The 57,671-nt window shown below is 57.9% G+C and carries 47 protein-coding genes and 1 pseudogene (1 of these 48 running past the window's edge); 14 read left to right on the top strand and 34 right to left on the bottom strand.

Going from position 1 to position 57,671, the window contains the following annotated elements:
- From ACZYTD_RS15880 to ACZYTD_RS15855, 6 genes are all read left to right on the top strand, one after another.
- Window positions 1-326, top strand: the 3' end of a protein-coding gene (locus ACZYTD_RS15880; RefSeq protein WP_463893506.1) for a nitroreductase family protein. The gene continues 427 nt to the left of window position 1, outside the view; only the last 326 of its 753 coding nucleotides appear in the window; the start codon falls outside the window, past its left edge; it ends in the stop codon at window positions 324-326.
- Window positions 327-406: 80 nt separating this feature from the next.
- Entirely contained in the window at window positions 407-1,213 is an 807-nt protein-coding gene (locus ACZYTD_RS15875) for a substrate-binding periplasmic protein (RefSeq protein WP_463893504.1), read from the top strand.
- Window positions 1,214-1,341: 128 nt separating this feature from the next.
- Entirely contained in the window at window positions 1,342-2,166 is an 825-nt protein-coding gene (locus tag ACZYTD_RS15870; RefSeq protein ID WP_463893502.1) for a MipA/OmpV family protein, read from the top strand.
- Window positions 2,167-2,192: 26 nt separating this feature from the next.
- Window positions 2,193-3,626, top strand: a complete 1,434-nt coding sequence (locus ACZYTD_RS15865) for an alpha/beta hydrolase (RefSeq protein WP_463893501.1) — start codon at window positions 2,193-2,195, stop codon at window positions 3,624-3,626.
- A gap of 28 nt (window positions 3,627-3,654) precedes the next feature.
- Entirely contained in the window at window positions 3,655-4,320 is a 666-nt protein-coding gene (locus tag ACZYTD_RS15860; RefSeq protein WP_463893499.1) for a response regulator, read from the top strand.
- Complete coding sequence (locus tag ACZYTD_RS15855; protein WP_463893498.1) at window positions 4,317-5,780, top strand: sensor histidine kinase; 1,464 nt, start codon at window positions 4,317-4,319, stop codon at window positions 5,778-5,780. The genes ACZYTD_RS15860 and ACZYTD_RS15855 overlap by 4 nt, the downstream gene beginning before the upstream one ends.
- A gap of 52 nt (window positions 5,781-5,832) precedes the next feature.
- On the opposite strand, the gene ACZYTD_RS15850 is transcribed toward ACZYTD_RS15855, so the two are convergent.
- The 3 genes from ACZYTD_RS15850 to ACZYTD_RS15840 form a co-directional block, all read right to left on the bottom strand.
- Window positions 5,833-6,039 carry a hypothetical protein gene (locus tag ACZYTD_RS15850; protein WP_463893497.1) on the bottom strand — a complete coding sequence of 69 codons (207 nt, stop codon included), beginning with the start codon at window positions 6,037-6,039 and terminating at the stop codon, window positions 5,833-5,835.
- A 9-nt stretch (window positions 6,040-6,048) separates the two neighbouring features.
- Window positions 6,049-6,489: a DUF2141 domain-containing protein gene (locus ACZYTD_RS15845; protein ID WP_463893496.1), complete on the bottom strand. Its 441-nt coding sequence runs from the start codon at window positions 6,487-6,489 to the stop codon at window positions 6,049-6,051.
- Between the two features lie 251 nt (window positions 6,490-6,740).
- Entirely contained in the window at window positions 6,741-7,373 is a 633-nt protein-coding gene (locus tag ACZYTD_RS15840; RefSeq protein WP_463893495.1) for a hypothetical protein, read from the bottom strand.
- A gap of 280 nt (window positions 7,374-7,653) precedes the next feature.
- On the opposite strand from ACZYTD_RS15840, the gene ACZYTD_RS15835 reads away from it, so the two are divergent.
- Window positions 7,654-9,075 (top strand): alpha/beta hydrolase-fold protein, encoded by a 1,422-nt coding sequence (locus ACZYTD_RS15835; RefSeq protein WP_463893493.1) that lies wholly within the window; start codon window positions 7,654-7,656, stop codon window positions 9,073-9,075.
- A 201-nt stretch (window positions 9,076-9,276) separates the two neighbouring features.
- Here the strand turns inward: ACZYTD_RS15835 and ACZYTD_RS15830 are convergent, their stop codons facing one another.
- The 25 genes and pseudogenes from ACZYTD_RS15830 to recC all read right to left on the bottom strand — a co-directional run bounded on the left by ACZYTD_RS15830 (window position 9,277) and on the right by recC (window position 39,747).
- Complete coding sequence (locus ACZYTD_RS15830) at window positions 9,277-9,816, bottom strand: DUF3833 domain-containing protein (protein WP_463893492.1); 540 nt, start codon at window positions 9,814-9,816, stop codon at window positions 9,277-9,279.
- A gap of 14 nt (window positions 9,817-9,830) precedes the next feature.
- The gene (locus ACZYTD_RS15825) at window positions 9,831-10,322 is read right to left on the bottom strand and encodes a chalcone isomerase family protein (protein WP_463893529.1); all 492 of its coding nucleotides are present in this window, start codon (window positions 10,320-10,322) and stop codon (window positions 9,831-9,833) included.
- A 122-nt stretch (window positions 10,323-10,444) separates the two neighbouring features.
- Window positions 10,445-10,909, bottom strand: a pseudogene (locus ACZYTD_RS15820) (DUF2878 domain-containing protein); the annotation flags it as partial.
- A 5-nt stretch (window positions 10,910-10,914) separates the two neighbouring features.
- Window positions 10,915-12,180 (bottom strand): class I SAM-dependent methyltransferase, encoded by a 1,266-nt coding sequence (locus ACZYTD_RS15815; RefSeq protein ID WP_463893491.1) that lies wholly within the window; start codon window positions 12,178-12,180, stop codon window positions 10,915-10,917.
- On the bottom strand, window positions 12,180-12,953 hold the full coding sequence (locus ACZYTD_RS15810) for a DUF1365 domain-containing protein (protein WP_463893490.1): 774 nt from the start codon (window positions 12,951-12,953) through the stop codon (window positions 12,180-12,182). Before ACZYTD_RS15810 ends, ACZYTD_RS15815 begins: the two co-directional genes overlap by 1 nt.
- On the bottom strand, window positions 12,950-14,257 hold the full coding sequence (locus tag ACZYTD_RS15805) for an NAD(P)/FAD-dependent oxidoreductase (RefSeq protein ID WP_463893489.1): 1,308 nt from the start codon (window positions 14,255-14,257) through the stop codon (window positions 12,950-12,952). Before ACZYTD_RS15805 ends, ACZYTD_RS15810 begins: the two co-directional genes overlap by 4 nt.
- A complete protein-coding gene (locus tag ACZYTD_RS15800; protein WP_463893488.1) occupies window positions 14,254-14,988 on the bottom strand; it encodes an SDR family NAD(P)-dependent oxidoreductase in 735 nt (244 codons plus the stop codon). The genes ACZYTD_RS15805 and ACZYTD_RS15800 overlap by 4 nt, the downstream gene beginning before the upstream one ends.
- Window positions 14,985-15,413 (bottom strand): nuclear transport factor 2 family protein, encoded by a 429-nt coding sequence (locus ACZYTD_RS15795; protein WP_463893486.1) that lies wholly within the window; start codon window positions 15,411-15,413, stop codon window positions 14,985-14,987. The genes ACZYTD_RS15800 and ACZYTD_RS15795 overlap by 4 nt, the downstream gene beginning before the upstream one ends.
- Window positions 15,414-15,472: 59 nt before the next feature.
- Window positions 15,473-16,354 (bottom strand): MerR family transcriptional regulator, encoded by an 882-nt coding sequence (locus ACZYTD_RS15790; RefSeq protein ID WP_463893485.1) that lies wholly within the window; start codon window positions 16,352-16,354, stop codon window positions 15,473-15,475.
- Window positions 16,355-16,376: 22 nt separating this feature from the next.
- Window positions 16,377-17,336, bottom strand: a complete 960-nt coding sequence (locus ACZYTD_RS15785) for a YbgA family protein (RefSeq protein ID WP_463893484.1) — start codon at window positions 17,334-17,336, stop codon at window positions 16,377-16,379.
- A 200-nt stretch (window positions 17,337-17,536) separates the two neighbouring features.
- Entirely contained in the window at window positions 17,537-18,958 is a 1,422-nt protein-coding gene (locus ACZYTD_RS15780) for a restriction endonuclease subunit S (RefSeq protein WP_463893483.1), read from the bottom strand.
- Complete coding sequence (locus ACZYTD_RS15775) at window positions 18,958-20,547, bottom strand: class I SAM-dependent DNA methyltransferase (RefSeq protein WP_463893482.1); 1,590 nt, start codon at window positions 20,545-20,547, stop codon at window positions 18,958-18,960. Before ACZYTD_RS15775 ends, ACZYTD_RS15780 begins: the two co-directional genes overlap by 1 nt.
- Before the next feature lie 16 nt (window positions 20,548-20,563).
- On the bottom strand, window positions 20,564-21,652 hold the full coding sequence (locus ACZYTD_RS15770) for a Fic family protein (protein ID WP_463893480.1): 1,089 nt from the start codon (window positions 21,650-21,652) through the stop codon (window positions 20,564-20,566).
- A 274-nt stretch (window positions 21,653-21,926) separates the two neighbouring features.
- The gene (gene hsdR / locus ACZYTD_RS15765; RefSeq protein ID WP_463893479.1) at window positions 21,927-25,421 is read right to left on the bottom strand and encodes a type I restriction-modification system endonuclease; all 3,495 of its coding nucleotides are present in this window, start codon (window positions 25,419-25,421) and stop codon (window positions 21,927-21,929) included.
- A gap of 407 nt (window positions 25,422-25,828) precedes the next feature.
- On the bottom strand, window positions 25,829-26,332 hold the full coding sequence (locus ACZYTD_RS15760) for a putative zinc-binding protein (protein ID WP_463893478.1): 504 nt from the start codon (window positions 26,330-26,332) through the stop codon (window positions 25,829-25,831).
- 69 nt (window positions 26,333-26,401) lie between these two features.
- The gene (locus ACZYTD_RS15755; RefSeq protein WP_463893476.1) at window positions 26,402-26,950 is read right to left on the bottom strand and encodes an RNA polymerase sigma factor; all 549 of its coding nucleotides are present in this window, start codon (window positions 26,948-26,950) and stop codon (window positions 26,402-26,404) included.
- A 16-nt stretch (window positions 26,951-26,966) separates the two neighbouring features.
- On the bottom strand, window positions 26,967-27,341 hold the full coding sequence (locus ACZYTD_RS15750) for a rhodanese-like domain-containing protein (protein ID WP_463893475.1): 375 nt from the start codon (window positions 27,339-27,341) through the stop codon (window positions 26,967-26,969).
- A gap of 26 nt (window positions 27,342-27,367) precedes the next feature.
- Window positions 27,368-27,607, bottom strand: coding sequence for a thioredoxin family protein (locus ACZYTD_RS15745; RefSeq protein ID WP_463893474.1), 240 nt, complete (start codon window positions 27,605-27,607; stop codon window positions 27,368-27,370).
- Window positions 27,608-27,628: 21 nt separating this feature from the next.
- Entirely contained in the window at window positions 27,629-28,672 is a 1,044-nt protein-coding gene (locus tag ACZYTD_RS15740; RefSeq protein WP_463893472.1) for a permease, read from the bottom strand.
- Window positions 28,673-29,017: 345 nt separating this feature from the next.
- Window positions 29,018-29,668 carry a sigma-70 family RNA polymerase sigma factor gene (locus ACZYTD_RS15735; RefSeq protein WP_463893470.1) on the bottom strand — a complete coding sequence of 217 codons (651 nt, stop codon included), beginning with the start codon at window positions 29,666-29,668 and terminating at the stop codon, window positions 29,018-29,020.
- Between the two features lie 15 nt (window positions 29,669-29,683).
- Window positions 29,684-30,301 carry a class I SAM-dependent methyltransferase gene (locus tag ACZYTD_RS15730; protein ID WP_463893468.1) on the bottom strand — a complete coding sequence of 206 codons (618 nt, stop codon included), beginning with the start codon at window positions 30,299-30,301 and terminating at the stop codon, window positions 29,684-29,686.
- Window positions 30,302-30,562 (bottom strand): hypothetical protein, encoded by a 261-nt coding sequence (locus ACZYTD_RS15725; RefSeq protein WP_463893466.1) that lies wholly within the window; start codon window positions 30,560-30,562, stop codon window positions 30,302-30,304.
- A 76-nt stretch (window positions 30,563-30,638) separates the two neighbouring features.
- On the bottom strand, window positions 30,639-32,726 hold the full coding sequence (gene recD / locus ACZYTD_RS15720; RefSeq protein ID WP_463893464.1) for an exodeoxyribonuclease V subunit alpha: 2,088 nt from the start codon (window positions 32,724-32,726) through the stop codon (window positions 30,639-30,641).
- Window positions 32,723-36,430 (bottom strand): exodeoxyribonuclease V subunit beta, encoded by a 3,708-nt coding sequence (gene recB, locus ACZYTD_RS15715; RefSeq protein WP_463893462.1) that lies wholly within the window; start codon window positions 36,428-36,430, stop codon window positions 32,723-32,725. The genes recD and recB overlap by 4 nt, the downstream gene beginning before the upstream one ends.
- The gene (gene recC, locus ACZYTD_RS15710; protein ID WP_463893460.1) at window positions 36,427-39,747 is read right to left on the bottom strand and encodes an exodeoxyribonuclease V subunit gamma; all 3,321 of its coding nucleotides are present in this window, start codon (window positions 39,745-39,747) and stop codon (window positions 36,427-36,429) included. Before recC ends, recB begins: the two co-directional genes overlap by 4 nt.
- Window positions 39,748-39,977: 230 nt before the next feature.
- On the opposite strand from recC, the gene ACZYTD_RS15705 reads away from it, so the two are divergent.
- The gene (locus ACZYTD_RS15705; protein WP_463893458.1) at window positions 39,978-40,715 is read left to right on the top strand and encodes a substrate-binding periplasmic protein; all 738 of its coding nucleotides are present in this window, start codon (window positions 39,978-39,980) and stop codon (window positions 40,713-40,715) included.
- Window positions 40,716-40,788: 73 nt separating this feature from the next.
- Here the strand turns inward: ACZYTD_RS15705 and ACZYTD_RS15700 are convergent, their stop codons facing one another.
- Window positions 40,789-41,337, bottom strand: coding sequence for an NAD(P)H nitroreductase (locus ACZYTD_RS15700; RefSeq protein WP_463893456.1), 549 nt, complete (start codon window positions 41,335-41,337; stop codon window positions 40,789-40,791).
- An 86-nt stretch (window positions 41,338-41,423) separates the two neighbouring features.
- Between ACZYTD_RS15700 and ACZYTD_RS15695 the strand changes: the two genes are divergently transcribed.
- The 3 genes from ACZYTD_RS15695 to ansA all read left to right on the top strand — a co-directional run bounded on the left by ACZYTD_RS15695 (window position 41,424) and on the right by ansA (window position 44,693).
- Window positions 41,424-41,615: a hypothetical protein gene (locus ACZYTD_RS15695; RefSeq protein WP_463893454.1), complete on the top strand. Its 192-nt coding sequence runs from the start codon at window positions 41,424-41,426 to the stop codon at window positions 41,613-41,615.
- 122 nt (window positions 41,616-41,737) lie between these two features.
- The gene (gene sppA, locus ACZYTD_RS15690) at window positions 41,738-43,576 is read left to right on the top strand and encodes a signal peptide peptidase SppA (protein ID WP_463893452.1); all 1,839 of its coding nucleotides are present in this window, start codon (window positions 41,738-41,740) and stop codon (window positions 43,574-43,576) included.
- Between the two features lie 109 nt (window positions 43,577-43,685).
- The gene (gene ansA / locus ACZYTD_RS15685; RefSeq protein WP_463893451.1) at window positions 43,686-44,693 is read left to right on the top strand and encodes an asparaginase; all 1,008 of its coding nucleotides are present in this window, start codon (window positions 43,686-43,688) and stop codon (window positions 44,691-44,693) included.
- A 76-nt stretch (window positions 44,694-44,769) separates the two neighbouring features.
- On the opposite strand, the gene msrB is transcribed toward ansA, so the two are convergent.
- From msrB to malQ, 4 genes are all read right to left on the bottom strand, one after another.
- Window positions 44,770-45,156: a peptide-methionine (R)-S-oxide reductase MsrB gene (gene msrB, locus ACZYTD_RS15680; protein ID WP_463893527.1), complete on the bottom strand. Its 387-nt coding sequence runs from the start codon at window positions 45,154-45,156 to the stop codon at window positions 44,770-44,772.
- Window positions 45,157-45,213: 57 nt separating this feature from the next.
- Window positions 45,214-47,301, bottom strand: coding sequence for a glycogen debranching protein GlgX (glgX, locus tag ACZYTD_RS15675; protein ID WP_463893525.1), 2,088 nt, complete (start codon window positions 47,299-47,301; stop codon window positions 45,214-45,216).
- Window positions 47,302-47,313: 12 nt separating this feature from the next.
- On the bottom strand, window positions 47,314-49,497 hold the full coding sequence (gene glgB / locus ACZYTD_RS15670) for a 1,4-alpha-glucan branching protein GlgB (protein ID WP_463893449.1): 2,184 nt from the start codon (window positions 49,495-49,497) through the stop codon (window positions 47,314-47,316).
- Window positions 49,498-49,583: 86 nt separating this feature from the next.
- A complete protein-coding gene (gene malQ / locus ACZYTD_RS15665) occupies window positions 49,584-51,773 on the bottom strand; it encodes a 4-alpha-glucanotransferase (RefSeq protein ID WP_463893447.1) in 2,190 nt (729 codons plus the stop codon).
- A 429-nt stretch (window positions 51,774-52,202) separates the two neighbouring features.
- Here malQ and gapA point away from each other — a divergent pair, with 429 nt between their 5' ends.
- Window positions 52,203-53,198 (top strand): glyceraldehyde-3-phosphate dehydrogenase, encoded by a 996-nt coding sequence (gapA, locus tag ACZYTD_RS15660; RefSeq protein WP_463893445.1) that lies wholly within the window; start codon window positions 52,203-52,205, stop codon window positions 53,196-53,198.
- 65 nt (window positions 53,199-53,263) lie between these two features.
- On the top strand, window positions 53,264-54,154 hold the full coding sequence (locus tag ACZYTD_RS15655) for a D-hexose-6-phosphate mutarotase (protein ID WP_463893443.1): 891 nt from the start codon (window positions 53,264-53,266) through the stop codon (window positions 54,152-54,154).
- A 64-nt stretch (window positions 54,155-54,218) separates the two neighbouring features.
- Here ACZYTD_RS15655 and nadA read toward each other — a convergent pair whose 3' ends face one another.
- Window positions 54,219-55,280, bottom strand: a complete 1,062-nt coding sequence (gene nadA, locus ACZYTD_RS15650) for a quinolinate synthase NadA (RefSeq protein ID WP_463893441.1) — start codon at window positions 55,278-55,280, stop codon at window positions 54,219-54,221.
- Window positions 55,281-55,426: 146 nt separating this feature from the next.
- Here nadA and ACZYTD_RS15645 point away from each other — a divergent pair, with 146 nt between their 5' ends.
- The gene (locus ACZYTD_RS15645) at window positions 55,427-57,559 is read left to right on the top strand and encodes a methyl-accepting chemotaxis protein (RefSeq protein ID WP_463893439.1); all 2,133 of its coding nucleotides are present in this window, start codon (window positions 55,427-55,429) and stop codon (window positions 57,557-57,559) included.
- Window positions 57,560-57,671 lie beyond the last annotated feature (112 nt).

Raw genomic sequence — 57,671 nt, 5'->3', positions numbered from 1 at the left:
AAGCCATGATTGAGTTGTTGGGACTGCCCCCGAAGACCTTCGTCGCAGTCGGCAGCACACTGGGAGTCATCGACAAGTCCAAGCAGGCGCAAGTCAAACCCCGCGTACCGCTGGAGAGCTTTGCCCTGCGCGAACGCTACGATCTGGCTGCCGTACAAAAAGGGGTTGCCGCGTATGATGCGACTCTGCGCCAATGGTGGGATGAACAGGGGCTCACCCAGATGCCCTCCTATGCCGCCTCAACCGCTGGCTACTATCAGACCATCTATTTCCCCAAGGTTGCCGCCACCCTCACCCACCAGGGTTTTGCCTTCAAGGATGAGTAAACCGTTTGGCCCCGCACAGTGGGGCCAAACGGCGGTTTTGGGCTAGACTCCAAGAGTGTACTCTGCCATAGGGAGGCAGAATGAAGGCTCGCTGGCTATGGCTACTTTTTTTCCTGCTGGCCCCGCTTATGCAGCTGGCATCAGTACGGGGGGCCACGTCTCCGTCGCCGCCCCTGACGCTGGTCACCGAGGATCTGCCCCCGCTTAACTATCAAGATGGCGACAAGGTGAGCGGCATTGCCACCGAGATAGTGCTGGCCACACTGCAAAAAGCCGGGCTTAGCGCCACACCGCGCGTCTATCCCTGGGCCCGGGCCATCAACATGGCGGAGCAGCAGGAGAATGTGCTGATCTTCAGCATTGCCCGCATCCCGGAGCGGGAAAAGCGGTTTCAATGGATTGGCCCCCTCTTCCCCTACAGCGAATCGCTCTACAAACTCAAGCGCCGTCAGGACATCCCCCTCGCCACACTGGAGCAGGCCAAACAGTACCAGATTGGCGTGATCCGCGGTTATGCGGTGCACGAGATGCTAAAGCGTGAGGGATTTATCGATAACGTCCATCTGCAACTGGCCAAGGATCAGGAGCAAAACCTGCGCAAACTCTTTAGCGGCAAAACCGATCTGCTGGTGGGATCAGAGCTGGATCTGAGATGGCGCCTGCAGCACAATCCCGGGCTGGGCCGTTATGAGGATCTCTCCTGCGCCCTCTATCTGGAAAAATCCTTTTCCCATGTCTATATGGCCTTCGGCCTCAAGACTCGTCCCGAGATGGTAGAGACCTTTCGCCATGCCTTCGAGCAGATCCAGGCCGACGGCACCCTGGACCTAATTTTGAGCAAGTACCACTACCAAGAAGCCAGCCCTACAGATCACCCCGCGCCATAAGCACCATCACGGCCCATTAAGCCAATCTTAAGCTGCCGCTAAGGCAATACTAATCTTGCTGCCCCGACAATCTCCCTATCGACAGTGGCCCCGCCGCCACTGGTTATTCACAAAAGGAGTTGTCACCGATGAAGTCTATTTCTGTACTAGCCACAGCCATTACCGCCAGCCTGATCGGCTCCATGAGTCCAGCCTGGGCCTTCGATCTGCAAGCCCCCAAGGAGGATCAATTTATTCTGGGAGCCGGTATGGGCGTCCTTCCCGAGTACCAGGGGGATCAGGTGTACCAGTTTGTCATCACCCCCGCCATCAAGGGTGCCTGGAGCAGCGATAAGCTGGGCACCTTTGCCGCCGGCTATGGCGCTCACGGCGGCCTGAGCTGGAGTCCGTTCCACTTCGCCAGCAGCGAAATTGCCCTGGTCACCGACTACGCCTCGGGGCGTGCCGACTCGGATGATGGCCATCACTACCTCTTTGGCAGCGACTATCTCAAAGGGATGGGTGAGGTGAAGGACACCCCCGAGCTGGGCCTGCGCGCCAGCACAACCCTGCTGCCCTACCTGACCCTTCACTCCCAGCTGATGTGGGGCCTGGGCAACACGGGCCATAAAGGAGCCTGGGGGGATGTGGGCCTGGAGGCCAGCAGCTATCTGACCGAGTCGCTGGAAGGGTCGTTTGATGTCAGCTCCAGTTGGGGAGATGGCGACTATATGTCCAGCTTCTATGGCGTCTCCGGAGAACAGGCGAAGAACAGCCAGTTTCATGGCTACTCCGCTGGCGCTGGGATCAAGGATGTCAGCCTGAGCGCCGGTTTGCGCTATCACCTCAATCCGCAGATGAGCCTGGAGAGCCATGTGGGCATGGTTACCCTGGTTGGCGATGCGGCCGATAGCCCCATAGTTCGCGAAAGCCACAATCTGGTGGCCAGCATGATGTTTCTGTACCGCTTCTGATGCCGGAATTGTCGCAAGGAGAGCCCATGACTACCACACAATACCGCTTGCTGCTCTGCCTGCTGAGTGGCTTGGCCGGATGCCACAGCACCCGAAATGACCCACCGATCAACGCCCCGACCAGTGGCACCCTGGAGGCCATCTTTCCCCATCAGGCCGAGAGCGAGGTGCCCATCAACAGCCAGATACATCTGCGCCTGTCGGAACAGAATGCCGCGGCCAAACCCAACCCTGATGCGTTCCGGCTTGTCCTGCTGACGGCCCCGACTGAGCCGTTACCGCTGCAGGTGAGCAAAGAGGGAGAAGAGATGCTGCTCACCCCCGAGCAGCCACTGGCCCAGGCGAGTCGCTATCGCCTGCAATACGGCTCGGGTGCCCGCGCCTGGCAGCTGGAGTTCACCACAGAGCAGCGCAGCGACTACCCGGTGAAACTGCCGCCACCGCAAGGTGATTACGGGGTGGGCGAGCTGCCTGCCATCCTCTTTTCACGCAGCATCACCCCGAGCGCAGAGGGCGAAGCCGATACCCGTCCCATCGATATGCAGATCTGGTATCCGGTGGGCAAGATCTTTCACGGACCGCGCGCCCCCTATCTGGACACGGAGATTGCCGACTTGGGTGAGCAGAGCGGCTTCTCTACCGGCTCCCTCAACGATATAGTGCGCACCAATGCCCGACTGGGTGAGCAGGGGGAGTGTTCCCGCCCCCATCCGCTGATCCTCTTCTCCCCCGGCTATGGCGAGTTAAGCCAGTTTTACCGGACAATCATAGAGCCGCTGGTGGCCAGGGGCTATGTGGTGGCCGGGATCAACCATGCCTCAACGGCTCTGCTGACACGCGCGGGCAATGGCGATCTGGTTTCGGCAGATCCCATCCCCTTCGACTTGCCCGCCGCTGAGCTGCAAACCTGGCAACAACAAAAACTCGATGACAATGTGGAGGATCTGGATAGCGCCATTGCCCGCATCGCCCTGGAGAGCAGTGCCGATACGCGGATCAAGGGGTGTGTGGATCTGCAACATATCGGCCTGCTGGGCCACTCCTTTGGCGGCGCCACCGCCCTGGAGGCCCTGGTAACCCGGGATTACTATCTGGCCGCCGTCAACCTGGATGGCGACCTGTTCGGCAAGCATCACACCACCCCCAGCAACCGGGCCGTGTTACAAATGCAGAGCGTCGCAGGAATACACGACAACAGTATGAGGGAGCGGGATGATACACTCACGGGCGAACACTATTGGCTCGAAGTCGCGCAGAGCGATCATCTGGACTTTTCCGATCTCCATTGGTATCGCCAGTACCTGCAGGGGTCCATGGCGGACACCCTCAGCGCCCTTGAGCCGGCACAAATGATACCGATCCAGACACGTTGGCTGGGCGCCTTCTTTGATCGCGAACTCAAGGGGCAGCCTGTCGCCCTAGAGGAGCTCCCCCTGGATGGCGTCAGGTTCCTACCCTGAACCATATGGAAATGGTGAACCCCCTGATATGAACATATTGTTGATCGAGGATGATCTGGCGTTGGGCAAGGCCATAGCCAGAGCACTGGAGCAAGCCGGTTTTGACTGCTGCTGGGTCAGAATGCTGCAGGATGCCGAAAAACAGGCGGCAAGCCAGAGCTTTACCGCCGCCTTGCTGGATCTGGGGCTCCCCGATGGTGAGGGGCTCACCTTTCTCAGCCGTCAGCGCCGGGCAGGCAGTCGCCTGCCCATCCTCATCCTCACGGCGCGGGATGCCCTTGAGGATCGGATTGGTGGTCTGGACTCCGGAGCCGATGACTATCTGGCCAAACCTTTTGCCATTCCCGAGATGCTCTCCCGCCTCAAGGCCATCACCCGTCGCAGCGCCGGATTTGCCAGCCAGATCTGGGCGGTGGACGAGATCCGTCTCGACCCCTTCAATCGCTGGGTCGAGCTGGCCGGTGAGCGCCTCGCCCTGCAACCCAGGGAGTTCGATGTGCTGCTGGAGCTGATGAAACAGGCGGGCAATGTGGTGCGCAAATCGGCACTGGAGGCCATGCTGGACTCTGAGCGCAAGGAGAGCGAGAGCAATGCCATCGAGGTCTATATCCACCATCTGCGCAAGAAGCTCGGCAGCGAGCGCATCGTCACGGTGCGCGGCATAGGCTATCTGCTGCAGCGGAGCGGATCATGAAGTTTCACTATCGCTCCCTCTGGCTGCGCTTTGCCCTGATGCAGTTTGTGCTGCTCTTTGCCGTACTCAGCGGGGTCAATCTGCTGCTCTCGGCCCTGCAAAAAGAGCAGGCCGAGCAGGATATGGACCAGCAGTTACAGCTGATTGCCCAAGGCATGGTGGATCTGACCGCCTCGCTGGAGGGGCGCGTACCGGCCCATGACTATATGGATCGGCTGGAGCAGCTCTACATCTCCGCCGTTCTGCTGGATGAGGAGCGGCAGAAGAGCGGTTACCGACCGCTCTTTATGATCTGGCGCAGCGATGGCACCCCGCTTTATTCCTCACTGGACACCTCACAAAGAGAAGTGCAACATCCGCTTCCCAAGGCAGAAACCGCCCCCGCCTGGCTCGATAGTGGTGAGTGGCGCAGCCTCTGGGTCAGTGACAAGAAGCACCATTACCGACTGCTGGCCGCCGAATCACGTCAGGAGCGCGCGCAACTGCTCAAGACCGATTACAAGGCGCACCTCTCCCACTGGGGCATCAACTTCATTGCCATGATGCTGACCGCCTGGGCCATTGCCCACTTTGCCCTGGCGCCCCTGCGTCGCATTGCCCGGGAAATTGCCGCCAAGGAGCCCATGGATCTCACCCCGTTGCAACAGGGCGGAGCCTATCGAGAGACCCGCCCCCTGGTCAATGCCATCAATCAGTTGATGCGGCGCCAGCAGGAGCTCAACCAGCGCGAGAAGCAGTTTCTTGCCGATGCCGCCCATGAGTTACGAACCCCCATCGCTGCCATCACGGCCCAACTGCATGTCTACCAGCACAGCCGCAGCGCCGAGGAGCAACAGGAGGTGATGCAGGAGATCCAGCACGCCCTGCAACGCACCAGCTCACTCTCCCGCCAGCTGATCGCCATGGCACGGCTGGAAACCGAGGCCTACCAGATTGCACTGGTTCCCTGCGATCTGGTGGAGCTGGTGCGTCAGGCCATTGTGCTGTGCGTGCCGCTGGCCCTCTCCAAGGGCATAGAGCTGCGTTATGAAGGCGAAGAGCAGAGCCCCTGCCTGCTCGATCCCCATGCCTTTGCCGCCGTGATGCAAAACCTGCTGGATAATGCCATCAAATACCACGACAAACCCAATGGCCGGGTAACGGTGAGAGTGAGCCATTACCAGGAACGCTGCGAGATCTGGGTACGGGATAATGGCCCCGGGGTTGCACAAGAGCATCGCTCACGGCTGTTTGAGCGCTTCTTCCGGGTGCCCGGCAACCTGCAGACCGGCAGCGGGCTGGGGTTGGCCATCGCCAGAAAGTTAGTCACCTACCAGGGGGGAGAGATAGAGTGCGGTGATGGGTTAGAGTGCAGCGATAGAATTGAGTGCAGCGATGGAATTGAGTGCAGCGATAAGTTAGCGCCGCAGGGATTGGGGCTGCGGCTTAGCTTCCCTCTGCAGGCGAGCGGCGCGGAATAATAAAAAGTTGTGTGACATCCAACCTCGGGATATCACACAGCATCACCTTGAGCTACGACTTTGCCATCTGACGTTTGGCCAATAACTCATACAGCCCGGCCAAGGCAAAGCAAAGGGCGCCGTAAAAAGCCGCGGCCGCCCCCAGGATCAGGTAGCGGTTACCCGTTTCAACCCAACCCCATAACGCAAATAAGGACAAGGCAACCATAAAATGCAAGGCTAAAAACTGTCGCAGCGACAAGCCATAACGTTTGAACATGCGATCTCCTTACTGTAACTCAATCGAGATATAAGTATGGGTGGGTGTAAAACTGAAGCGACTCTCGCCAAAATCCGGCGCCCGCATGGCGGGTCGCACCTTGTTGGATACCCCCCAGGCCTCGGTGGGCATTCCCAACCAGTTAGTGTCGAGTACGCCATTACCATTGTCATCATGAAATACCGCCAGCGCATACTCACCATAAGCGAGGGCCAGGTGATGAGTCAGGCTCGGCTCACACTGTGCTGGCGAAAGGGGGATCCGGGATTTGGCAATCGCCTGTCCAATCTGCATGAAGCCCGCCGCCTTATCATAGACAGCCAGCATCACGCTTCCCTTACATGAGCCAATCCCCGAGACCTGTACGCTCATATCACCCAAGATTGTTGCCTGGGCAGAGAGCGTCATCATGCCAAGCAACCCTACTGCCTTAGCCATGTTTTGGAACATGCGTCCCTCCATCAAGCCAGTGACACATCCTGCTTCCGACCCTCATCACCTAGAAATAGACAATGCAGCAGCCCGGCAATACCCAATACCAGAGCCAGTAAGTGGATGTCCTGTCAGGCACTTACTGTCAGGCACTTCAGACATAGCTCTTCAGGCATAGTACGGCTATAGGGCAAGCGTGAACGATCAAGTGGTCTGAAACGGAAGCAGAGAGGATGAAGGGGCCCACCGGGAGATGAGCCCCACTCAGATTAAAGCTTGAATACCTCGGCGGCCACGGCGACGGTTTCCACTATCACCACCTGCTTGCCAACCTGATCCTTGGAGAGCTTCACATCCTCACGCACTGGCACAACACGGCTGGCACCATCCTCGAACAGCAGAGTCGCCGTTCTGGCCTTGGTGTCGATGGCCGTTACTTTGGCTGTCGTGGTCTGACGCGCAGCGACCAGCATGCCAGGCTTCTGACCCTCGTCTGCCGCAGCGGCCAAGAGCTCCGCTTCGCTGGTCTGGGCACTCTTGGCATCTCTCAGATAGACGACAGTTTCCACCATCAGGGTCGCCTTCACGGTATCGCCTACCTGAAGTTGGGGGAAATTGATCATCTCAGGCGGCGCCTGAACATGGCGAGTATGTCCTGCCGCATCCTGCAGCACAAACTCACGCTTGGCCTGGTCGATCTTAGTCACTTTCGCCGTGATCTGTTCAGTCTGGGTCACCATGCCACCCGCCTTGCCCATCTCTTTCACGATGTCTGTGTTGACCTGGCTATCCAGCGCTTGATCTGCTGGCGCTGGTTGAACGGCTTGAGTCGGCGCCGTAGAACAACCCGCAACTCCGGCTACCAAGGCGGCCAATAAAGTCATCCGTGCAAAATTTGTCATCAACAAGCTCCTTTTGTAATTAGTAGAGCCCAACGCTCTAGTCATTTGAGTATCGTATGGTGCAGTAATAAGCCCATAACTGTCCAGTAACCATAAAGTAATTAGGGTTCCTCATTCCAAAAGCCTTGGTGCAATCGTCGATAGGCGATCGGAGCCAACATCAATCACCGGCTCTCGCCGCCCCGAATAGTCATGGCGTACTGGCAGGTTGGCGTAAATTATCAAGTCGCCGCCGTAGGGTGAGGATAGGGTAAGCGAGGTCAACCTTTAGGAGCCCATCATGACCCGATATCTAGCTCTGCCCCTGCTGCTTGCCTCTATCACCACCTGGGCCGCGACCGATGACCCCACTGTCGGACGCTGGCAGGGAAAATGGGGAGATGGCATCCGTGATGCCCTCACCCTTACTCCGGTCGATGCCGGACAGATGAAGGTGCACTACTGGCGCAAACTCGATGCCGATTACCGGCAGGCCGAGCTGCAATTTGATGCCATTGCCACCGTCGCGCGCACCGAGCCCCTGACCCTGGAGTGGAAGATTGAAGGCGACCCCCAGCAGGGCAAGATGCACCTGGCCTATCAAAGCAGCAATGACACCATGGCGCTGACCTACCGCAGCAGTCAGCAAGGAGGCACAGTGAACCTGCATCGCAGCAACAGCAACACATCCGACACCAGCCACGCCGCCCCTGCCGCCGACCCCGCCTTGCAGCCTCAACCGGGCAGCTCGGCAGTCAGCTTCACCTGGTTGGCCCCCAAGGCCAAGGCGGTATTTTTAGCCGGCGAGATGAACGACTGGCAGGCCGATACCCTGCCCATGGTCAAAAATGATAAGGGGGAGTGGCAGCTGACCGTCTATCTGGCACCGGGCCGCTGGTCCTATAAGTTTGTGCAGGATGGCCAGTGGCTCAGCGATGAGCACAACCCACGCAAACACTCGGATGGCCAGGGGGGCTATAATTCGGTGCTGCAGGTGGGCAAGCCTGATCCGCTGTTTATGCCCAGAGCCAACCCCAGCGAGCGTGGAACCCTACAGGAGATAAGCTTCGACAGTCATGAACTGGGCAAGCGCAGCCTGCTGCTCTACCGTCCGGCGGGCGTGAAAGCCGATCTCCAACTGCCCTGGGCCCTGGTGCTGCATGGCTATGGCATGGATCGCCAGCAGTGGGTCAAGGATGGCGAGCTACCCACCCTGCTGGATAACCTGATAGCACAAAAGCAGATCCCGCCCATGGCACTGCTGATGGTCGATGGCGGCAAGACCTTCTACCAGGGGCCGACCGAGCGCTACCTGATGCAGGATCTGCTGCCCCACACGGCGCAATGGGGCTTGAGTGAAAACCCGGCCCAACGCGCCCTGCTCGGCGTCTCCATGGGTGGCTTCGGCGCCTTTAACCTGGCCTACCACTACCCCGAGCAGTTCGCCACCAGCGTCGCCCTCTCCGGTTACTTCGCCATGGGGCCGCAAGATCAGTGGCAGGCTGCCAGGGTGGCCAAGATCAAACAGCCGCTGATCTACTGCGGCTTGCAGGATCACACCAGCTTGCAGAGCAATCAGGAGCTGGAGCAGCAGCTGAAGAAACAGGGCCTTCTCCTTCCCATCCACTACGCCGCCGGCGGCCACACCTGGCACTACTGGCAAAGCATCATGCCGGAAGCGCTCACCAAACTGGCAGGGGTGATCAGCGCCAGCAAAAGCTAGTACGTTCTGGCCCTGCAATGCCGTTGACTCAAGACAAGGCGGGGCCGTTCCCTTTGCACAACACACTCTTTCATGGCCAACCCAGGAGCTCGGTGGCGGCATACATGCCGCTAACCGTTGACACAGCGGGAATATTTCTTGCGTTGTCTGATGAGCAAGTCGGTACTCAGACCGGGAGCCTGTTAAAGCAAAGCATCGAAGTCAGGGCCGACGCTCGATATAGAGGATCACCTCGCCCAGTGAAATGCCGAATTTACTGATCTCGGCACGATTGATGAGGCGATCGGCATCGAGCAGATACATCCAGTCATCGAAGTTAACACGCACCACATCGCCATCCGGCAAGGTCAGGTCTAGCTGATAGCGCCAATTGAGGGCGAAGCCTTCACTCTTGCCTACCGCTTCACCCACAACATCGGACGCGGTGCCGCGCCAATGGCCATCTGCGCCCTGAGTGAGATGCCAGGTGCGGGTCTGCTGACGGCCGTCATCGAAGTAAAACTGCTCGAACAACTCTCCCTTGCCATCTTGCCAGCGCCCCACCATCTCCACCCGAAAGCGACTGGTGACCTCGCCGCTACGGTTAGTCACCAGACCATGGGCCACCAGTTTGCCATTGAAAAATTGCGCCAGATCCCAGGCCGGCCCCTGCTCCCGATACACATCAAGGCTGGTACCACAGCTTGCCAACAGCAGCAATGGCAGCAGGATTAGCAAACGACACATACGATGAAGAGTCATATCGAGCTCCAGTATCAGAGTTGGCCGCGCAAGCGGCGAGTAAGGGACGGATCACGGCTGTTATCCGCCAGCCAGATCGCCAAAAAGGCAGAGGAGAATTGTGGATCCGCCAGGGTGCCAAGGAGCTGTTCCTGCCACCAGAAATGGCCATGTCCCTGGGCATCCACATAGAAGGTGAGCCGATCCCCGGCCGCCACATCCGGCCAGAAGCCTGCCAGTTGTTGCAGCCACTGCTGACGCTGGGTTTCACTGCCCAGATCAAGCCGTTGCCACTCATCGGTGGTAGCGGAGAGCAGATCCTGGCGAGAGATGGCTCTGGCGTAGGTAAGCATCAACGCCTGGGGGTAGTCTCCCGGCTGGTAGCGGCCGCTGTGACTGTAAAAGGTCGCGTCATAGAGCTTGAACCAGAGCCACTCCATCTCTCCCTGGCCGACGGTACGCAAGCTCTGCCAGGGAGGAGGCGAGGCCAGTAGAGTGGGAGTCCATGTGATACACAACGCCACCATCAGCAGGCGCAGGCGGCGCCACGGGCCAAAGCATGAGCCTCTGTTGTTCATGACGGTTTATCTCCCTGGTTAGTTCCTGTGGCGGCCAGCACATGCAGGCTATTGCTTGCCGGATCACAGGCTTGCAGCTTGACCATGGCCCATAGCAATACGAGTAACCATCCCGACCAGACAAGCAACAGCACGGCGCTGCTGATCCATAACCCCCAGGGTAACTGCACAGCGCCCATGGCAGCACCGGTCACATAGGAGGAGGCGCCCCCCAATCCTCCCAGCAGCGCTTGCTGCCAGCGGGGCAAGCTCAATAGCCAGCGCAAACCATGGGCCAGGGTCAGGGCAAACCCGAGCCACAACAGCGCCAGCCAGAGGGGGAAGCCGGACGCAAATTCAAACAGCCCCAACTGCCAGAGCAGCGCATCCAGCAGGCAACCAGCCAGAGCTAGGGGCAGTAGTCGCAGATCTCGGCTGCGCTGAGGTGAAAACAACCCGTGCAGCGCCAGAAACCCCAGCAGAGGTGCCGGTTGCTGCCAGGCCACGGCCAGCAACCAGAACAGGTTGAAGCCCAGCAGTTGCATCCAGGGCCACATGTCAGTTACCTCTTACCAGCAGATCGGACTGGTCGATCGCCCGACCAGCCCGCGGCGCCCGGCTTGGCCGCCTCCAGTTGCACCAGGCTGATGGCCCGCTCCCAGAACCCACCTTCGCAGTAGGCAAAATAGAAGTGCCAGAGGCGGATGAAGTCCTGGCTATATCCCAGCGTCGGCAACTCGGGCGCCAGCGCCAGAAAGCGCTCGCACCAGTGGGCCAGGGTACGGGCATAGTGCTGGCCATGATCATGCAGCCGCACCAGTTGCATGTCGGTCTCCCGCGCCAGCAGGGTCGCCATCTGGGATACACTCGGCAGGCAGCCGCCCGGGAATATGTAGCGCTGGATGAAATCGACGTTGCGCAGATACTGGTCATGACGTTGATCGGCTATGGTGATGGCCTGGATCAACAGGCGACCATCGGGCTTGAGCAAGCGGGAAAGTTGCCGGAAATAGTCCGGCAGGAAGGCATGGCCCACCGCCTCTATCATCTCGATGGAGACCAGTTTGTCATAGGTTCCCTCCAGATGGCGGTAATCCTCAAGCAGCAAACTGATGCGATCCTGCAACCCCTCTTTGTCAATCCAGGCTCGGGCATAGTCATGCTGGGCTTGGGATATGGTGGTGGTGGTCACCCGACAGCCGTAGTGGCGGGCGGCATAGATGGCCAGCCCACCCCAGCCAGTGCCAATTTCCAGCAGATGATCCTGTGGCCCCAGCTCAAGCCGCTCGCAAATGGTACGCAGCTTGGCCTGTTGCGCCTCCTCCAGGCTGGCCTCAGGGTGCGGATAGATGCCGCTTGAATACTGCATATGGCTATCGAGAAAGCCCTGATAGAGGACATTACCCAGATCATAATGGGCGGCAATATTGGAGCGGGAGCCGGTCAGCGTATTGCGGTTGAGCCAGTGCCGCACCTTGTTAAAGGGGAAGCTGAGCCAGCCCAGACGCCGCTCCAGACTATCGAGCAGGCTCTGGTTACGGGCCAGCAGACGCACCAGCGCCACCGGATCCGGGCTGCTCCACAGCCCCTCCACCCAGGTTTCCCCGGCGGCGATACTGCCCCCCAACAGCAGACGGCGATAGAAGGCCGGATCCTGCACCACCAGCTCGGCGTACAGATCGGTGCCGGTCACCCCGAAGCTGTAGTGCTCACTGGCTTCACGCAGCAGCAGTTGACCATCAGTGAGTCGCCCCAGCAGCTTGAGCAACAGTTGCTTGGCCCCCTTGTCGAGCAAGGAGGCGGAAAGAGTCGATTGCACCAGTTCCATTAGCGAGTCTCCGGGTGGCTAAAGATAGGGGTTCGTTTGATAAAAAGGCGCAGTGCCTGCCAGTAGATCCCCAGCAGCACCTTCATGGTCATCCAGGGCCAGCGCACCAAAAGACGCATCAGCCCCCGGCGTGACAGCGGCTCACGGCGTAACGTCAGGGTGGCATCAAAGAGCTTGGCCTCGCCAGATTGAGGGTGACTCTCGATATGGATCAGCGTCTGTTGCTCGGGCGGACGGATGCGCCAGTGGTACCGCATGGCCAGATCCATAAAGGGCGAAACATGAAAATCCTTGTTGTGTGGCGCCAGCGCCCTCAGATCCAGCAGGTAGTAGTGACGCTCGTTCCAGGGGGTGTTCGAAACCTCGGCCAGCAGGTAACGGGCATTCTCCTGCTGATAGCAGAAGTAGAAGTTGACCGGGCTGAAATAAAAGCCCAGACAGCGCACATTCCCCAGCAGCAGCACCCGTTGATCGGGGGTGGCCTCCCCACCCAGCTCCGCCACCTTCTGCCATACCGCCTGCTTGAGGGAGCCGCTACTGCCCTTGAGATAATCCTGACGGTAAAAAGAGAGCAGCCCGGCCCGCTCGATGCCGAACCAGCGCCCCTGGCCCACGCCAAGCGTCTCGACCTCGTCCAGATCCAGCCCCAACATAAACAGGCTGTAGGAGAAGGCATGGGCCCTGGGGGCAAAACGGCGATGACGTACCGACCCCTGCCAGATGGCGCTGATGGAACTGAGAGGAGTGAGGGTGCTAAAGGAAGCGGCGCTCATAGCGTGGCCCCGAAACGCTTGGCCACATCCAGGGCACTGCGCACCCCATCCTCATGAAAGCCGTTGTACCAGTAAGCCCCACAAAAATGGGTATGGTGCTGACCGCAAATGTCGGCTCTGGCCTGCTGAGCCTGAATCGAGGCCAGATTAAACACCGGATGGTCATAGACGAAACGGCGCAGCACCTTGCTCTCATCCACCTTGCCCGCAGGATTAAGGCTGACACAAAACGGCGATGGCGACTCCAGCCCCTGCAAAATATTCATGTTATAGCTCACCAGTGGACGGGCCTGCTCATCGCTATCGAGCTGATAGTTCCAGCTGGCCCAGGCTTTGCGCCGGGCAGGCAGACAGTTCACATCGGTATGCAACCAGACCTCGTTGGCCTGATAGGCCATGGCCCCCAGAATAGCCTGCTCCCGCGCGCTGGCATCTTGCAGTAGCCGCAAGGCCTGATCGCTATGACAGGCAAGGATCACCTCGTCAAAGTGCTCCTCTCCCATAAGGCTCTGGATCACCACCCCATCGGCTACGCGCCGAATTCCGTGCACCGGACACGCCAGCCGGATCTGCTGCTGCCAGCCTGCAGTCAATGGCCCCAGGTACTCCCGGGAACCACCCGGTATCACGTACCACTGGGGACGATTGGCCACATCCAGCAGGCCGTGATTCTGGAAAAAACGCAGGAAAAAGCCGAGGGGAAAGGCGCGCATGTCCGCCAGGGTCGATGACCAGATGGCCGCTCCCATGGGCAGTATGTAGTGGCGGGCAAAATAGTCGCTAAAGCCTCCCGCTTGCAGAAACGCTCCCAGGGTCAGCTCAGGCTTCTCTGTTGACTCAGGCTTCTCTATTGGCTCAGGGCTGCCTGCCGAGATCGGCTCGGCTGGTTTCTGCCCGACCAGCCAGGCCCGCGCCTGCCGGTTAAAGCGCAAGATCTCGGCTACAAAGCGGTAAAAGCGCGGGCTCAGCAAATTACTGCGCTGGGCAAACAGGGTGTCGAGATTGTGGCCGTTGTATTCGAGCCCCTCAGGGCTTTTGACCGAAAAGCTCATCTCGGTGGGCTGGCTCGCCACACCAATTCGCGCCAGCAACTTGAGAAAGTTCGGGTAGGTGCGGTCGTTGAATACGATAAAACCGGTATCCACGGCATAGTTGCGCCCCCCCAGCGTCACATCCACCGTCGCCGTATGTCCGCCGAGCTCGGGAGCCGCCTCAAACAGGGTGATCTCATGCTGGCGATGCAGCAGAAAACCGGCGGTGAGCCCCGAGATGCCGGAGCCTATGATGGCGATCTTTTTCTTCATAAGGAGCGTCCTTTCGACAATAGGGAGCGGCCAAGGCGCAGCCACAGACCAACCGGCAAGGCGCCCAGCAGGCGCAACAGCCAGATAAAACGGCGGGGAAAGTGGATCTGGTGCTGACCTGCGGCCAATCCGGCACGTATGATGCGCGAAGCCTCGGTGACCGCCACCAGACAGGGCATGGGAAAATCATTCTTGGCCGTCAGCGGCGTCTGCACAAAACCGGGCCGGATCAGGGTCACCCCCACCCCTTTGAGCTGCAGATCCAGTCGCAAGGTGGCGGCCAGATAATCCAGGGCCGCCTTGGAGGCGCCATAGGCCTCGGCCTTTGGCAGTGGCAACCAGCTGATGGAGGAGCTGACAATCGCCAGCCGCGCCCCCCGCCCCAGAAGCGGCAAGAAAGCCTCCAGCGCCAGACCCGTAGCAATCAGGTTGGTCTCGATGACCCGGGCAAAGAGCTCGCCATCAAAGCCATCATCCAGCGTCATATACTCGCAGGTTCCGGCGTTGAGGATCAGCAGATCCAGTGGCGGCAGTTGGGCGGCTATCTGCGCCAATGCGGCCCGATCCCGCACATCGAAGGCCAGCGGGGTGATCCCCGCTTGACTCAGTTCATCAAGCCGCTGCGCATCACGGCCACATCCCCACACCTGCCAGCCAGCCTGCTGGTAATCCAGCGCCAGTTGTCGACCCAGCCCGGAGCTGGCTCCGGTGATCAGCACGCGTCCACTCATGACCCCAGCCTCCCCTTGATAAGCCGCACCAGCGGCCCCAGCAGCGGCAACTGCTCATAGAGCAGGGCCCCCAGATCGAAATAGTCGCGATGCACCATCACCTTACCTGCGGCATCAAACTCCAGTCGGGTAGCCCCTTCCACCCGGATCGGCTGACCCGCCGCCAATCTGGGGTGAGAGAAGGTCATCACCCAGCCGAGCCAAGCCTGCGCCCCCTGTTGCTGCTGACTCACAATCTCGAAGCGGCAGTAGCTCAGGCGCTGATAGAGGGCAGCAAAGTAGTCGCTCAGTGCCGCCAGCCCCTCGATACGATGGGCCGGATCGATAAAGAGCACTTGCTCAGCATAGATCTCAGACAACCTGTGCAGTTGCTGCCGATCCAGCTGCTGGTACAGGGCGATAAAGCGGCTTAGCGACTCGCTCATACTCTCTCTCCTGATAATGGAACATCGAGCCTGATCTCAAATAGCGCCTTAAGTCTGACTCAAACTGCACATGACAAGCGCAGCTCGCTACTGCGTTGGGCCGTGAGCCAGGATGCCAGTGTGAGCTGCCATTGCCGTGAGGCCAGCCATTCCGGGTCGTAGAGGCTGCCCAGTTCACCAAACAGGCAGGTGCCAGCTGGCCAGTCGGCGCTTAGATCCGGCTTACCAAGACCTGCCCCCAGCAGCACCAGCCAGGGGCTTGCTACTCGCCCCTCCAGCAAGAGCGCCTGCTTGGGATCGACAGCCCCCAGCAGTTGCACCTCATAGCCCTGGTTTACCAGCTCATAGCCACACCAGATCAGATCCAGCGGCCCGACCTGCCCCCAACTGGCCAAGGTAACGGGTTCGCCCTTCTCCTGTTCGATAAGATGACGGGCAAAACGGGTCTGTAACCACCCCAACCAGACCTGCTGCAGCAATGTCCCATCCGGGCGCTCACGCCACAGGCCGAGCAACAGTTCCACCAGCGGCTGCAACAATCGACTACGCACCAGCTCGAAGGGATAGCTCGCCAGCAGCTCATTAAGCGTAGCCTCGACCTTGCGCTGGTTGAAAGCCAGTATCGCCTGACAGAAAGACTCGAAACTCTGCTGCCAATGATCGTCCCCCGGCAACGAGTACGGGTCGCTCAATAGCCCCTTGACCTGGCCTATGCTCACGCCTCGCTCCAGCCAGCTCAGGATCTCGCCTATCTGGCGGATATCCGCCTCGCTGTAGAGGCGGTGCCCCTTCTCGGTCCGGGCCGGTTGCACCAGACCATAGCGACGCTGCCAGGCACGCAGGGTAACGGCGTTAACCCCCGTCAGACGGGAGACCTCGCGGATGGGATAAACCCCCTCCTCCGGTGGCAACGAGGTGAGATCTTGCTTCACATCAGACATAACAACTTCCATTCATCAAAGATCAGAGCCCGTAACGCAGCTTCAGCGTATCCGGGTGTGGATTGAGATAGACCTGCCCGGCCAGATAACGGTTGGGATATTCCCGCAGGTAATGACGGATCAGGGTCAAGGGCACCAGCAGCGGAAAGATGCCGGTACGGTACTTATTTATGGTGTCGGCCAACTCCTGCTTCTGGGCCGGAGTCAGCACGCGCTTGAAGTAACCCTGCAAGTGCATCAGCACATTGGTGTGGTTACGACGGGTGGCGAGTACGCGAAGCGCCGTCATCAGCCCCTGGATATAGCGCTGGGCCACCTCGTCCAGATTGGCCTTGCCGACCAGGGCCAGCAATCTGCCAAGCGACCGATAGTGAGTCGTGGCATGGGAGAGCACCAGATACTTGTAACGGGAGTGAAACTCCATCAGGGCGGCGGCAGTAAGCCCCCGGGCACAGAGCTGTTGCCAGTCATGGTAGGCAAAGACCCGCAGCACAAAGTTTTCCCGCAGCAGGGGGTCGCACAGGCGACCATCCTCCTCGACGGGCAGCAGGGGGTTGGCCGCCATCAGCGCTTGGGCAAACAGACCCACCCCCTCCTTAGCGCTACCGCCGTTGTGACCACCATCGGCAGTACCAGCATAGACGCGCACCCGCTCCATGCCGCAACTGGGGGACTTGGCACAGAGGATATAGCCGGAGATAAAATCCAGCTGACGCGCCTTCTGTTCGCTAAAGGCGATGAGCTTTTCAGTAACATCAAAGCTGCCGTTGCTGGCCTCGGCACGGATCTCCCCCTGACGCCTGACCAGACGAATAGCCGCCCGTGGCGAACCCAGACCAATGGCCATCTCGGGGCAGACAGGGTGATAGTCAAAGTGAGCACCAAGATCCTGTTCACAGAAGCTGGAGCGCTTGTGGCCCCCATCGAACCGCACTTGCTGCCCCAGTAGGCAGGCACTGATACCGACCTGAATCTTGTACATGACGGCGCTCCTTGTATAACCATTGCTTAAGTTATAGCAGTTATACAAAAAAAGGAAAGTTGTATAACTATTGTTAACGATGCAATAGAGGGGCAAGGTGACGTTTAGCGGAATAGGCACCACCCCCTCCCATAAAATGGGAAGGAGCAGAGCAACGCCGCCCCCTTTGCAAGGGGAGGTCGGGGAGAGGTCGGATTGGGCTAGGAAGAAGGGATTGCGCGCTTTGGCTTGCGGCCTGGCTTGGCACTGGCGGCGCGCTCGGCCTGGATGCGGGCCAGCAGAGCGGCGGCGCTCTGCTCGCCGGAGATCAACTCGGGATGGGCGGCGCGCCAGTCGGCGGTCAGCTCACCGCTAAAGGCCTTGGCCAAGATCGCCTGGTTCAGCTTATCGACCCGCGATTGCGCCGCCGCCACCTGCTGCTCCACGCTCTCGGCATAGGCAAATAGCTGCTCCACCCGCCGCACTATTTCGGTTTGTTCTTCCATAGGGGGGATTGATATTGGACAAGCAGAGAACGCTTTGTGAGTTAAATCAGGTTGACTCGATCGTCCCGACTTGTCTTTTATAAAAACCTGACAAACGGGCGATTCCAAAAAGAAAATCAAATATTCCCTTGAAAGAATTGCAGCGTTGTAATTAAGTCTAAACGAATTATTGTGCATAATTCCACGCACGCCAGTTAATACCCGACCTACGGTTCCAGTTCTAGACAGAATTATATCATCTTCATCTGCAATGATTGACCTGGCATCAATAAATGCATAATGCACAGCCTCAGAGAAGTTTGTCTCATAATTGACAGTTCGCAATATTGGAAGACACCCATCACCACTATTTTTTGATCGTAAATCCTTTGCAATCTGGAGACCTTGCTGGAAAGTCATCAAATTACCGATGGCAGAAATAGCCCATGATTTAGGTACATTGAAAATGTATAAATCATCCATACGGAATTTTGAGTCAACATTTATTGATCCAATAAAGCAACCATTATTTTTTTCTCTCCACTCCTCCGTCAGTTTGCCGCTAACGGCGGCGGAGAGTACGGATTGGCGGAAGCGCTTAAGCAGGGCGGGAATGGCGTCCAGTCTGGCCTTGATGGTCGCCACTTGCGCCAACAAACTATCCAGCCGCTCGGCAATGATTTTTTGTTCGGCCAACGGTGGCAAACATATGTCATGTGCCTTAATGACGGCTTGTGAAATATTAGGTTGCGCTCCACCTTGGCCTTTTTTTATGAACGCATCTTTTTCATTCAACGACAAATAATATAAGAAATCGGTGCATGTAATGCCCTGAATAGGTGAACCGACAGCACACGCCTGATTTGTTGTCGCATCTAACCCAAGAATGGACGTTCTGCCAATAGTGGCACCGTACATCGCAATGATTACTGAGCCTTTGGGAAAGAATTTAGCACTTGAATTATTAATAGCCTCTTCAGTGATAAATTCGCTGGCATGAGTAACCACTTTATCACCAAGATCACCCGTCTTAATCCAAGGAACATTTCCATTATAATAATCAGGGTTACTTCTTGATGGCGTTCCACCAGATCCCCACTCAGCAATGTTTGACAATGTTGTTAAAACCCACCCCTCCGGCAATTTAACCTCGGCCATTATTTCCCCTCCCCCAGCAGTTCACTAAGCAGGGTTTTCTGGGCATCGGCCTCGTCACTGGCGCCCAACTCGCGCAGCAGGGCATCGAGCTCACCTAACGCCTGCACCAGCTCGCCCATGGCCTCGGCGGCTAGCACCCCAGGCTCGGGTAGATCGGCGGCATCGACGCTGTTTTTATCTTTAAGCCAGCTGATATCCAGCGAGTCGCCCTTCTGCTCGGCAATCCACTGCCGGCTAAAGCAGCGCCAGCGGCTGGTTTCCAGCGTCTGGGCGGCGGCATCATCGGCCTGCTCGGTCAGGCGCCAGTCGCCTTCACTGCGCGGACTCAAACCGCATGGAGCGGCACCATAGAGAGCCTCAAACGGCTGCAGGTGCGATTCGGTGAAAGGCGTGCGCTTGCCAAAGCTCGGCATATTGGTACGCAGATCGTAGACCCAGACATGCTGGGTGCACTTTTCCTGCTGCAGCTTGTCGCCCGCCGCCCCCTTGGTAAAAAAGAGCACATTGGTCTTGACCCCCTGGGCATAGAAGATGCCAGTGGGCAGCCGCAGGATGGTGTGCAGGTTGCATTTATCCAGCAGATCGCGGCGGATTTCGGTGCCCTTACCTGCCTCGAACAGGACGTTATCGGGCAGTACCACGGCGGCGCGACCACCGGGCTTGAGGTTGCGGTAGATATGCTGCAAGAAGGCCAGCTGCTTGTTGCTGGTGTCGAAGGTGAGATCGTCGCGGGTGATGCTGGCTTCGCCCCCCTTGGAGGTGCCAAATGGCGGATTGGCCAGGATCACATCGGCCTTGGGCAGCTTGGCCCCCACTTGCCCCAGACTATTGCCCAGATGGACCACGCCGTCTTCATCGCCCTCCATGCCATGCAGCAGGCAGTTCATCAGTGCCAGGCGGCGGGTAGAGGGCACCAGCTCGACACCAATAAAGGCTTGGCGCTTTTGAAAGGTGAATGCCTTTAATGGCAGATCATCGTAGCTATCTTGCTGTTTGATGTAGTGATCGGCGGCGATCAGAAAGCCGGCGGTGCCAGCGGCCGGATCCTGAATAAGCTCGCCCGGCTGGGGCTGGATGCAGCGCACCATGCTGTTAATAAGCGCCCGGGGCGTAAAGTATTGACCAGCGCCGGATTTGGTCTCACCGGCGTTTTTCTCCAGCAAGCCTTCATAGAGATCGCCCAAGCCATCCTTGCTGGCACTGAACCAGTCGATCTGATCCAGTGTCTTGATCATCTGCTCCAGATGGCGCGGTTCGCGCAACCGGGTCTGGGCATCGGCATAGATGGCGCTGATGAGCGGATCGGCATGCACCAGCTTGCCCTCGCCATCCTTGCCGGTGGAAAGACTAAGCAGAATGCGCCGGTAGTCGTTGAGCAGGTTGATACCCGACTTGCCGTTGAGATCGCTCCAGCGGCAGCCTGCTGGCAAGGTGTGCTGATCCAGCAGCTCGGCCTCGGTGTTCTCGTGCACCATCTTGATAAACAGCAGCAGCACCAGCTCGGTGACATAGTCGGAGTAGTTGATGCCGTCATCGCGCAGCACATCACACAGGTTCCAGAGCTTCTGGACGATATCGTTATTGGTCATGGCAAGGCCTTATAAATCAGAGGTCATGACGCTGCAGGAACAGAGCCACCAGCGCCTCGTTGATGTAGTAATTGCTGCGGCCGATCTTCTCCTTGCGCAGCAAGCCCATCTCCACCAGTTGGTCCAGATACTTACTGGCCGTCAGGCGGCTCACCTGCAGGTCCTGCATGATAAATTCAATCTTGGTATAGGGATGGTTAAACAGGTTATTGAGCAGCTCTTGGGAGTAGAGACGGGGCTGCTTCTGCCGCAGTTGCAGCTTATAACGCTGCATCAGGATTTTGATCTGCTTGATCAGCTCAATGGTGGACAGGGCCGTCTGCACCACCGCCTCAAGTATGTAGAGCAGCCAGGGCTCCCAGGCCTCGTCATCTCGCACCGATTGCAGCAGGCGGTAGTAATCCTCCTTGGTTTCTATCAAATAGCGACTGAGGTAGAGGATCGGCAGATCCAGCAAGCCTTGCGCCACCAGATAGAGCATGTTGAGTATGCGCCCGGTGCGGCCATTGCCATCGTAAAAGGGGTGAATGCTCTCGAACTGGTGATGGATGATGGCCATCTTGACCAGAGGATCCGCCTCACACAGGGAGCCATCGTTGATATAGGCCAGCAGGTTGACCATCAGCAGTTCAATCTGCTCCGGATGCTGCGGCGGTGAGTAGATAACTTCACCGGTACGCGCATTCTTGAGTTCAGTGCCGGGCAGACGCCGCAGCCCGGCACGGTTTTTCTCCAGCCGTTGCTGTATCGCCAAGATGTCATCCAGGCGGATCAGCCTTTGCTGCTGAACCCTGGCAAACCCCTCTTTGAGTGCCGCGGCATAATCCTGCACCTCTTTGGCCGCTGGATTAACGACACCTTCACTGAAGAGCTCCGCCTTGTAGAGATCGTCATGGGTTGTGACGATATTCTCGATCTCCGAGCTATGCTTGGCTTCTTGCAGCGCCAACGTATTGATGAGAATGGCATCGTTGGGAATGGTCGCTGCCACCCCCTTAAGCTCGGCCAGATAGCGCTGGGCTTCTGCGGTCTTTTTCAGTACGGCGCGGGTTTCCCACTTTTCGATATCAGGCAGCGGCAGAGGACACAGAGGATGGGAGTGCATCATCAGACCTTGGCAGTCATGTATAGATTGGAAGCTATTCTATACATGACACGAAAATGTGCATAGAAATTTGGATTTTTTATACATATCGTCGGCATCTGTATAGATAAGGCCCGTTTGCTATACCCATGCAAAAAAAACCAAACGACACCCAATAAAAAACCCGCGCAATTTGTGCGTAACTGCAGAAGCAGACATAGGCATGGCGGGTGTGTTGCAGCAAGAGTACGGAGCGCATACAGCAAATGCAAGAGCCTTGGGATGACTCATTATGTCACCCGATTGCCCACATGGCCTCACCCAGCTCGGCCAGTACGGTATCAAGCTGATTGCCCAGCAGTTTGTCGAACTGTTTGGCGCCACCGCTATCGGCAAAGCGGACATTGACGAAGTCGCGATCGAGGATCACCTCATGCACTAACTGTTTGCCCAGCCGCGCCAACCAGTTACGCTGGTTGGGCTGCCAGGCATGGCTGGCGTAGATACGCTCCATGGCTCGAGCCACTCGCTGCTCGAACGGCAACAATGCCTCGCCCAGTGCCGCGCGGCGAATATGGCCTATGATGCTGGCGGCGATATCCTGATTGGTCTGATTGCGCACCGCCGTTTGCAGTTTGGCTTCGGAATAACCGGCACCGTCGAGCAGCAGCTTCACCTCTTTGAGCTGCTCGCGGGTCAGATCCCGCGGCCGATTGACCACCACAGCCAGCGCCGCCGATTGGTTAAGCTGGGCGCGGATAAAGTGGTTGAAGCTGTCGAGATAATCCTTTGGCTTCTCATAGTCACCATAATTTTGATCGCGCAATGTCAGCTCGTCGTGATGATCCGAGAGCAGGGGGCGATAGAGCGAGCCCAGCAAATCACTCACCTCGGTCAGTTGGGTGATTAACCCACCCTGCTGCTGAATAAAGTGTGCCGCGCCCACCGGCCCCATCTCCCGCAGGTGCAGATGCAGGGTTTCCGGGGCCACGCCCCAGAGTTGCTCCAGTTCATCGAGTTTTGCCTTGAGCTCGGGCTTGTTCTCGGCCTTGCTATGGGCCTTGCGCAACACCCGCATCAGCTTCTGGCTCAGTTGATCGAGCAGGGCATCGGCATGGCTCTGTCCGCTCTGCTCGCCTGGCAACGACTGGGCCTTAGCCAGTAGATCTGGATCAGTCAACTCCTCCAGCAACTGTTCAAGGGTCACCGATGGATCCTTGACCAGCGGCTGCATGGTATTGACCTCCTGCAGCGAGGCATAAATATCTACCGGGTCATAAATGCGGAACACCGTCTTGCCTATCTCGTCACAACGGCGGGTGGCACGGCCAATCATCTGCTCGTAGAGGATGCGCGAGCGCACCCGGCGCAAGAACACCAGATGGCAGATGGGCCGCACATCAATACCTGTGGTGAGCAGATCGACCGTGATGGCAATATTGGGGTAGCGTTCATTCTTGTACTGCCGGATCAGTAGGTCGACCTTGTCGCTTTGACCTGTGATCTTGGCCACCGCCGCCTGATTGTACTCGTCGCCATACTGCGCCTTGAAGGCATCATCCAACAGACGTTTGACCATATCGGCATGCAGATCGGTGGCGCAGAAGATAAGTGTCTTCTCCTCACCGAAGGGATCGAGCTCCTGCACCAGTTGCTGGCAGATGACGCGGTTGAAATTCTCGTTGATCACCCGGCGATTAAACGCCTCCACATCGAAACTCAGTTCGTCTTCCAGCTCGGCGGTTTCCAGCTCGCCGGTGCGCAGGTTGAGTGCCGTGACACTCTGCCCCTTATCGAACTGGATGCCATTTTTGGTGAGCAGGGTTTCATAGCGCACCGGCGGTTCATGATCGATGAGCCAGTCATCGGCCACCGCCTCACGGTAGGAGTAGGTGTAAACTGGCTTGCCGAAGATCTCGCTGGTATGTTTGGCCGGGGTTGCCGTCAAGCCAATCTTGACCGCATCGAAGTACTCCAGTACCCGCCGGTAGCTTGACAGGTATTGCGCCGCATCGCGGGTGGCCAGCTCCCCTTCGGTCATCTCCTGATCCAGGGTGTAACCCCGGTGGGCCTCGTCCACTATGATGCAGTCAAACTGATCCACAGGTGGCGGGTTATCAGACATGAACACTCGCTTGACCATGGCCTGCACGGTCGCCACCTGAATGCGGGTCTCCGCCTCGGTGGCCATATCCCCCAACTCGGCCACGTTATAGATCTTGGAGAGGCTGAAATTTTGCTCCAGCGGTGCCTCATGAAACGCTTCCAGCGCCTGATTGCCCAGAGCCGTGCGATCGACCAGAAAGAGAATGCGCTTGAAGCGCTCAGCTTTAAGGAAGCGATACATCAACCCTATGATGGTACGGGTCTTGCCGGTGCCGGTGGCCATGGCCAGCAGCGCAGTACGAATATCCTGTGCCAGGGTGTTTTCAACCGCGACAATGGCCTTCTGCTGATAATCACGCAGCTTCAAATAGCCAAAAGGCTCTTGCTGCAGTTTCTTCTCAGCCTCTTCCTTGCTGCGATGGAGCAGATCCAGCAGCCCCTCTGGCGAGTGAAAAGAGGGTAAGGCGCGCTTGAGATTTCCCGGCTCACGGACATCGCGAAACCAGGTTCCTGATTGCTCGGCCAACTGGGGAACAAAGGGACGGCCATTGCAGGAGTAGACAAACGGCACCCTATAATGTCCCTGAGCCTCATCGGCCCAGGCCACACTGCGGCCAGCCAGCTCCCATGCTGCAGTCAGCGGCGCTGTCAGCTTGAGGTCACGACTGTAGCGCTCGGCTTGCGCTATTTTGCCTGCCACATTGACGTTTTCCTTCTTGGCCTCAACGACGGCCAATGGCGTCAACCCGGCAAATAGCAGATAGTCGGCACGACCATCTGCCGTGGGCCATTCGGCAATCGCCCGGTTCACCCCCTTCTCGGGGCGAGCCCCCTTGCGATAATCGAGCAGCACGCTGTCGGCCTCCCAACCTGCCTCCTGTAACTGCAAGTCGATCAGAATTCGGGTGAGCTCTTCGGTAAGCTCGATCTGCTTGCTGGCCTTACGGCTGTTGCTCTGAGCCTGTTGGCGCCGGGTTTGCGCCAGTGATCCAGAGGCAACCAATTGCGCCTGCAACGCTTTGAGGCGCTGTTCATACTCGACCTGTTGTGCAGCCAGCACCGCTTCCTGCTGGCGGTTCTGTGCGGCCAAAGTCCGTGCCTCGGCATCCATCTCCTGAGCCAGTTGCTCATATTCAGCCCGCTCCCTGGCCAGCAAGGCGGCGAGCTGCTGGTTGGATCCCAGTTGTTCATGGCTCAGGTTCAGATCAGATTTGAGTTGTTCGATTTGCGTCTGCAGCGAGGTCAGCTCGGCGCTGGGATCCTGAGGCTGGATAAAGGCGCCCGGCTTGAAAGCGGGCCCCTGCTTGCCAAAGGTCTGGTGAAACCAGATGGCCAGCGCCCGGGCTACCTTCAGCCCATCCAGCGCCTCTTTATGCCGGGTGCGAAACTGGTGAGTGGCCTTGTTGCCCTCGATACGCAGGGTATGAAACAGATCGCGAACCATAGGGTCAAATTTCAACTCGCGATTCAGGCGATAGAGCAGATCAGCCTGGGTTGTCTGCTCATCAAACTCTATCTGGTAGAGGACAGCCATATGTTGCGCCAGGGCTTCACCCAGTTGACGCAACTTGATCAGCGTGGTGTTGGGATCAAAACTGAAGGCGCGCTCGGCTGCCGTAGCCAGCTCCAGTAACAGAGGATCATGCTCACCGAGAAACGCAAAATTGGACCCAACATTTGCCATCCGCCTTCTTCCTCCACAAGCCGGGGGAGCGGGATCACCGCCCTCACCAGCCTTACTGTCGCCATGTTTAAGCTAGCCCCATTCAACCAATAAGGATAAACCGGACAAGGAGCATCGATTGGGTCATTCTATGAGGCTTGGACTTAAAGCTCTAGCTCTAATGCCAGAGTTTGAGTGGCAAGGCACCGAGCTAGATGACACCTGGCCACGGAATAGCCCTGTTGCGGCGTTTTCTCCACGAAGGCGGTGGTAAAGGAAACGAGCGGTATGGGCTGAACAGGATGGGACAGCCATGCCATCAGCAGCGGATGGATGTCCCTTTGACTCTCAGCTTTCTCTCCTCATGCTACTAAACAAGGTGCGACAAAACAGGAGCCCGGACACAGAAGCCGGGCCCCACAAGAGGGTCAGACCCCCTGCAAGCGGGTGGCAATGGCGGTGGCCGCCTCGATGCCATGTTGCTTGAGCTGATCTTCCGGCAATTCGTCAATGCCAAAGAGACGGCGATCGAAGTGATAGAGCTCGTCCACATGGATCACCTCGATGGGCACCTCGACCACACCGGCCATCATGCGGCTGGCGCAATCCACGGCGCATCCCTCCAGTGCCACGACACGGGCCGCCTGACGCACCAGCTCCCGCTGGCCGGAATCCTTGGTAAAGGCCCCGCCCAAGCAGATGCGTACCGTCTGTTGTGGCAGTAACTGGTGACAGAGATAGTTGCTGGCCTGACGCGCCACCTCGCCTCGCAGACAGCCCCCTTCGCAGCAGAGCACGGCGATGGGCTTGTCGGCCTGGCGCCGGGCGTAGTCGTCGCATAAGCCGCAGTAGGCGGTGGTCTTGGGGATCTTCACTACTTCGACGCCCGGTTCGGACTGGGATGGGGTGACGCTGTTAGTGCATTGGGACATGATGCCCTCCTTCTGGTTGAGATAACCGTTAGACGGAGGGCGAGTGGAAAGGGATACAGGGGTGAAGAACTATTTTTGCTGGCGGTCACACATCAGACCGATCTCGCTGTGATGGTAGAAGTGACACTCGCACTCCATCAGCTTACGCATCCGCTCGCGGGCACGGTGCAGGCGGATCTTCACCGTCTCCAGTGTCACACCGAGAATGTTGGCGATCTCGGGATTGCTCAGCTCCTCGTAATCACTCAGCAACAGCACCAGACGATAGCCCTGGGGCAATTGGTTGACCAAAGCGCGGACGCAGTCGCCCATCTCATCCCGAATATGCTGCAGGCCAAGATCCGGCCCTGGGCCTTCATGGGCCTGAGGTGCCAGCGGCAATGACGCAAATAACGCGTTGTGCCGCTGGCGACGCAGATGGTCGGTGGCCGCGTTGGTGGCGATGCGGTAGATCCAGGTAGAGAGCGCCGCCTCGCCCCGGAACTCGGGCAGTGACTGGCTCACCTGCAACATGACGTTCTGCAGCACATCCTGTGCCTCATGCTCACCCAGCAGGCGAGCCAGATAACGCCCCATCTTCGGCTGGTAGTGCCGATAAATCTCATCAAACTCGGTCATCTCTTTCCTGCCCGGCTTATCCGCCACAACATCCGCTCACGGGGGGAAGGTTGGCCAAGGAGCCTGGATCGCCCTTGATGGGAAACCCTCGAACCACCCAGCGTTTCAGGCCAAACTTCATATTGCTCACCTTGTCATACCCCTTGTTCATCAGGTAATAGGTGGCGCGCAGGCTGCGGCTGCCATCGCGGCAGGCAAGGATCAGCGGCTGATCGATGGGAAGCTCGGCATAACGCTGCTCCAGCTCGCTTAGCGGCATCAGGATGATGCCGGGCACATCGAAGGCCAGTTGGGCTATCTCGTCGCGCTCGCGCACATCCACCAGTAGAGCCCCCTGTTGCAGCAATCCCTGTGTGGTGGTGGGACACACCTCTTTGGCTTCTTCTAGCATAGGATCCTCCTTGTTGATGAAGCGGCTCAGGCGCTGAGCCACTTTTCAATCTTGTCACGGGAGGGGATACCGCCCGAGTGGACCACCTTGCCGTCAATCACCACGCCGGGAGTAGAGAGAATGCCGTAACTCATGATCTCCCGCAGCTCTTCCACCTTCTCCAGCTCGATGGCGATCCCCTTGCTGGTTGCCACCTCTTCAATCATCTTGGCCACTGTCTTGCAGTTGGCGCAGCCTGAGCCCAATACCTTGATCTGTTTCATCATTCCACTCCTGTGTTATCTCAATTAAAGCACCGCATTAAAGATAAAGCCCACCAGCAATATGCCCAGCGCCACCACGCCCACAAAGGTGGCGATGAGGCGGGGCTTGAGCACCTTGCGCAAGATGATCATCTCAGGCAACGAGAGGGCGATGACCGACATCATGAAGGCCAGCACTGTGCCCAGCGCCGCCCCCTTGGCCAGAAGGGCCTGAACTATGGGTATGATGCCTGCGGCATTGCTATACATGGGCACCCCCAGCAGCACCGCCAGCGGCACGGACCACCAGGCCTCTTTGCCCATGAAAGAGGCCATAAACGCCTCCGGCACATAGCCATGGATCGCCGCACCGATGGCGATCCCCGCCAGAATATAGGGCCAGACCCGGCCCACTATCTGCCCCACGGCATCAAATCCGCATGCCACCCGATCCCCCAGCGCCACGCTCTGGAACGCCATCTCGGCGGAATATTTTGGCATCTGGCTCACCCATTCCTCCAGTGAGCCCTCCATCTTAAGGCGACCTATGATCCAGCCCGCCACCATGGCCACAGCCAACCCCAGCCCCAGATAGAGCAGGGCCACCTTCCAGCCAAACAGACCAAAGAGCAGGGTCAGCGCCACCTCGTTGACCATGGGGGCCGAGATAAGAAAGGAGAAGGTGACCCCCAGCGGCACACCCGCCTGCACAAAGCCGATAAACAGCGGCACCGCCGAGCAGGAGCAAAAAGGGGTGACGATCCCCAGCAGGGCCGCCAGCACGTTGGCGCCGCCTTCGCCTCGCCCCGCCAGCAGGGCTCGGGTACGCTCAGGGGTAAACCAGGAGTTGATCATCCCCATCACAAAGACAATGCCGGTGAGCAGCAGCAAGACCTTGGGGGTGTCATAGAGAAAGAATTGCAAGGCAGACCCGAGCTGGCTCTGCCTTGGCACCGGCAACCAGCTGACCAGCAGCTCGGAGCCTGGCAGGATCAGCAGATAGAGCCCCAGCCACAACAGGGCGGCCAGCGGCAAAAAGAACATAGGGTGCTGATGGGAAAAGGCCTTGATGGCCGCGAGTTGACGCATGTGTGATGCCTCCTGGCTTAGGTATTCCTGTAGCAGAAGACGTAACAGAGGGCAAAAGGATGCAAAAAAAAGTAAAAAAATCCACCCGCAGATGGAAATGCACGCCCTCTAATGCAAGTCAGTTAGCGAAGGAGAGATAGCCTCTCGAGCCAACCGTTGGCGGCAAGGACGCCGCCATCGAGCCCCCATGGAAGGGTTTACGGCGAGTTGGCGAGGGAGGCTCTCTCACCCGGCCTCTTACGGCCTCTTAACGGGTAAGCATTGATGCACTCCCTCTCCTTTTTTCAATGGGGGTTTCGGCATTTGTCTCACCATACGGCTAACGATAGGCATGAGAGAGAGGAGTTATGGTTTATCTGTTTCGTCCTCAGACACCTGCGGCGTCTGCGCAGGACGCGGGGTATAGCAGCATACCTTGCCTTGGGCATCGAGCCGGACCTGGCAGGAGCGGGTCAGTTGCTCCTTCAAGCGGACTCGGGCCCGTTGCAGGCGCGACTTGGCCGCCGCCAGAGTGAGGCCCTGAGCCGTGGCGAACGCCTGCTGGGTCATGCCATTGATGTCGCAACAGCTAAGGATCAGCCGATCGGCCTCATCCAGTTCACTCAACACCCGTGGCAGGCAGCCGGTCAGATCGTCCACCACAGCCGAGGTCGGCGCTTCATGGTGCAGATCATCGGGAAGCGACACCCACTCCCTGTGCTTGCGCTGCAGATCCACCAGATGATGACGTGCCACCTCAAAGAGCCAGGCCCTGGGATCCTTTATGGCACAGAAACGGCTGCCCTGGCCCATGGCCTTGAGAAACAGATCCTGCAAGGCATCGGCCGCCAGCGCCGGATCCCGCAGCCGGTAGATAAACCAGCCACGCAGTTCATGCTCATGCAGCTGCCAGGCCCGCAGCAGGCACGGAGGCACAGCACCTGGTTTCATGGCTGTCACACCCGACAATCCACCAGCATCCGAGACTGGCTCACCAGAGCCATCATCCTTGACCATATGGGCTCCTGATCTCTAACGTCTGGCGGTCAGCAAGAAGATGGGGTAATCGCCCCAGGGTTTTTGCGCCACGCTGGCAGTACAAATTTCCACCTGGCTAAACCCGGCCTGCTCGGCCAGCGCCCTGATCTGCTCCCGGGCAAAACCGGCATGATAGACGCCGGTCATATCCGGATGAAAGCGGCCATCTTCGGCATCCAGATCGGCCAGGGCGATAAAGCCCCCGGGCGGCAGCAGGGCATAAAATCGGGCCAGCAGGGCCGGGATATCTGCCACATGGTGTAGCGTCATGGATGAGACGATTCCATCAAAGCAGGCGCCACCCAGGCGCGCATCGAGCGGCTCGCAGGTCAGATCCAGTGGCAGTATCTCCAGCAGACAGGGCAGCCGATGACGCTTGGCTTCAAGTTCTAGATTCATGGCCGCCGAGACATCCACCGCCGTCACCTTGCGCACCGACGGCGCTATCTGCGCCAGCAGCAGGCCGGTGCCCGAGCCAAAATCCATAAGATGCATCTGCGGGTCAAAACGGATAGCCGAGAGCAGACTCCGGCCTATCCCCTCCACGGCCGCCACCCGCTGGGCATTAGCCTCATACTCCTGGGCCTTATGGGCAAACAGATCCTGACTCATTTACAACTCCTGCTCCGGCTTTAACATCCAAAATAGCCACCATGTGACCACGGTGAATAATAACTCGACCGGGAGTGGCCACCAGGCCGCCATACTCCCGCTTAACATCAACCCCAGAGTCAACAACAAGGATCCTAGCAGCGGAACGCCGGAGCGGCTGCGATAGCGCCGCTGACGCCAAGCCAAAAACAGCGCCTGACCCAACAGGGCAAGCTGCGAGGCAAAGAGCCCAAGGCCCAGTATGATCAGCACATAAGTCATGGGGTTACCTTAGGCGCGGCTTCACTTGGCGTGTACCACCACAGGGTTTCCACTGCGCGGCTGCTTGCAGCCGCTCTCATTCGTCCCCCTGCGCCAACCGCTCGGCGAGGCCGGAGTAACGCTCGGTCTTGCGACGGATGGCCTGAGCCAGCAAGGCCTCATGGGCATAGAGGGTCAGGGCCCACTTGGCGCGGGTGATACCGGTATAGATCAGCTCCCGCGTGAGGATGGGCGAGAAGCGCTCCGGCAGCGCCATCACCACGGCGGCAAACTCCGAACCCTGGGATTTATGAATGGTCATGGCGTAGACGGTCTCATGGGGCGGCAGACGGCTGGGCAACAGGGCACGCAGGGTGCCATCGGCCTGCTCGAACCAGACCCGCAACTGTCCCTCATCATCGGGCAGGCAGAGCCCCAGATCCCCGTTATAGAGAGCGACCCCATGATCGTTTTGCACCACCATGACCGGGCGCCCCGGATACCACTCCGACTCCTTGCTCCGGTTGATAAGCCCGGCCTGAGCCAGGGCGTGCTCAATACGCAGGTTGAGCCCCTCCACACCAAAGGGGCCAGCGCGCAGAGCACACAAGAGTTGAAAGCCATTGAAGAGGGCGAAGATCTGACTACGCTCCTGCCTCTGGCGCACCGCCTGCAAATAGGGTCGGTAACCTGCCACCACCTCCATTATCATGGAATCATAGACACTCTGGGCTCCGGACTGAAGAGCAGGCAGCCAGGGGTGAAACTGGATATCACCATACCCCTGCTGCCAGAGCGCAGGCAGCAGGGCCGCCTCACCTCGGTTGCAGGTTTGCGCCAGTTGGCCTATGCCAGAATGGGCATCGAAGCGCCAACTCTTGCGTAGCAGACAGAGGGTATCGGCCAGGGCCGAAGCCTGCGCTGAGCCAGCCAGCTCATGGCCGCTCTGGCGGCTGAGCCAGGCGGCTTGAGTCGGGCTCATCCCCTCCGCGACGAAGCTGCAGATATCCCCCAGCACAGCCCCCGCCTCCACCGAGGCGAGCTGATCCTTATCCCCCAGCAGCACCAGGCGGGCATGGGCGGGCAGTGCCGCCAACAACCGCGCCATCAGGGGCAGATCCACCATGGAAGCCTCATCCACCACCAGCAGATCCAGATGCAGAGGGTTAGCGGCATGGTGCCGGAACTCATTGCGCCCCGGTATGCTGCCCAAGAGCCTGTGCAGGGTGCTGGCCGTGGTGGGTATGGCCTGACGAGTGACCTCGGGCAACGACAAACCAGCCAGGGCATTGCCTATGCTTTCGCTCAAGCGGGCCGCCGCCTTGCCGGTGGGAGCCACCAGGCGGATGAGCGGCGCCCTGCCCTGAGCCAGCCCCTGCTCCACCAGCAGAGCCAAGAGCTTGGTGACGGTTGTGGTCTTGCCGGTGCCGGGACCGCCGGAGATGACGGTGAAGGCGCTCCCCGCCGCCGTGGCCACAGCCAGCTTCTGATCGTTACAGCAATAGCGCTCGGGCACCCACGCATCCAGCCGCTGCAACTCCTCCGCCCCGCTGGCGGTAGCCAGCAACGCGTCGATGGCAGGCCAATCCAGCCCCGCTGTGACCACCAGATCCAGATACTTGGCCAGGAAGCGTTGCGCGGAAAAGTCCGGCGCACCGCGCTCCTTGAGCAGAATCTTGGCCAACTGGCCATAATCGCGGGCAAACAGCTGTGCCAGCGCGGCCTGAATATCCGGCTGGCTACGCTGGCTGGCCAGCTGTTGCAACCGGGCCGCCAGCTGCTGCTCATAGTCATGATAGCGGGTGAGGTACAGACGCCCCCCCCACAGCCGCAAGGGCCAATGAGGCTCTCCCTCATCACAGTCCTGCCCCACTAACGGGCTGCTGGCAAATTGCGCCAGCCACTGCTGGGGCGGCAGCAAGCCCGCCAACAAGGGGCTACTGGCCTCTGGGGGCAGATCCAGCCATCGCTCCGGGGGCAGGGGCAGACAAACATGGCCGCGCCCCAGCTCGAAGCTGGTGAGCGCCGCCGCCAGCACCAGTTCGGGCGTGCCGCCCAGATCGGCCAGCAGTCGGGCAAACTGCAGATCCAGCTGTCTGAGCTCGCCACTGGCCGCCAGGGCTCTTAACCTGGCGATGATCTCCAGGCTGGTTACTGGCATCTCAAGGCTAGCCACTGGGTTCATACTGTTTCTCCGCAAAAGAGGCGCTCCAGCGCATCGATAAACGCAAGGCTAGGCTGGTAATGGAATACCCCCCCATCCGGCATGCCGCGCAAGAAGAGGTAGAAGACGCCGCCCAGATGGCGAGCCGGATCATAGCCAGGCAGGCGTTGCTTGAGCAGCCGATGCAGGGCCAGGGTGTAGAGCTGGTACTGGAGATCGTAGCGATGATCCAGCATGGCCTGCTCCAGTTGGGCCGGACCATAATCGGCCACCTGATCCCCCAGGTGATTGGACTTGTAATCCAGCAGATACCAGCGCCCCTGCCACTCAAAGACCAAGTCGATAAAGCCCTTGAGCATCCCCTGTACCGTCTGGAAGCTGAGCACCTCGGCGCGAGCCGACAAGGGATCATGCCGGGCCATCAAGGTGCTAAGCGCCCTGGCCTCCAGTGGCGCCATGGGCAGCATAAACTCCAGCTCCACCTGTTTGCGCTTGGCCGCCAGATCCCCCAAGCGTAAACCGGGGGTGACGCCTGGCGTGAGGTTGGTCGCCAGCACCGCCTGCACCTGGGCTTGCAGCACCGGGGCCCACTGCGGGTCAAACCCCTCCTGGGCCAGCAGGGTGTCGATCTGCGCCTTGAGCTCGGCATCGCCCGCTGGGGTGCCGACCGTGACAAAATCGATCTGCTCAAACAGGCTGTGCAGCAGGGTGCCCGCCTGGGCACCGCGCGGAAAGGTGAAGATGGTGCAAGGCGGTTGGTTCTGGCTCCCCGCCAAGCTCGAAGCCAAGAGCGGCGAGCGCTCCCCTTGGGCCTCCATATCAAATCCCGGGGTGGCCAACACCCCCAGCTCATGGCCGCCATGGCTGGCCAGCCCTGTGTAGGAGCTGATCCACCAGTTGCGCTCCAACTTGCCCTTAAACTCCCGCACCTGGGGTTCCGGCCGGGGTAGCACTGTGGGCATAAAAGCTTGCCCACTCTGGGGTAACGGCATCACCACCACGCCAGGTTGAGCCACACAGAGGCGTTCCAGTGCCGCCGCCAGCAGGCTGGCATCCCCGGCCCCCCCCTGCTGCAGCAGATAGCCGATGGCACTCTTGTGCAGATCGGTCACCTCCGACTTGCCTGCGCCTGAACGCAGGGGAGCCAACCCCAACCAGGTGGCATAGATGCCACGCGTCAGGGCCACATAGAGCAGGCGCAGATCCTCGGCCAACCGCTCCCGCTCGGCCTTGACCAGCGCCCCCTCGCCACTTAAATCCAGTATGGTTTGCCCCGCTTCATGATAGAGCGGCGTGTCGGTGGCGCGATAGGCGCAGATAAAGGGCAGGAACACCAGCGGATACTCCAGCCCCTTGGATTTGTGGATGGTCACTATCTGCACCAGTTTGCGTTCAGACTCCAGCCGCAACACCTGCTCGGCCGCCTGGCCATTGGGGTTGGCGATGGCTTCGGAGAGCCAGCGCAACAGGGCATATTCGCCATCAAGCTCCATGCTGGCCTGCTGCAGCAGTTCACCCAAGTGCAGCACATTGGTGAGGCGCCGCTCGCCATAGGCAGCACCCAGCAAACTCGCCGCCAACTGCCGCCGCTGCAGCAACTCATGGAGCATGGCCAACACTCCCTGGCGCAACCAGAGACGCTGGTAGTCGCGAAACTCCTGAACCGTCGCCTCCCAGGCCAGCTCGTCACTGGCCAACTGCTCCAACTCACCCGCATTGAGATCAAACAGGGCACAGGCCAACGCGGCCCGCAACTTGCGCTCATCCGTCGGCTGTTGGCAAGCCTGCAGCAGCAGCAGGAGATCCGCCGCCTCCTGCTGGGCAAAGACGCTATCCCGGTTGGAGAGATAGACAGAGGGAATGCCCAGCCGCGCCAGGGCCTGCTGGATCAGCCGCCCCTCGGCACCGGTGCGCACCAGTACCGCCATATCGCCGGCCTTGAGCGCCTTCTCACCTATCTTGGCCTGCCCACTCTGGGCCAGGCTCAGTAGACGGCTGATCTCGCTGGCGGTGGCCCGCGCTAAATCCGCCTGATAATCGCCCTTGTTGAGGGTAGGCCGCGCCCCATGCAGCCAGCAGGTGAGTGCTGGCGGCTCAGCCCCCTCGACCCACAACCGCTCCTGCTTGCCTTGGGCCGCCACGGGCAGGAAGGGAATATCCGCCGCATAGATGAAAGGATCCTTGGCTTGTTGGAACAGGGCATTGACTGCCGCGACTAACGCAGCACTGGAGCGGTAGTTGCGACCCAAGGTGTAGTGGGCTGCCACACTCTGCCGAGCCTGTATATAGGTGAAAATATCGGCGCCTCGGAAGCCATAGATGGCCTGTTTGGGGTCGCCTATCATCAGCAGGGCACTCTGCTCCCGCGGCTCAGCCGCAGCCCCCTGGAGGGCATCCGCTCGGTCTACTGCCTCTGGGGCCGTCGCCTTATCAGCCGTCTCCTCCTCGGCCGTCACCTTGTCGGCCGTCACCTCGTCAGCATAGAGCCGATGAAAGATGCGGTACTGCTGGGGATCGGTATCCTGAAACTCATCTATCATAGCCACCCGATAGAGGTCACGGATGCGCTGGCTCAAGCGCGGCCCCAGCGTGGAGCCCAGCGCCCGATCCAGATCTTTTAACAGATCATCAAACGAGAGCTGATACTCCCGCCGTTTGCTGGAGCTCATCCGTTCGCGGATCTGCCGGGCGGCCCGTTGCAACACCAGCTCGCGGATCCCCAGTTTTTGTGCCAACAGCTCATCTATCTGGGTAAAGAGCGGCAGGGTCGGCAACACCCCGCCCTTCTTCAGATTAGCCTCCAGGGCCTGTTGCCCGAAGCGCACCAGCGGTTCGGGCAGGGCGTAGCCGGTCTCTGGGTCATTGGCCCACGCCTCTATCTTGCCAAGCCACCCCTCATAGTTTTTGCCGGTATAACGGCTGATCTGCCCCTCGGTCTGAGCGCGGATCGCCTGCTGCTGGGCAAGCCACAGCGCCTTGATGGCATCAATGGCCGCCATGGCCCGGGCATGGCAAGCCGCCACCTGCTCATCCCCCAGTGCCGGCAGTATCTGCAGCTCCTCCTTGCCCAGCCAGGGCGCAAGGGCATTGAGCAGAGCCTGGGGGCCGGACCAGAGCTTATGCACCGCCTGCACCACAGCGCGATCCAGCGGGTAGAACTCGCTGCGCCAGTAGTCACACACCGCCTGCAGCCGGAGCTGGGATTCGTCGGTGAGCAGTTCGGTTTCAAACAGAGCACCCGATTCAAAGGCATTCTGCCGCAACATACGCTGACAGAAGCCGTGAATGGTGAAGATGGCGGCCTCATCCATCTGCCGCTCGGCTGCCAGCAGCAGGCGCGCCGCCGTGGCGTGATCAGTCAGATCGAGCAGTAATTGGGCCAAGAAGGGATCCTGCTTGCCCGGGGGCAACTGGCTACGCAAGAAGGCAAGCCTGGCCTCGTGGATACGGCTGCGGATCCGGCCACGCAGCTCGGCGGTTGCCGCCTCGGTGAAGGTCACCACCAGGATCTCGGTCACCGCCAGGGGACGGACATGGGCGGTGGGCATCCCCTGCGCATCCACGAGGCCATGGCCCAGCAGCAGCCGCAGATAGAGGCCGGCTATGGTGTAGGTCTTGCCTGTCCCGGCAGAAGCCTCGATGAGGCGTACCCCATAGAGAGGAAAGTTCAAGGTATCCAGCGGCTGGGGTTGCCCTTGTGGCAAAGCTGAGAGTTGAGAGATCATTGACGCTCCTCCAGATAGGCCAGCAATGGCTGCATATGCTGCTGGGCCAAGGCACTCATGGCAGCCAGGGTCACCTCATCCAATTCCGGGAAACAGCGGGTGACATAAGGGTCGCTCCCCTCGCCTGGCGTGTTCCAACCATCGTTGAAGGCGTTCAGTGCCGCCTTTTGCGCCTTATCCAGATCGGGCTCCTTGTCATAGCTGTTGATCCAGGCCCAGGCGCTCTTGGGGAAGAGCGGCAGCGGTCGGGTCATCCCCTCGGCCCAGCTGGCCACCAGCTCACCGAGCCAGGCCCGCGCGTCAGACGCAGGCACTGGCCTTAGCCGCCAGCTCATCTCCATATCAAACAGCAGGGTCTCCTGGCTCATACCCGACTCGGCACTCAAGCTCAGACAGAGGTGCTGGATCCAGGCCAAGAGGAAGTCGCGGCCATGCAGGTGTCCCGGCTTGTGCAAGATAAGGCGCCCCTCCCGCACCACCAACCACCCCTGCAAGCAGCCTTGGGGCAGCACTATGGCCACCTCCAGCGTCTGGGGCTCGGGGGCTAACCAGGGAGCCAGCACCGCCGCCAGCTCGGCCATGGGCTCCTCCACCTCATCCATCAACAACTCGCCAAACCAGCCCTGGGGCAGTTGCCCGGCCAGTTGCAACCGCTGGCGCCGCTCACCTACCTCCTCCTCCTGGAGAAAGGCGTTCAGCAGGGTAGATTTCAACTGGTAGTGCTGCAAGGCATCCAGCGCAAAGGGCTCTCGCTCCTCCACGCTGGCCTCCAGAGGCTCGAACCACACCTTCAGGCGGCGATTAAGAAAGTAACGGGCCGGTTGCCGATAAAAACGCAACAGCTCGGCCAGCTCCAGTTGTTCACCCCACGCCTCGGGCAGGGGCAAAGGCGCACTCTGGAAATTGCCGCCACCCGCTTTGGGCGTCAGGGCCGGTAACCATTCGCGGGCATAGGTGAAGAGCCGTGAGCCAGGCTCGGGGAAAAAGTAGCTGTGACTATAGGGGGTGAGCGGGTGCTTCAGCACCAGATGGGCCAGCAGCCGCTCAGCGGATTTTTCATCGGAGAGCGCCTCATCCCCTGCCAGCACAAAGCCCTGGCGACAGTACTCCAGCAGTTCGGCCAGCAAGACAGAGGGCTCGCGCCGGGTGCCATCCTGCACGCTGAACCCCTGATAGCTGATATAGAGCCCCTGCTGGGCGCTCAAGATGGCCTCCAGGAAGAGATAGCGGTCATCCTCGCGCCGGGAGCGATCCCCGCGCCGCCTATCCTGCGCCAGCAGATCGAAGCCCATGGGCGGTAGCGTGCGGGGATAGACCCCATCGTTCATCCCCAGCAGACAGACCTGGCGAAAGGGGATGGAGCGCATGGGCATCAGGGTGCAGAAGTTGAGCTGACCAGCCAAAAAGCGCTGGCTGGAGCGCTGATTGCTTAACCCCATCTTCATCAGCTCGGCCATCAGGGCAGGCGTGATGGGCTCACCATAGTGCGCCTCCCCCAGTTTTTGCTGCCACTCCAGCAAGAGGCTGCTCACCAGCTGCAACACCCGCTCCCCTGCGGCATCAGGCAGGTAGAAGGCAGCGAGCAGGCGCTGGATACGTTCACTCCATACGGGCAGGGGCGCGCTTTGCTGCAACTCGGGCAGGAAGGCCTCCAGGGTATCGATGAAAGCCGCCAACTTGCCCAACCACACCGCCTGCTGCCCCTCCAGCTCCGCGTAGGGCAGGATCCCCTGTACCGGAGCCCCGTCACCCATGGCGTAGCCTAACAACATGCGGCGCAGACCAAAGAGCCAGCTGTTGCCCTGTAGCGGCGGCAGATTGAAACGCTGGGGGTAATTGTTATCCAGTCCCCAGCGGATCCCCACCTCCTGCACCCAGATCCGCAATTGATCGAACGCCTCGCCATCGAGCTCGAAGCGCGCCAGCACGGCGGGAACTTCCAGTATGGCCAGCAGCTCGGCGGCGCCCAACCGGGAGTCGGGCAGCCGCAGCAGTGCCAGCAGGCTCAAGAGCAGCGGATTCTCCTGGCTCACCGAGCGATCCGAGATGGAGTAGGGGATTTGCCCCCGGGCGCCAAATACCGCCTGGATGGCCGGGCCATAGCTGTTCACATCCGGCATCATCACCACCACGTCCTTGGGCGTCAGGGTGGAGTCCCGGGCAAACAGATCCAGCAGCCTGTCGTGCAGCACTTCCAGCTCCCGCATGGGGCCGTGACAGGCGTGGATCTGCAACGAAAAATCATCATGGGCTATGGGGCTCTTGTGCCCACTGCTCTCCAACGAGCAGGGCTCGCCACCCCGATCGCTCAAGGTCAGCACATCCTGCTGGACAGCCTGCAACAGACCACACTGCGCCGGATCATCGACCTGATAGCGAGCATCGTAAAGAGAGAGCTCATTGCTCTCCAGCTCCAGCAACTGCTGCAGATAATCTCGCCCCTGTTTACCCATGGAGGCGAGCAGCGGGTTGACCGGCCCCTGATAGTCGGTCAGATCCCTACCTGGTTTGAACCGGGCCGCCATCTTGGCCAGGGTCTTGTGATCCAGAATATCGCCCCAGTAGTGCTGGCAAGGGTTGGTGACGAACAGATGCACCTCGACCCGCTCACCCAGGGCACGCAACGCATCCACATAACGGGGCGGCAAGGCCGAGATACCAAACACCAGGATGCGACCAGGCAACACAGCGAGATCCTGCCGACTCTGCAGCACCTCGATAAAATCATCATAGAGATTGGCTCTGTGGTAGCCGCTGGGGGCCAGTTGCAGGGTACGGGCCACCAGTTCGCGCCACAACTCGGGCTGCCACGCCTGTCCCTGCACCTGACTGAGCGAGAGTGGTAGCCCCTCCCCCTGCTCCCAACTGGCGATCCAGTCCGGGCGATAGACCAGGTATTGGTCAAACAGATCGGCAATCTGCTGGCAAAGCTGCCACAACCGTACCTGCTCGGGGAGCTCGCCGTTGGGGGAGAGATAACCGGCCAGCGGGGCGAAACTGGGACGGTTCAGCAGCCCCGGCAGCATGGCCATCAACTGCCAGCTCATGGCCGCCTTGTTATAGGGGCTCTGCCGGGGCACCTCGGGCAGCACCCGGGTAAACATCTCCCAGATAAAGGAGGCCGGCAGGGGAAACTCCACATTCGCCACTATGCCAAAGGCTTGGGCCAGCTCCAGTTTGAGCCACTGGGCCATGCCCGGGCTCTGCACCAGTATCTGCTCCCGAGCAAAGGGATCCTCCAGCGGCGCCACCTCCAGCAGTTTGACCAACATGGCCTTGAGTACCGAGAGTTGGTTGGAAAAGTGCAGTGTCAACATGGATAGTTCCGCCAGGGCAAGAGGAAGGGGGAACAGAGGTTCCCCGACTAACATCGAATGGCTTACAGACTATGCGTTCCGGCCAGTTGAGGCCAGAGCTGGATAAATAGATATGTCGGCTTTTCAAGCAGATAGTGGATTGCGTAAACACCTTGTCGAGACACAAACCAATCTATGATTGATCCAGCTCTATGCTAGACTCGAGCCAAGGTGAACAAAAAAGAGCCTATATGCAGCGTTGGCCCATACTACTGCTGCTCTGTTGCCTGCTCGATACGGAAATAGTAGCAGCGCAACCCGTGGTGAAGATGACGTCACTGGAGTGGCCCCCCTATACCGGTGCGCGGTTGCCACTGGGAGGAATCGTCGGCCAACGAGCTAAGAGTGCTTTCGCCTTGATGGGCTATAAACTGGAGATAACCTATCTCCCGTGGCGCCGGGCCATACGCAACGTAGAGCAGCCAGGCCCCTATATGGGGTTTTTGCCCGAGTATGCCTCTCCCTCGCGCGCCCGACAGTTCTATTGCTCCCACTCCATAATGAATACCCCATTGGCCCTGCTACAAAATGGCTCGTTTCCCCCACTGCACTGGCTAAAACTCTCGGAGCTCAAGGCATATCGTATCGGTGTAGTCAGTGGTTACCTTAATACGCCAGAATTTGATGAGCTGGTACTCAAACAGCATCTGCAAACCGAAGAGGCCACCTCGGACCTGCTGAATTTGCGTAAGGTGGCCATGGGGCGCCTCCCCTTTGGTGTCGTTGATCCCTGGGTGCTAGACTACTATCTGCATCAGGATCCCCTGCTACAGCAGCAGCGCGGCAACTTGTATCTCCCTCCTCACCCTCTGGGCTCCATGCAACTGGTTGCCTGTTTTCGTTTAACACCTCAGGGCAAGAGATGGCGTGATCTCTTTAATCAAGGATTAGAGCGGTTGGCGCGCAGCCAGGATAGCTCCGGAAATTAATCACCTGACGCCATGCTATCGTCCACTAACTGACTGATTATTAACGCCGCCAGATCAACCAGAGAGTTCACAATCAAATTTGCCGCACGAAGTCCTGGCTATCCAGAGGCCGCAAGCGCTTGGCCTCACCCACAGGCGTCCCCATATAGAGGAAACCCACTATCTGATCCTCATCACTCAACCCCAAGGCTTGATGCAAGCCCCGATCGAAGATAAACCAGCCAGAACGCCAGATGCCACCAAAACCCAGAGCCTGGGCGGCCATCTGCATGGCCATGACTGCGCATCCGGCCGAGAGCTGCTGCTCCAGCGCCGGCACCTTGGGATGGTGTTGCACCTTGGCCACCACAGTGATCACCAGAGGCGCACGCTGGGGAGCTTGAGTCGCTTTTTCTATGGCATCGAGCGACTCGCCGCGCTGCTGGGCCGCCTTGGCCAGATGCTGGCCCAAGCGTCCCAACCCCTCGCCATGGGCCAGAAGAAAGAGCCAGGGGTGCAGACCGCCATGATCCGGGGCCCGCAAGCCCGCTTGCAGTATGGTTTCCAGCTCAGGGCCAGTGGGTGCTGGCGCCTGAAGTTGCGCCGTGGAGGTGCGTTCGAGCAAGAGAGTCAGGGCATCCATCTATTTACTCCGGCGGGCATGCGATAGCCCGTTATCTGTTCAATAATGAAGAGAGCATACCCCAGATCAGCCAAGGAGCTAGCCCCATGAGCAACCATAAGAACCCGGCCTTGGCTCGCCAGCAGCAGATCCGCCAGGAGGATAAGCAGCGCCAGCAACAGCTGCACCGCCTGTTACAGGAGGCTGAACCCCAGTTTGTGCGGCTACTGCAATCCTGGCTCGAACAAGGGGCGCCCAAAGAGAGCGGAACCGGGGGCGGCTCAGGAACTAAGCGCTGAGCCATGGCAGGGAAGAGCATGACAGGGAAGTGAAGGCTATCTGCTGGGCTAGCCGAGACTTGGCGTTTCCACCGCTCAGGCCCATAATGACCAGGCATTTATCACACGGGAAATCAATTCAGATGGCTACTCTGCTCCGCCCCTTCAAGTGGTTATTTATCTCGTTCTGGCGCCTGCTTAATTTTAGTCGTCAATTAGTCATCAATCTGCTCTTCCTGTTTGTGGTGCTGGCGCTCTTTGTGCTCTTCACCAAGGAGGAGCCTGTGCTTCATCCGGCCAGCGGTGCCCTGGTGCTGGATCTCGCCGGTCAACTGGTAGAGCAGCCATCCACCCCTGAGCCCTCCAATCGTCTCGTGCAGCAGTGGTTAGCCGGTGATGAGCGCCCTGCCGAAACCGTAGTCGGGGAGGTGATCTATGCCCTGCAACAAGCCAAGCTAGACCCCAACATCAAGGGCGTGGTGCTGCAACTGCAGGATTTACAACCCGGCGGGCTGAGCAAACTGATGCAGATCACCCAGGCTCTGGATGATTTTCGCCGCTCGGGTAAGCCGGTGGTCGCCGCCGCGGATTTCTATGCCCAGCATCAATATCTGCTAGCCGCCCATGCCGATACTGTCCTGCTCAATCCGGCAGGTGCTGTGGTACTGCAAGGCTTGGGGCTCTACAACTACTACTTCAAGTCAGCGCTGGAGAAGTTCAACATCACCCCTCATGTGTTCCGCGTCGGCACCTACAAGTCATTTGTTGAACCCTACACCCGAGATGACATGTCTCCCGAAGCCCGTGAGGCCAACAGCCGTTGGTTGAACCAGATGTGGCAGGAGTACGTGGCCGATGTTGCCAAGGCCCGCAAGGTGAAACCGGATGCCATCTCTCCGAGCAAGGAGCAACTGCTGGCCCGCCTGCAAGCCGCCGAAGGTGATGCTGCCGAGTATGCTCAGGCCCAAGGACTGGTGGATCAACTGGCCACCCATGAGGAGGTCGTGAAGACCATAGCTGCCTTTGCTGGTCACTATGATAGCGATGAGGGTTACAAGGGGATCACCCTGACTCAGTATCTGCAAAGCCAACCCGACCGCTTTGCCGCCAGCGACAAGCCGCAGATTGGCCTTATCGTGGCCTCGGGAACGATTCAAAATGGTAAGCAACCTGCTGGCACCATAGGGGGTGAAACCCTGGCTAAACTGATACGCCAAGCCACTGCCGACAAAGAGATCAAGGCCGTGGTGCTGCGGATCGATAGCCCAGGCGGCAGTGCCTTTGCCGCCGAGCAGATCCGTACCGAGCTGCTGGCGCTCAAGGCGGCTAACAAGCCGCTGGTCGTTTCCATGGGCGGCATGGCCGCCTCAGGCGGCTACTGGATCGCCGCCGATGCCGACAAGATCATCGCCGAACCCATGACCATCACAGGCTCAATTGGCGTATTTGGCATGTTTGCGACCATAAACAAGGCCTTGGAGTACTTCGGCATCCACACAGATGGCATAGCCACTACCGAGTTTGCCGGTATCGATCCCAGCCGACCGCTGCCGGAGCACATCAAACAGGTGGTGCAACTGAATGTGGAAAACACCTACCAGAGATTTATCAATCTGGTGGCCGAAGGCCGGGGCATGACACCCGATGCGGTAGACAAGATAGCCCAAGGCCGCGTCTGGAGTGGCCGGGACGCCAAGGAGCTGGGCCTAGTCGATGAGCTGGGCTCCCTGGACACGGCCATTAAGAGTGCCGCGGCACTGGCTGAGCTCAAGCAGTATCAAGTCATGCCAGTTGAAGCGGAACTCTCTACCCGCGAGCAGTTGCTCAGACAGATCTTCAACAAGGCCAGTCAAGTAGTGGCACCGAAGGCCATGCTGCAACTCAACAGCCTGTTGGAAGCCGGAAACAAAACCCTGGCGCCGCTGCAACGCCTGGATGACCCACGCGGGCAATATGCTCTCTCTCCGGTCACGGCCCCTTAACACACCAACCAGCCTGGCTAGATCGCCAACGCCCGCCTATCTTGGCGGGCGTTTGTTTTACGCAGCTGGCCTCGTATACTCATCTCTCCCCCGGCCCTCGGAGCGCACCATGAAGAAAAAAATCTATATCGCCTACACAGGCGGCACCATAGGCATGCAGCGTTCGGAGCAGGGTTACATACCACAACCGGGTTTCATGGAGAGCTGTCTGGCCGGCATGCCGGAATTTCATCGCCCCGAGATGCCCGACTACACCATTCATGAATACCAACCGCTCATCGACTCCTCGGACATGACGCCCGAGGATTGGCAACGGATCGCTCTGGATATCCAGGAGCACTATGAGGAGTATGATGGCTTTGTGGTGCTACATGGCACCGACACCATGTCCTTCACCGCGTCAGCGCTCTCCTTCATGCTCGAAGATCTGGCCAAGCCGGTCATCATCACAGGCTCGCAAATTCCCCTGGCCGAGCTGAGATCCGATGGTCAGCAAAATCTGCTCAATGCCCTCTACCTGGCGGCCAACTACCCCATTCACGAGGTGACGCTCTTCTTTAACAACCAGCTATTTCGTGGCAACCGCAGCACTAAGGTGCATGCCGATGGCTTTCATGCCTTCGACTCGCCCGACTTTCCCCCCCTGCTAGATGCCGGGATCCACATTCAACTGGTAGCGGGCGAGCTGGGTAAGCCGACACAGCGCCCACTGCAGCGACACAACATAGCGCCTCAGCCAATCGGCGTGGTAACCCTCTACCCCGGGATCTCTTTTGAGGTGATCGGCAATCTGCTGCGCCAGCCGGTGCGCGCGCTCATCCTGCTCACCTATGGCGTCGGCAATGCGCCGCAGCATCCGCAGCTGCTGGCCCAACTCAAAGAGGGCTCGGCACGGGGCATCATAATCGTGAACCTGAGTCAGTGCTTGCGCGGGCGGGTCAATATGGGGGGCTATGCCACGGGCAACGCGCTCGCCGAAGCCGGGGTGATCTCGGGCTTCGATATGACCACAGAGGCGGCCCTGACCAAACTCCACTTCTTGCTGAGTCAGCCCTTGAGCCCGGAGCAGATCCGGGAGCAGATGCAATGTAATTTGCGCGGCGAATTGACGCCCTGAGCACGCCAAGCCTCAGCCACATGAGAGTAATGAAAAAGCCGCCCAAAACGGCGGCTTGATGTCAGACGACAGAAGACTAGGTCGGTTCGCTGAAGCTCAAACTGACACTGTTGACGCAGTAACGCTGCCCGGTTGCCGTCGGGCCATCCGCAAACAGATGCCCCAGATGGGAGCCGCACGCCTGGCACTGGATCTCGGTGCGCACCATGCCGTGACTGCGATCTTCCAAGTAACGTACCGAGCCAACTAGCGCCTGATCGAAGCTGGGCCAACCACAGCCGGAATCAAACTTGGCCGAGGAGTCAAACAGCCTGGCGCCACAGCAGACACAGTGATACTCCCCGCTCTTGCGGTTATGTAACAGAGCCCCCGAAAACGGAGGCTCTGTGCCCTTCAGACGGCAGACTCGGTACTGCTCGTCATTTAATTTGTCCCGCCAGACATCAGCGGCCTTTGTATCCACCACGTTAACCTCGTTACATTTTTGCAACACAACGTACCAAGGTTAACAGATGCTGGCTTAGACTTCAGGCCGATAAACGTCAATACCGTCACAAATTGTCTGTCGCAGCAGTTTCACCGAGTGAGAGCGACCCACAGCCACCAGATGTTTAAGCTCATCGGGCAAGAAGGGCAAGCCATCACTGGCCACCGTATCTATGACCTGCTCCCACATCATGCCCTCACCCGCCGTAGGCAGACGGAAGTGGATGTCGTAACCACTGCCATTAAACAGCGCCAACCAGCGTTCGCCCGTCCCCGTCAGATCCCCGATATCCATGATGAAAACCTGGGAGACAGGGGTATTCCAGTCGGAATCCGCAAGCAGATGTCCATCCGGGTGATACCAGGCCACCTGCTGGATCACGCTCTGATCGCCAAAGTAGTGATCATCCAGCAACTTCAAACCGGAGAAAACAGCCGAGTTACGGCGCAGGGCGACCATGGTCTTGACGAAACCCAAGAAGAGCTCATCCTCTTCACGCAGCTCCCAATCCACCCAACTGATGCGGTTGTCTTGGCAATAGGCGTTGTTATTACCCATCTGGGTACGACCTATCTCATCCCCGGCCAGCAAGTGCGGCATACCCTGAGCCAACAGCAGGGTCGCCACCATGTTGCGCTTCTGCTGTTGCCGCATATGGGTGATACGCAGCTCGGCCGTCGGCCCCTCGATACCATAGTTGGCGGAGAGGTTATGGCCGTGACCATCCCGGTTATCTTCGGCATTGGCCTGGTTATGGCGCTGGTTGTAGCTGACCATATCCTCCAGGGTGAAGCCATCGTGATAACAGAGGAAATTCACGCTGGAGTGAATCGAGCGATAGGACTTGGGAAAGACATCGCGCGAGCCCAACAGCCGGGTGGCAAAATCAGCCATCCGCCCCATGTCGCCACGCCAGAAGGAACGCACCGTATCGCGGAAACGATCGTTGGTCTCCTTCCATTGGCTGGGGAATTGACCCAGACGATAACCGAACGGGCCTATGTCCCAAGGCTCGGCAATCAACTTGGTACGGCTGATGATGGGATCCTGCATTATGGCCTTAAAGAAACCACCGCAAGGATCAAATTCATTGCCCTCTCGCGCCAAGGTGACCGCCAGGTCGAAACGGAAGCCATCCACCTGCATCTCTTCGGTCCAGTAGCGCAAGCTATCCATCACCAGACGCAGCACGTTGGGATGGTCCACATTCACCGAATTACCACACCCCGCCACATTACTGTATTGATGGTAATTGGGCCCGTGGCCACCATTTTCAAACATGTAATAGCTACGGTTATCAAAACCCTTGAAGCTGAGGATGGGACCACCCTCGCCTGACTCGGCCGTGTGGTTATAGACCACATCCAGGATCACCTCGATCCCGGCCTTGTGCAGCTCGCGCACCATGGTCTTGAACTCCACCACGGCATCTTTCACCCCGTAGCGGGGATCCGGCGCCATGAAGCAGATAGGGTTGTAGCCCCAATAGTTGACCAGGCCCAAGTCGATAAGCCGCGGCTCACTCATGAAGCTGGCTACTGGCATCAACTGGATGCTGGTGATCCCCAGCTCCTTGATGTAGCGGATCACCTCAGGATGTGCCAGGCCTAAGTACTTGCCTCTATGCTCCTCAGGAACCGCTGGGTGCAGCTTGGTAAAGCCCTTGACATGGGTCTCGTAAAGCAGAGTCCGACCGTCAGTAGTGCCGGGTTTCACCGCGCCTTGCCAATCAAACTCGTCCGAAATAACGACACTCTTGCTCATCATTCGCTGACTATCGTCCGCGTAGAGAGCATCATCCCACATCAGGGGACGGTTCAACTGTTTGGTATAGGGGTCCAGCAGCAACTTTTGTTCGTCAAATAGCAAGCCTTGCTCTGGCGTGTTGGGGCCTTTAACCCGATAGCCATAGAGCTGGCCGACCTTGACCCCGTCGATATAACCAAACCAGTACTGCCCCTTACGTTCACGCAGAGGCACACGAGCAATTTCATTCTCGTCGGTATCGAAAAAGCAGAGTGCAACACCTGTGGCATCTGGTGCCCAGACCGAAAAATTACAACCGTTAGCATCAAGAGAGGCCCCTATCGGGGCCTCTTTACCATTCTTGAGCGTGAACATTTCGTTCATGCATTAATCCCCAACCCGCTTGATAAACACAGTGGACAACGGGGGTAGATTAATCACGATCGATTGTTCTTGTCCATGCATGGCTTGATCTTCGCTGTGGAAGACCAGACCCCCCATGTCATAATCACTACCCCAGTAGTAACTGCTGTCAGTATTTAGCATGACCTTGTAGGTCCCGGCTACCGGCACCCCCAGACGATATTCAGGCGTCGGGGTCGGCGTAAAGTTACCCACGATCAGCACCGCATTCTCGCCGCTCTTATCGCGACGCATCATGGCATAGATGCTGCGTTCGTAGTCACCATGATCCAGCCACATGAAGCCGCCCTGCTCATAGTCGGTCTCGTACATGGCGGGTTCACTGCGATAGAGATGGTTTAGATCGCGGATCAGGCTCTGCTGGCCCTTATGCTTGTCAAATTGCAGCAACCACCACTGCAGCTGACCATCATGGTTCCACTCAGTGGACTGAGCAATTTCAGTGCCCATAAAGTTCAGTTTCTTACCCGGATGTGCATACATGAGTCCCATGTAGGCCCGCAGGTTAGCCGCTTGCTGCCACTCATCGCCCGGCATCTTGTGAAGCATGGAGTGTTTGCCATGCACCACCTCATCATGGGAGAGGGAGAGGATGAAGTTCTCGTCATAGTGATAAACCATGGAGAAAGTCATCTCGCTATGATGATATTTACGATGGATTGGATCCTTCATCATGTACTCGAGTGAGTCATGCATCCAGCCCATATTCCACTTAAAGCCAAAACCCAACCCGCCGGTGAAGGTAGGACGAGAGACCCCGGCAAACGCGGTGGACTCTTCGGCTATGGTCATGGCGTGGGGGTAGTTTTTGTAAACTTCTTCGTTAAACCAACGCAACAGACTGATGGCTTCATAGTTGTGGTTGCCACCGTGAATATTGGGCACCCACTCACCCGCCTTACGGGAGTAATCCCAGTAGAGCATGGAAGCTACAGCATCGACGCGCAGACCATCGATGTGGAAATACTCGAGCCAATACAAGGCACTCGCCACCAGGAACTGGCGTACATGATCACGGCCAAAGTCATAGATATAGGAGTTCCAGTCCGGATGCCAGCCACGACGCGGATCTTCGTATTCGTACAGCGGGGTGCCATCGAAACGAGCCAGACCGTGAGAATCAGACGGGAAGTGTGCCGGTACCCAATCCAGGATCACACCGATACCGGCCTGGTGACACTGATCGACAAAATATTTGAAATCATCAGCCGAACCAAAACGACTGGTCGGGGCAAACATGCCCACGGGCTGATATCCCCAAGAGCCGGAGAAGGGGTGTTCGGAAACCGGCATCAGTTCGATATGGGTATAGCCCATATCCTTGACGTAGGCGATAAGCTCTTCCGCCATCTCACGATAGGAGAGCGATGAGCCATCGTCATGGCGACGCCAGGAGGCAAAATGCAACTCATAGATGGAGATGGGCTGAACCAGCTTGTCATTGAGTTGTGAGGCCAGCCATTCGGCATCCTGCCACTCATAGCGCGAGTTGTCATAAACCACAGATGCAAACGAAGGATACTGCTCGGAGTAGAAACCAACCGGGTCGGCCTTATGGGGCAAGCGGTTACCGAGAGGATCTTTTAATTCATACTTATAACGCTCGCCCTCTTTCAGGCCTGGGATGAAGAGCACCCAGTGACCGCAGAGGCTGCGTTGCATCGGATGACGGCGGCCATCCCAGAAGTTAAAGTCGCCAATCAGGCTTACGGCCGTGGCGCTCGGAGCGTAGACGGCAAAACGCACACCGCTAACCTTAACCCCGTTGACTTCAGTTTCGACCAGTTGAGCACCCAGAGTCCGGTAGAGGTTAGATGCATTTTGCGTCATCTCAGCCAAACCGCTGTAGGCAATCTCTTGGAACTGGTAGGGGTCAGTCAGATCGAGAGTACTATCTGGATAGATGATGTGGAGAGTGTAGGAAAAAGGCTTCTTACTGGAGGCAAATGGCTGTTCGAATAAACCACTCTTATCTTTGCATTTCATGCTGGCAAGAACCTTGCCACTACCCAGTTCTCTGACCTCAACCGATTTGGCGCCGGGTAACCAAGCTCTCAGTACCAGTCCCTTGCCTTCTGGATTTTTTACCAGCCCTAAATGCTCAAACGGCTTGCCACAACGGGCAGCGGTTAGTTCTTTTATCAGCATGCCAATACCCTATTAGTCATTATAGTCGGCCCACTTTCGTGGGCCGTTTACGACACGTTAACCGTGTTTCTTTATAATAAGAAGGATTAACGTCCCGCTTTGTTACGCGCTTCACTCATCCGCTGAGCCAAACGAGCCAAAGCTGGGTCGCTGAAGACAGCTTCCAGGTTTTTGGTCAACTTACGACGCCAGTTAGGATACTCCATGCTGGTGCCCGGTACGTTAACCGGCTTGTCCATCTCCAACCAATCTTCCAGCTGGGTACTGAACAGGGCGCAGTTACCCTTACACATGTGAAGCTGCATGCCGTGGTTGAGTTCGGTGCTCATCCCCACCCAAGTCACATCGTTACCGACTGAAGCTGGCAACACACCATGACCATGCAGGCTATCCAGGATGCGTTGTTTGGCCTGATGACGATCGGCGCGCAGCGCCGCGAGGATCTCATCATTAGGATAGAGACCCAATTCGCGACCCAGGGTCAGGTCATCACAATGCCAGAAACCACGCAGAGTCGGCATGTCATGGGTGGTCAACGCCGCCATGGCCTGCTCTGGATAGTGAGCCGGAGAGATGAAACCACCGTCAAGCTTGGAACGCTCGAAGAAGAAGATGCGGTAAGAGTGGACACCGTTTTCCTTCAGCAGCACATCCATGCCATCCGGCACTGTGCCCAAGTCTTCACCTATGATCAGGCAGTTATTGCGCACAGACTCCAACGCCAGAATGCCTAACAGGTCATTGACGTTGTAGTAGATGTAGGCGCCGTTAGCCGCAGAGGCTCCTGGCGGTACCCACCATAGACGCAGTAACGCCATGGCATGGTCAATCCGCAGTGAACCGCAAGAACGCATGTTGGAGCGGAACAGATCGATCATCGGCTGGTATTTGGCTTCCAGCAGTTTGGACGGATCCATGGGCGGCAAGCCCCAGTTCTGACCCAAGGGGCCCAGAACATCTGGCGGAGCACCCACGCTGGCCTTCGGGCAGTAGAGTTCACTGTTTGCCCAAATTTCGGTTGAACCTTCGGAAACACCCACCGCCAGATCGCGATAGATACCCATCACCATGCCGGACTTCTTGGCAATGGCATCGGCTTGCGCCAGTTGCTCGTCAGCCAGGAACTGCAGATACATGTAGAAACGGACATCGCTCTCATGCTCATCAGCCCATTTGGCAACAGCAGGCTTGTGGTATTCGCGGAACTCTTCAGGCCAAGCCGGCCAGCCCCAGGCATTCTGCCCTTCGGCATACAAGGAGGCTTGCAGCGCATCGTAGACAGCCTGTTGCTTCAGGCTATCGCCACCTTCAGCGATGAAGGCAGCAAATGCCTTACCACGATTGGTATTTTTAGCCAACTTGGCACCGGCAAACACCTTGCGCAGTACATCCAGTTTGGCCTCAGTGACACCGGTATAATCAACCCACTCCTTGTCGCGCAGCGCCTGCAGGCGCTGTTGGAACGCGGCGGATTCAACTTCGGCCTTCACAGCTGCATTTTGCAGGTATTCCGGTACGGCTGTGACATCGATGTAGATGACATTCAACCAGCGACGGGAAGAGGGGCTGTACGGACTGGCACTCTCAGGATTCGCCGGATAGAGCGCATGGATCGGGTTAAGACCCACAAAATGCGCGCCCCACTTGGCCATGTTATCAACCAGCAGCCCCAGGTCGGTGAAATCACCCACACCCCAGTTTTTCTCGCTGCGCAGGCAGTATAGCTGGACGCTAGGGCCCCAAACCTTACGACCGTTGGCGATGGGTTCCTGCTTGTAGCACTCCTTGGGCGCAACGATCAGACGCATGGTGCCAAGCACCTTGCGTGCCTTCTTCAAGGAGAGCTCGTGGTAACCCAAAGGCAACTCATTGCTCAGGGCAACTCGATAAGCCTGATATTCCACGTCAGCAAAGTGAGCCACACTCACCATCTCACCATCCACCGGCAGCAGGGTGCCTTTGACGGTATCACCTTGCTCGGTGGCCACTTCCCAAGTCAACTCTTCGTTAACCAGAGTAATGGGAAGACGCAGCTCCAACACTATGGCATCGGCGGTGCGCACGACCATGACTGGATCAATAGGCAACTGCCAGTGCTGGCTCTTCTCTTCTTCCAACTGGGCCTGCAACGCGGCTTCATCATCAACCTTGTACCCCATGGCCGCCAGCATGGCTGCCTTGCTGTCCAAGGTCACGAGAGCCGGATTGCCCCACGCATCCACATAATCATTAGCAATGCCTTTGGCACTGGCTAACTGTTCAATCAAAGTTGTCATATTGGTATTTCCCGCTGTTACGCTTATTTTGATTGAGTCACGGATCCTGAAGCTCCAAATTCTTCAAGACCCAAGGAACCATGCTAGTCGCCCAGAGTACTGGGCGAACCAGAAATCACAAACACCTTCGGGTGCCAATTTTCCCATATTTGGTGTCGCACGAATGTGACCCCCTAGACACTCAGAGCAGTCGTTTTTTCATCATCGGCTCGCGAAAAGGTTTCCAATGCGTAATAATCAACCAGCCACGTGGATCTTGGGGTTCCATGCACAAACAATTTAACCGTTTCGTCATAATGGGAAAAAACTTTCAGGCTTTTTTATGATATTGCGCAATTAAAAAGGCGTTGATGGTTGACTCCCCCCCATGATCTTGTAAATTTATTAGCGAATTTTTTTTGTTAAACAACAACGTTGGGTACAGTTACTATGACTATCAAAGTAGGTATTAACGGTTTCGGCCGTATCGGTCGCTTCGTATTCCGTGCAGCTTTCGAACGTTCTGACATCGAAATCGTTGGCATCAACGATCTGTTGGACGTTGAGTACATGGCTTACATGCTGAAGTACGACTCAACTCACGGCCGTTTCAAGGGCACCGTTGAAGTTAAGGACGGTAACCTGATCGTTAACGGTAAGACTGTTCGCGTTACTGCTGAGCGTGACCCGGCTAACCTGAAGTGGGACGCTGTTGGTGCTGACGTTGTTGCTGAAGCAACTGGCCTGTTCCTGGATGACGCTACCGCTCGTAAGCACATCCAAGCCGGTGCCAAGAAAGTCGTAATGACCGGTCCGTCCAAGGACGCTACCCCGATGTTCGTAATGGGCGTAAACCACAAGACCTACGCTGGCCAAGACATCGTTTCTAACGCTTCTTGCACCACCAACTGCCTGGCCCCTCTGGCCAAGGTTATCAACGACAACTATGGTATCGTTGAAGGTCTGATGACCACTGTTCACGCTACCACTGCTACCCAGAAGACCGTTGACGGCCCGTCTGCCAAAGATTGGCGCGGTGGTCGTGGCGCTGCCCAGAACATCATCCCCTCCTCTACCGGTGCTGCCAAGGCTGTTGGCGTTGTTATCCCGGAACTGAAGGGCAAGCTGACTGGTATGGCTTTCCGCGTTCCTACTCCGAACGTTTCTGTAGTTGACCTGACCGTGCGTCTGGAAAAGGCTGCTTCTTACGCTGACATCTGTGCCACTCTGAAGGCTGCTTCTGAAGGCGAATTTAAGGGTGTTCTGGGCTACACTTCCGATGATGTCGTTTCTACCGACTTCGTTGGTGAAGTTTGCACCTCCGTATTCGATGCCAAGGCCGGTATCGCGCTGAACGACAACTTCGTTAAGCTGGTATCCTGGTACGACAACGAAATCGGTTACTCCAACAAGGTTCTTGACCTGATCGCTCACATCTCCAAGTAATTGGAGCGTTAAGCGAGTTGGATAAAAGGCGGCCTTCGAGCCGCCTTTTTCATTGGGAGAAAAACATGAATACTAGTTTGCAACTGGACACGTTGCGTCAGCTGACGAACACGACACATCTAGCTCGCAATGCGCATGGCATAGAGTTTCTGGTTGTCGCTCGCCCCGATGGTGAAGCCGTCATCAGCCTATTGGGCGCACAACTGTTGCACTTTGCCCCCAAAAACCAACCCAACTGGTTATGGCTGAGCAAAAGTAGCAAGCTAGATGGCTCTCGTGGGATCCGCGGTGGCGTGCCCCTTTGTTGGCCCTGGTTTGGCCCCTCACCAGAGCGTGTCGGCCTGGGGAAACCCCAGCATGGTTTTGCACGCACCTTGGCCTGGCAGTTAGATGGCATCAGCGAGACCACTGAAAATACCTTAATCCATCTCTCTCTCAGCGCCAGCGATGCCAGCCGTGAATTGTGGCCACATGAGTTCGAACTCGAGCTGGATATTCTACTGGGCGACAGCGTAACCCTGCTCCTGACCAGCCGCAATACGGACACCACCCCCTGGACCTACAGTGGTGCCCTGCATAGCTATTTTGAAATAGCCAGGCCAGAAGCGGTTCGCGTAAGCGGCTTGGGAGAGCGCTTTATTGATAAGCTGGATAACTCCACCCTCAAACCAGGCGGGCTATTTACGCTAGATCAGGCAGTGGATCGCATCTATGACCAGGCAGATGAGAAGATAGTCCTCGAACGAGGCTACCAGACGCTTACCCTGCATAACCACAACGCCGATTCCATTGTCGTTTGGACCCCGTGGACGGGCGGTGCCAATATGCCTGACTTTGACAATGATGGGTGGCGCAGTATGCTCTGTGTGGAGAGCGCTATCACGGATCCCGCTGGCATCACACTGGCTCCGGATGAGGAACACTCTCTTTGCGTCATGATCCAGGCTGCGAACTAACAGCGGCAGAAAAGCTAAAGGGCCCTGCGGCCCTTTAGCTTTTGTTGGCGATGAGATGGCACCGTCAGATGTTACTGTGCACCTTGTGCTGCAGCTCAGCGGCAAATTGGAGCATACGATCCAGGGGGATCAGCGCTTTCTGCCGCAACGCCTCATCAACTACTATCTCATGCTCTTGAGAGTCCTCCTGCAATGCCGAGCAAATGGCTACTAGGCCATTCATCGCCATCCAGGGGCAATGAGCGCAACTACGACAAGTAGCCCCATCACCACCAGTCGGGGCCTCGATCATGACCTTATCAGGGCAGGCTTGCTGCATTTTATAGAAGATGCCCTTATCGGTTGCCACAATCAGCTCTTTATGTGGCAACTGCTGGGCCGCCTTGATGAGTTGACTGGTTGAGCCCACAGCATCGGCCAAGGCAATTACAGACTCTGGCGACTCAGGGTGCACCAGAATAGCCGCATCCGGATGTTGTAACTTGAGCTGCTGGAGCGCCTTGGCCTTAAACTCATCGTGCACAATACAAGCCGCCTGCCAACGCAGCATATCGGCTCCCGTCTGCTTGGCGATATAAGCCCCGAGATGGCGATCCGGAGCCCAAATGATCTTCTGCCCCAAGCCATCCAGATATTCAACCAATTCAACGGCAATGCTGGAGGTAACAATCCAATCGGCCCGTGCTTTCACCGCCACCGAGGTATTGGCGTAAACCACAACGGTATGATCAGGATGTTCATCACAGAAGGCACTGAAAGCATCGACGGGGCAGCCCAAATCCAGAGAACACTCTGCCTTCAAAGTAGGCATCAACACCTGCTTCTCGGGGCTCAAGATCTTAGCTGTTTCGCCCATGAAACGGACACCAGCGACTATTAGGGTTTGCGCCGGATGCTGCTTACCAAAACGCGCCATTTCCAGGGAATCGCCGACAAAGCCCCCCGTCTCTTCTGCCAGAGCCTGGATCTCATGATCGGTATAGTAATGGGCTATCAAGACGGCATTACGCGCCTTCAACAAGTTGCGAATATTAGCCTTGTACTCTTCCTGCTGCGCTGCCGACAGCAGAGCCGGTTTAGGCGGAAACGGATAGTCCAGCTCGACAATGCCAACCATACTGCTCATGAACTCATTCCAAAAGACCAGACAGAGGCCAATTATAACGCCAAGTGCGCAGGATCCCAATCTTTGTGGCCCATCACCACACTTCACACAGAACAGCCTAAATAGTGGCTATTCTTAACCATAGGTATTTTCGCAGGGAGCAAGCCATGAATGAGATGTCATTACGCAATAAACTGCTGCTGTTCGTTACCGCTATTTTGCTATTCAGCAGCGTCATTACCACGCTGTTTCTCTGGGCAGCTCTCGGAAGTGCCAATGAGGCCATAGTCAGCAAGACTAAAAATGCCTTGAGTGACGAGGTAGGACACAGCCTAGCGGGTCAAACTGGCCTGTATGGTGAGCGAATTGCCACCTTTATCAATCAAGCCTACCGTATACCCAAAGTCGTTGATGGCTTCATCGAACAAGCCTACAAGCAGAGTGAGTCGGCCCCAAGTCGACAACAGCTCCAGGAGCTACTGCACGGCATTATCCGCAAAGAAACCCAGATCAGTTCCATCTATGCACAATTTGAAAACGATGGTTATCTGGATAAAGACGCCGAGTGGCTCAAAGGTGCCAGCCATTCGGTTGCTGACAAGGGAACACTGGAGATCTATTTTCTCCGCAACCCTGATGGCTCCGCTAGCCAGCAGACGGTTGAAAAAGCGGCCAGCGATGGCAAATATGATGAAACACTCAATGAGTTTGGCATTCGCAATGGCGAATGGTACCTCTGCGCCAAAGAGAAGTTAACCCCCTGCCTCATGGAGCCCTATCTCTATGAAGTTAGCCCCGGCCACCAAGAGCTGATGACCAGCCTGACCTTTCCCATACTCCGTGATGGCAAATTCGTGGGTCTGACAGGCGTAGACCTCAACCTGCCACTGTTTCAGCAACAAACTGAAGAGCTAGCCAAGGCGTTATATGATGGCACGGCTTCAGCCCTGCTGCTGAGCAACAAGCAGCTGATCGTGGGCAGTAGCCAGCACAAGGATAAGATAGGACGGCCGCTTTCTGAATTACCATCAGCCGAGGCTGACAATTGGAAACGTCTGCTAGCGAACAATGGCAATATTCTGGTGGATGAGCAACATGTTCTGGCCCGCTACGACATCAAGATCCCTGTAGCCAACCAAACCTGGACCCTGCTGCTCTCTGTTCCCAAGGCCAAAGCCATGGCCCAGGCCAATATCATTGCCAGTGAGCTCGACAGCCTGGTGAAGGGGGTTGGGATCCGTCAAATCATTATTGGCATGATCATTACCCTGATTGCCGTATTGCTGTTGATTATGTTGCTGAGCAGCATTGCCAAGCCGCTACGCCTCATCACCACACATGTAGCCGACCTGACCTCCTCTGAGGGCGACCTAACCCAACGTATTGGCGTGAAAAGCCACGCCGAGCTCATCAGCCTGGCTAAACATCTCAATCAATTCATTTCGAAACTGCGGGATATTGTGGCCGAACTAAAGAATGTAGGTCACGAAGTGAGTGAGGAGTCTATCCGGGTTGGCACTATAGCTGAGGACATCCATGCCAGTGTGTCACTACAACACCGCGAGATTGACAGCGTAGTGACCGCCATGCATGAGATGAGCACCACTGCCAGTGATGTGGCTCGTTACGCCGCCGAAGCTGCCAGCGAGGCAGAACATGCCACCAAACAGACTGAGCACTCGCAACAAACACTCTCCCGCACCAAACAGGAGATCGAGCGACTAGCTACCGAAATGGGTACAGCCAATACCGCCATTAGCCAAGTGGCCAATAGCAGTGCCAATATCAGTGGTATTCTCGATGTCATCCGATCCATCTCAGAGCAGACTAACTTGTTAGCCCTGAACGCGGCCATTGAGGCCGCCAGAGCCGGTGACATGGGCCGAGGCTTTGCCGTGGTCGCGGATGAGGTCAGAGCCTTGGCCACCAAGACCAGAACGTCAACGGATGAGATAAGCTCGCTTATCACCACACTACAGAGTGAAGTCGCAAACACTCTCGGGATCATTAACTCAGGCGTCAACAGGGCCCATGAGACAGTGCGCAGTTCAGACGAAGCCTATGCCAGCTTGCTGCAGGTTGTACAGCAGATCCAAGCCATGTATGACCATATCACCCAAGTAGCCACAGCAGCCGAAGAGCAAAGCTCGGTAAGTGAAGAGATCAACATGAACCTTACTCGCATCGGTGATGCCGCTAGCACCCTGACCAAGCAAGCAGACAGCGCCAGCCAAGGGAGCAACAGCCTAAAGCAACAAGTTCACAGATTAGAGGAGCAACTCGGCAAGTTACGAACATAAACACTAAAATAAAAAAGCCCGCATCGCTGCGGGCTTTTTTATAACTGCTTGGTGGGTCGTGCGGGATTCGAACCTGCGACCAATTGATTAAAAGTCAACTGCTCTACCGACT

Source organism: Pseudaeromonas sp. HNCC25DJ180 (genome assembly GCF_055413345.1).
The sequence above is the reverse complement of the archived record's forward strand: the minus strand, read 5'-3'. Positions and strand labels throughout refer to the sequence as shown.

Excerpts from the sequence above, each read along its gene's own strand:
- ACZYTD_RS15860 (WP_463893499.1), top strand. The coding sequence starts at position 3,655 with ATGAACATATTGTTGATCGAGGATGATCTGGCGTTGGGCAAGGCCATA.
- ACZYTD_RS15855 (WP_463893498.1), top strand. The coding sequence starts at position 4,317 with ATGAAGTTTCACTATCGCTCCCTCTGGCTGCGCTTTGCCCTGATGCAG.
- ACZYTD_RS15760 (WP_463893478.1), bottom strand. The coding sequence starts at position 26,332 with ATGTCCCAATGCACTAACAGCGTCACCCCATCCCAGTCCGAACCGGGC.
- ACZYTD_RS15695 (WP_463893454.1), top strand. The coding sequence starts at position 41,424 with ATGAGCAACCATAAGAACCCGGCCTTGGCTCGCCAGCAGCAGATCCGC.
- recC (WP_463893460.1), bottom strand. The coding sequence starts at position 39,747 with ATGTTGACACTGCACTTTTCCAACCAACTCTCGGTACTCAAGGCCATG.
- ACZYTD_RS15800 (WP_463893488.1), bottom strand. The coding sequence starts at position 14,988 with ATGAGTGGACGCGTGCTGATCACCGGAGCCAGCTCCGGGCTGGGTCGA.
- ansA (WP_463893451.1), top strand. The coding sequence starts at position 43,686 with ATGAAGAAAAAAATCTATATCGCCTACACAGGCGGCACCATAGGCATG.
- gapA (WP_463893445.1), top strand. The coding sequence starts at position 52,203 with ATGACTATCAAAGTAGGTATTAACGGTTTCGGCCGTATCGGTCGCTTC.
- ACZYTD_RS15700 (WP_463893456.1), bottom strand. The coding sequence starts at position 41,337 with ATGGATGCCCTGACTCTCTTGCTCGAACGCACCTCCACGGCGCAACTT.
- ACZYTD_RS15875 (WP_463893504.1), top strand. The coding sequence starts at position 407 with ATGAAGGCTCGCTGGCTATGGCTACTTTTTTTCCTGCTGGCCCCGCTT.
- ACZYTD_RS15780 (WP_463893483.1), bottom strand. The coding sequence starts at position 18,958 with ATGGCCGAGGTTAAATTGCCGGAGGGGTGGGTTTTAACAACATTGTCA.
- ACZYTD_RS15805 (WP_463893489.1), bottom strand. The coding sequence starts at position 14,257 with ATGAAGAAAAAGATCGCCATCATAGGCTCCGGCATCTCGGGGCTCACC.
- ACZYTD_RS15705 (WP_463893458.1), top strand. The coding sequence starts at position 39,978 with ATGCAGCGTTGGCCCATACTACTGCTGCTCTGTTGCCTGCTCGATACG.
- ACZYTD_RS15830 (WP_463893492.1), bottom strand. The coding sequence starts at position 9,816 with ATGACTCTTCATCGTATGTGTCGTTTGCTAATCCTGCTGCCATTGCTG.
- ACZYTD_RS15735 (WP_463893470.1), bottom strand. The coding sequence starts at position 29,668 with ATGGTCAAGGATGATGGCTCTGGTGAGCCAGTCTCGGATGCTGGTGGA.
- ACZYTD_RS15825 (WP_463893529.1), bottom strand. The coding sequence starts at position 10,322 with ATGGTGGCGTTGTGTATCACATGGACTCCCACTCTACTGGCCTCGCCT.
- recD (WP_463893464.1), bottom strand. The coding sequence starts at position 32,726 with ATGAACCCAGTGGCTAGCCTTGAGATGCCAGTAACCAGCCTGGAGATC.
- ACZYTD_RS15775 (WP_463893482.1), bottom strand. The coding sequence starts at position 20,547 with ATGACCAATAACGATATCGTCCAGAAGCTCTGGAACCTGTGTGATGTG.
- ACZYTD_RS15725 (WP_463893466.1), bottom strand. The coding sequence starts at position 30,562 with ATGACTTATGTGCTGATCATACTGGGCCTTGGGCTCTTTGCCTCGCAG.
- ACZYTD_RS15740 (WP_463893472.1), bottom strand. The coding sequence starts at position 28,672 with ATGCGTCAACTCGCGGCCATCAAGGCCTTTTCCCATCAGCACCCTATG.
- ACZYTD_RS15845 (WP_463893496.1), bottom strand. The coding sequence starts at position 6,489 with ATGTTCCAAAACATGGCTAAGGCAGTAGGGTTGCTTGGCATGATGACG.
- ACZYTD_RS15655 (WP_463893443.1), top strand. The coding sequence starts at position 53,264 with ATGAATACTAGTTTGCAACTGGACACGTTGCGTCAGCTGACGAACACG.
- ACZYTD_RS15840 (WP_463893495.1), bottom strand. The coding sequence starts at position 7,373 with ATGACAAATTTTGCACGGATGACTTTATTGGCCGCCTTGGTAGCCGGA.
- ACZYTD_RS15785 (WP_463893484.1), bottom strand. The coding sequence starts at position 17,336 with ATGTACAAGATTCAGGTCGGTATCAGTGCCTGCCTACTGGGGCAGCAA.
- ACZYTD_RS15770 (WP_463893480.1), bottom strand. The coding sequence starts at position 21,652 with ATGCACTCCCATCCTCTGTGTCCTCTGCCGCTGCCTGATATCGAAAAG.
- ACZYTD_RS15745 (WP_463893474.1), bottom strand. The coding sequence starts at position 27,607 with ATGATGAAACAGATCAAGGTATTGGGCTCAGGCTGCGCCAACTGCAAG.
- ACZYTD_RS15815 (WP_463893491.1), bottom strand. The coding sequence starts at position 12,180 with ATGGAACTGGTGCAATCGACTCTTTCCGCCTCCTTGCTCGACAAGGGG.
- ACZYTD_RS15645 (WP_463893439.1), top strand. The coding sequence starts at position 55,427 with ATGAATGAGATGTCATTACGCAATAAACTGCTGCTGTTCGTTACCGCT.
- ACZYTD_RS15730 (WP_463893468.1), bottom strand. The coding sequence starts at position 30,301 with ATGAGTCAGGATCTGTTTGCCCATAAGGCCCAGGAGTATGAGGCTAAT.
- ACZYTD_RS15750 (WP_463893475.1), bottom strand. The coding sequence starts at position 27,341 with ATGCTAGAAGAAGCCAAAGAGGTGTGTCCCACCACCACACAGGGATTG.
- sppA (WP_463893452.1), top strand. The coding sequence starts at position 41,738 with ATGGCTACTCTGCTCCGCCCCTTCAAGTGGTTATTTATCTCGTTCTGG.
- hsdR (WP_463893479.1), bottom strand. The coding sequence starts at position 25,421 with ATGGCAAATGTTGGGTCCAATTTTGCGTTTCTCGGTGAGCATGATCCT.
- ACZYTD_RS15790 (WP_463893485.1), bottom strand. The coding sequence starts at position 16,354 with ATGTCTGATGTGAAGCAAGATCTCACCTCGTTGCCACCGGAGGAGGGG.
- ACZYTD_RS15755 (WP_463893476.1), bottom strand. The coding sequence starts at position 26,950 with ATGACCGAGTTTGATGAGATTTATCGGCACTACCAGCCGAAGATGGGG.
- ACZYTD_RS15810 (WP_463893490.1), bottom strand. The coding sequence starts at position 12,953 with ATGAGCGCCGCTTCCTTTAGCACCCTCACTCCTCTCAGTTCCATCAGC.
- recB (WP_463893462.1), bottom strand. The coding sequence starts at position 36,430 with ATGATCTCTCAACTCTCAGCTTTGCCACAAGGGCAACCCCAGCCGCTG.
- glgB (WP_463893449.1), bottom strand. The coding sequence starts at position 49,497 with ATGCTGATAAAAGAACTAACCGCTGCCCGTTGTGGCAAGCCGTTTGAG.
- malQ (WP_463893447.1), bottom strand. The coding sequence starts at position 51,773 with ATGACAACTTTGATTGAACAGTTAGCCAGTGCCAAAGGCATTGCTAAT.
- ACZYTD_RS15835 (WP_463893493.1), top strand. The coding sequence starts at position 7,654 with ATGACCCGATATCTAGCTCTGCCCCTGCTGCTTGCCTCTATCACCACC.
- ACZYTD_RS15870 (WP_463893502.1), top strand. The coding sequence starts at position 1,342 with ATGAAGTCTATTTCTGTACTAGCCACAGCCATTACCGCCAGCCTGATC.
- ACZYTD_RS15795 (WP_463893486.1), bottom strand. The coding sequence starts at position 15,413 with ATGAGCGAGTCGCTAAGCCGCTTTATCGCCCTGTACCAGCAGCTGGAT.
- nadA (WP_463893441.1), bottom strand. The coding sequence starts at position 55,280 with ATGAGCAGTATGGTTGGCATTGTCGAGCTGGACTATCCGTTTCCGCCT.
- ACZYTD_RS15865 (WP_463893501.1), top strand. The coding sequence starts at position 2,193 with ATGACTACCACACAATACCGCTTGCTGCTCTGCCTGCTGAGTGGCTTG.
- ACZYTD_RS15850 (WP_463893497.1), bottom strand. The coding sequence starts at position 6,039 with ATGTTCAAACGTTATGGCTTGTCGCTGCGACAGTTTTTAGCCTTGCAT.
- glgX (WP_463893525.1), bottom strand. The coding sequence starts at position 47,301 with ATGTTCACGCTCAAGAATGGTAAAGAGGCCCCGATAGGGGCCTCTCTT.